Raw genomic sequence first — 56,337 nt, forward strand, 5'->3', positions numbered from 1 at the left:
TTTCCACCCATGCACGCAAACGCACCCTCAAAATCGCACTCTCACCAAAAAAACGCCCTTGGCTCGATGGTCTCTTTTCAAAAGCTGACTCTCTCGCCCCTCCGTTTACCCAGTTTTGCAGCCCCTAATGCAAAATTTGGGATTAACCCGCAACATCGATTTCGAAGCTGGATACCGATACATGTACATCGACTATGTGAAGGGCAGTCTTGACTGCAATCTCAACTTCGCCGGAGCCTTGGCCGGGATTGTATTCAAGTTTTGATTCCGGAGTAGGATCTTTCAAAAGATCCAAAGAACACTTGGTGGAGCCATGGGGAGTCGAACCCCAGACCTCCTCCATGCCATGGAGGCGCTCTACCAACTGAGCTATGACCCCAAGTGTCTCATCCAGAAAACCACGAGGTTTTCCGAGATGGAGGTGAGAAGGTAGGATGAATCCCGCTGCCGGGCAATACGAATTCCAAGAAAAATGAAGGAATCAAAAACATCCATTGACACTCAGTGGCGAAACCTCCATTCTTTCCCACCCGATTCCTTTAAGAAATCCAAGATTTTTAAGACATGAAGCGCACCTACCAACCTTCCAAACGCACACGCAAACAGCAGTTCGGCTTTCGTGCACGCATGAAGACCAAGAATGGTCGCGCTATCCTGAGCCGCCGTCGTCAGCATGGACGCAAGCGTCTCCTGCCGAAGGGAGTTGAGCTCCACTTCGCACGCCACACCGAGGCCTAAGAGTCTGGGTAAGCAGACCAAGCCGGTGAAGCTTGGCCTGCCGCGTTCGTCGCGGTTGCGATCAGGCTATCAGCATCTGAAGGTTCGCTCGTCGGGCCTTTCCCTTCACGGAACATTTCTCCGGATGGGAGTGATGGGCGATCAGGTCACGGAAACCCAGGGAGCCGTCGTCGTCTCCCGTCGTGTCGGTCCGGCTGTCACACGCAACAAGCTGAAGCGTCGCTTGCGGGAAGTTTACCGCCAGGAACTCTCCAGTCTACGAACCGGTCTCTGGATTGTCGTGACGGTCAAACCCTCTGCTTCAAATGCCACGATGGAATCTCTTCGCTCGGAATGGTTGCGTCTTGGAAAGCGTCTCTCTATTTTCAGCGACTCATTGCCCGACCAGGGCGCCTGACCAGATGTCCTTTTTTCTCCGTATTCCGATTCATCTCTACCGGTGGCTGATCTCCCCGTTGCTTCGTGCACTCTGCGGCGGGAGCGGATGCAGATGCCGTTTTCACCCGAGCTGCTCGGCCTATGCTCTCGAGGCCCTGAAGACCCGCGGATCCCTGCAGGGCTCACTGCTGGCGCTGCGACGCCTCGCCAAATGTCACCCCTGGGGAGAAGGCGGCTTCGATCCAGTGCCCGGGAGCCAAGGATGAAACTTGAGACCTGAAACCTGAAGTCACTCCTATCATTCCCAAAAATCGTCAGTTTTAGCCTTTAACCTTTAGCCTTCCACTTTTTCACACTTATGTTCGACCGCACTACCTGGATCGCCATCGCCCTCTCCGTCGCCGGACTTGTCGGCTGGCAGTTTTATTACTCCAAGACTTACGCCCCTTATATCGCGCAGCAGGCGGCCCTGCAACGGGAGGCGAAGCTTAAGACCGAAGCCGCCAAGACCGCTGAGCCCGTCGCTCAGCCCACACCACAAGCGATCACTCCCACTACGGCCCTGCTTCCTGCCGTTGCCGGGTCGACTCCGACGATTCCCGAATTCTCATCCAAGCGCGAGACCCTGGACACAAGCCGTGCAGAGTATCTCTTCGCCGCCAATACGGGAGGCATCGAGGCCGTCACCCTCTTCCTGCATCTCGGAGCCAACGAACACAGCCTCTTCCTCAACAAGGACTCCGGTCTACCGATCGGTGCCCTCTGTGACTCGAATGGTACTCCGATCGGCGGCTTCTCGATGGAGACCGACAAGAAGCAGGCAATCACCCGATTCACCCTGGCGGCGCCAGGCGGCCTCTCGGTCACGAAGTCCTTCTCTCTCCCCCAGACCGTCGGCGCTCCGGAGGAGTACCAGATCGGACTGGATCTGTCGTTCAAGAACAACGGGACAACTCCGATCTCGCTGCCCGGTTACTTCGTGGCAGCTGGAGGCGAGGCCCCTATCCATATCAAGGATCTCCCGACCTACACCTGCTTCGACTGGCTTCGCGATGGGAAGATGACTTCGATCGATGTCACTTGGTTTGAGTCCGGCAAGATCCCGCTGGTCAACATCGAGACCCGTCCGGCCCGCGCACTCTACACTCAGCCGGAGTCCGGCATCCAGTGGGCGGCCGTAACCAGTCAGTACTTCTGCACGATCGTCTCCGCGGCGAAGGATCAGCCTGGCAGCGGCGTCTGGGCCCGACGCTTCCAGGCCCAGAATGCGACAGAGACGACCAATGCTCAGGCGATCTACGGCATCACCGGCGGTCTGGGAACGGGCCCCATCTCCCTCTCCCCCGGGGAGACCGTCACTCGTCATTACTCCATCTATGCGGGACCTAAGGATTTCTACGGCCTGAGCAAGATAGGCGGCGAGCAGCAGAAGATCATGAACTTCGGGATCTTCCATCTGGTCTCCGAGTTCCTGCTCTGGTCCATGAACTCGATCAATAAGTTCACGCACAGCTTCGCCGCCGCGATCATTATTCTGACGATCCTCATCAAGTCGGCCCTCTGGCCCCTGCAGAATAAGGCCACTTCCTCCATGAAGCGGATGCAGCTCCTCTCGCCGAAGATGACCGAACTGCGCGAGAAGTATAAGGACGACCCGACCAAGATGAACGAAGAGCTGATGAAGCTCTACAAGCAGTACGGGGTGAATCCCTTCGGCGGCTGTCTCCCGATGCTCGTCCAGATCCCGATCTTCTTCGGCTTCTACTCGATGCTCGGCAGCGCCATCGAGCTTCGCAACAGCCACTTCCTCTGGATCCACGATCTCTCCCAGCCCGACACACTCACCCACATCATGGGATTCCCGATCAATCTCCTGCCGATCATCATGGCCGGCACCATGGTCTGGCAGATGGCCATCTCTCCGAAGAGCGGCGACGCCGCCCAGCAGCGGATAATGTATTTCATGCCGATCATCTTCCTCACCTTCTGTTACAATTACGCCTCAGGCCTTGCTCTCTACTGGACAACACAGAATATTTTCTCCATAGCCCAGTTGTACTGGACCAAGAATCAGCCTCTCCCAACTCTAGAAAAGGCGGTTTCCACGAAACCAAAAAAAGGGGGATCCGGTGGTTCAGGTGGTTCCAACTTCACCAGCAAGAAACGCTAAACCTCCACAGCTCTCCTATACTCTCGACCTATGAACCAGACACCCAAAGAAGTCTTGGAGACTATTCTCGGGAAACTCGGGTTCTTCGTGGAAATCGAGGAAGAGCTTCGGGAAGGGCACCTAATCCTCCAGATCCGGACTAACGATCCACAGCGCCTCATCGGGCGCCGGGATGAGACCCTTGAGAGCCTCCAGTTCCTAGTGAACCGGATCCTCCTCTCCCAGAACAACGAGGCCCCGCGCATCATTGTGGATGTCGAGCATCACCGCTCCATGCGCGATGCAGCATTCCTCCAGAGGATCCAACAGCTCGCCGATGCGGTGAAAATCCACGGACGCCCTGTCGAGACCGAGCCCCTGAATTCCTATGACCGCCGGCTTGTCCACAATGCCTACCGCGACGACGCGGAGCTGATGACCGAGAGTCAGAAGATTGAGGAAAAGATCAAGCGTATCACGATCAGGCGGCGTTCCGACGTCTAAGTTTTTAGCAAAAGGCGCATGGGAATGCGACTTTATCATACTAAAGGAAATCCGAGCTTGTTCGGATGGCTGATCCGGGAGGATCGCCAGACAATTTAGGCTGAATGCTGAAGGGTTTGAGGTTCTTCTGCCGTTATTGTCCATCATCCGCACGTCGGATCGCGTTGCATCTAGCTGGGCAGTCCTCACGGCAACTTGACAACTTGTCATGATATGCGAGCCTTCCTTCATGAAAACGCTCGCGGTCGGTGAGTTCAAAACACATTTTTCGGAGGCCCTCGAGGAGGTGCGCCACGGGAAGACGGTGGGGGTTTCCTTCGGCAGGAATGGACAACTCGTTGCGATCCTCGCCCCACCGAAACTCGTGCTCCATCACGGCGGCGTAACCCTCGGATCGCTCAAAAAGAAGGCCGCTTTCCGCACCAATCCCGACTTCAAGATCAGCGAAGAAGAACTACTTGCCTCGTGAAGCTTCTCTTGGATTCCCATGCCTTTCTCTGGGCTGTCATGGCCCCGGAGAAGCTCGGCAGGAAGGCACACGCCGCCTTATCCACTCCCGGCAATGAGGTCTTTGTTAGCTCAATCACCTTCTGGGAACTCTCACTCAAACATTCCCTTGGAAAGCTCATCCTGGAAGGCGTCTTACCGGAGGAGCTCCCCGAGACTGCTGAAGAAGCTGGATTTACACTGCTTCCGTTGGATTGCAAGCATGCCTCGGCATACCACCGGCTTCCAAAGCTCGGTCACAAGGATCCTTTCGACCGGATGCTCGTCTGGCAGGCCATCCAGTCAGGGGCAACGCTTCTCTCAAAGGATCCCGAGATCAAGGCCTATACAAAACACGGCCTCAAGCTGATCTGGTAGGACCTGAGATTTCAAATAAGGAAAAAGTTGTCACCAATTCAGAACCTTCGGGAGGTCAACCCCCAGCCTTATAAGGAGAGGGTGCGGTAGCCCTCACACTGGTAGATTCGGATCATCTGCTGCTTCCCATTCACCGAGATGGGTACTTCTTTAAGCAGAGCCACAGCATTGAAGGCACCGGTGATCGTCTGAGGCAGTTCTTCTTTTAATTCCGTGGTAATGTAGAGGGCATTGCGACCTAGGAAGGGGCTGACCGATTTCTCCTCGGTGTAGAGATTATCCTTCAAGCCAGCAGCGACGGCATCGGGATATGATGGCCAGAGGGCGTAGGAGCTATTGAGACTCGGCGACTCGGCAACGAACACTGATGGTGCGCCAGGGCGCTCCGGGTATTCCACAGAAATCCTGCTTCCGAGTAGCGCAGCCAATCCCGGAGTGGAGGCAATCAGGAAGGGGGATTCTCCCTTCGTGTCGGAACGCTCCTTTCGTAGGGAGAGAACCTCAACCGAAAGTTCACTCAGGCCCGAAACACCAATCGGTGAGGACAATCCCAGAGGTAGACCTAGAGGAAGATATTGCGGGGCGAGCAGAATCAAACCACTAAACACTGAAGCGACACAGGCTAGCAGAATCACTACGACTCTCCAGATCCTCCCGACATAGGCCAACCTCACGAGCAATGGGGTGACCACGGCACCGGCGGTCACGATCAAGCCCAGCGAGAGCGTCCATGTTCCAATCTGAACAAAATCAAATCCATGGGCCACACTGCTAAACTGGATCCAGTCATGGCGGGCATTCCATGCAAGGGATGGGATCCATCCCAGGATCAGTAGAAGCGAAGATAGGATAATGCCACGCCACGGAAGGGCCTTTGTTCCGAGATTTACGGATAAAAAAACGATCGCAATTGGAAGCAGCAGACCAATCATCTGCCAGAACTGAGTGCCCGTAGCGAGGGCAACGCCGAAGAGAGCCCATGTAGCCAGTTCCTTGGAGTTTTTGGAAGTTTGAGTCGCAGCACTCCACCCGGCGACAATCGCGAGCAGGATCATCGTCGCCGTCACCGCTGCTCCATCCATGACCAGAGAGGCCAGATTCACGAAAGGCAGGAGATTGAGACCCAATACCGACCAGAGGGCGACTGCCGGGCGATGGGGCGCAATCCGCCTGCCGATCCACCAGATGCACCAGGAGAGAATCAAGACAGCGAGAGGCCCGATGTATCTCAGAAAGAAGAGTCCGGAACAGCCGAGCAGCTTGCACAAGGTCAGAAGCAAAGGGACACCGGCCGGCCCCTCGATATAGCCGCCGGCCGGATGGGTTGCGCAGACTGAGAGAAAGGCCTCGCTCTCCGTGAAAGAGCCGCTTGTCGCCACCGCGAGACGCAGCACAGTCAGCGCAAGGACGGCCGCCCAGAGCATCATGGTCTGAGGAACAGTCACCTTCATCAACTTGCTGTTTTTTCCCTTCATGACTTTGGAGGAATCATGGTGGGATATTTCTCAGCAAGACGCGGTACAATCTTCCTAGCGAATCTCCTCCAGACCAGATCGAGTCCCTTCGCGGCCAGCCAACCTCCGGCGATACCCAGAATCATCCCGGCCAGAACATCCAGCGGCCAATGGGAGCCTGTGTAGATGCGCGAGTAGGCGATGAGCAGGGCGATGGGGAGATAAATGGCCCCACGCCATCCGAAGAAGAGCATCAGGACTGTTGCCACCGCCATATTGTTGGCCGCATGACCGGAGGGAAAGGAGCGTCCCTCCAAGGAGCCGTCCTCTATCATCATGCCCGGGATTTTCGGAGGTGTATTTCCCTGCGGAAAATTCACTGTAGGATCAGCGAATAGGCCACAGATCCTTGGTAATTTAGCGGGAGTACTCCCCAACTTGACCACGCGCACACCAGGCTCCACCTGGCTCGGTCGAGGACGACCAACAGCGTGTTTCAGGAGATTCACTCCAATTCCATCGCTTAGTCCCACAGCAAGACCCGCAGCCAGAATTGCGGCACGGAAACGGAAGTTGCCGAAGACCAAGGCCAGGACCAAAAGAAGGAGAAGCCACGGAGCCCATGCACCATAATCGGCAATGAAGGAAAACAGGCGATCGCTCCATGGCGCGGTCCATTCCCGGTTGATAAGGATCTGGAGCTGCTGGTCCATTCCTTATTCTTGATCAGTTCATCCACAGGATACCCGAACATTTTTCACAGGGATGAAGGGGATAAAAGGGATGGGTAAACATTCCGCTCCAATTCCTTCGAATATTCCATTCATCTCCTTCATCCCTGTGAATCAACCTCTGTTTGCTTACCTTCCATCGATTCCCTAAAGTCTTCGGGATGTCTGCTGACGGCAAACCCACCAAGCGTCCCCTTTCACGGGCGGCCATGATCGCGGACCGTCAGAGACGATCGCCTCTTTGGAGGCTGATCCACCAGCTCGGCTCGCTGAAGCTGGCGCTGGTTCTTCTCGGAACGATCACTATTGCCATCGCCACGGCGACCTTCACGGAGGCCCACTTCGACTCGGCCGTTGCACGGGTCTGGATCTACAAGGCCCCATGGTTCATCGCCTGGCTCGGGGTGCTCTGCATCAATCTCTTCGCCGTCACGCTCACACGCTGGCCCTGGCAGAAGAAGCACACAGGTTTCATCATCACTCACTATGGTATTATTCTCCTGCTGATTGGCGCGGTTATCGGCTCGAAGCTCGGGTTCGAGGGGAATGTGACTCTCCGTACCGATGGTCAGCCCCAGCGCAAGATCATTACCGACCGGAGTTGCATCCAAGTGGAGAGTCCCTCAGACAGCTATCTCTACCTGATGCCGCTCGACACGCGCTTCCTGCATACCTCGGTTGCCTCGCCTAAGTATCTCCCAGTACCAGGCACCTCACTCCGGATCGGCATCGAGGCAGTCTCCGAACATCTCAGCCCACAGCCCCATCTGGCACCTGCCTCAGGGAAGGCGGGAGGAACGGGTGTCCTGCTGGATTTCTCCAGTGGTATGATGAAGCAGACGCTCCATGTTGGGCTTGCCACCGGAGAGGGCTCACCTGGGACCTATGATTTCTTCGGACGGGCAGCGCTTGCTCTGGCATCCAATGCCAAAGCTCTTCCAACTCACGATCCAAATGATAAAAAGCCATGGCTCGATCTGATTCCCGCCAGTGACGGAAAGTCTCTGGAGTACCGACTCGGTCGCGGAGCCTCGGCAACCTCATCAGGGAATCTTCATGAAGAGGATCTTCTCCCTCTCGGATGGGCCGACTGGCGCCTGCATGTGAGCCAGATCGCCAAGAACAGTGCTGTAGTGACAACTCCCGCTCCGGACGACTCGGGTGCAGAGAGCGGGGTTCCTGGCTTCCGTGCCTTTCTCTCAAATCCGGAGGGAGAAAAATCTGTTTCCCTCTGGGTTGCCTCGGGAGGGGTGGTACCTCTGGTGCTGGGCAAGGAGATGGTCCGCATCGGCTATGGTCTCGAGCTCAGACCGATCCCTTTTTCGATCGCGCTTGTTGATTTCGAGGTTCCGCGCGACGAAGGCACTGAGACACCATCGGACTTCCGAGCTACTGTCCGATTCAAGAACACCAAGACCGGCTCTGAGAAAGAGGGACTCATTCGGATGAATCACCCCGCCTCCTATCCCGGCGGCCTGCTGGCCAACATGACAGGCTTCAACTACAAGTTTTCGCAAGCCGAGTGGAATCCCCGCGATCTCAAGGAAACAACACTTCAGGTGCTCTATGATCCCGGTTGGCTGCCGAAATGGATCGGTTCGCTTGCCATCTGCCTCGGCATCGCCACCATGTTCTATATCCGTCCGAGAGAATGAAACCTTCATCCCTGATCCCGCTGCTTGTAGCACTGCTTTCACTGAACTTGACTCCCATCGCAACAGCGCTGGCACAGGTCTCTCCTAAAAGTCTTGAGTCGCTCGTGATTCAGGAGGGAGGTAGAAAAAAACCATATCTTGTCTTCACCGAGGAGACCCTCCGATCCCTCTCGGGGAAAACAGCACTCAGCCTGGATGGGCAGAAGCAGGATGCCATGACCTTGATCACCGGACTCTGGATGAGCCCTGATGACTCCTGGAAAGCAAAGCAGCTGATCCTTGTCTCGAACCTCCCGCTGAGGAAGCACCTCAGCCTTGATCCCGCGCAGAAACTCTACAGCTGGAATGACCTCACTTCCAACGATGCCCTGGCTAAGGAGATCACGGCTGCTGCCGAGACCCGACGACGCGATCCGCGGGCCAAACTCGTCGCCCTCCAGAAGGAGGCTTCTGATGTCGGTATGAGGATGGGTCTCTTCGAGAGCCTGCTGAAGGGAGATGATTTCAAGATCATCATGCCCCTCTTCGGAAGTGACTGGCTGCCCCCCTCACAACTCGACCCCACCGAGGGGAAAGAGATCCTCGATTCCGTGAACTCGATGCGCTCTGCCTGGACTCAACACGATCCAACCCGTTTCGATCAAGCAGCCACATCGCTTCTGGGCCTGCAAAAACAGGTCGGGGGACTCCCTTCAGATTGGAAGATCTCACTGGAAGTCGTCTATCAGAAAGCCCATCCCTTCCGCTGGGCCTGGATCCTCTACGCGGCGGCCGGTATTGTCCTGCTGCTCTCCCGAAACAGCTGGGAGCGCCGAGGCTACCAACTTGCCTGGGTACTCGCTGGAAGCGGCTTCCTAATTCAGGCGGCGGGATTGCTCTCCAGGGTGCTGATTGCCGGGCGACCTCCTGTCACCAACATGTATGAGTCAGTGATCTGGGTCGCCTTCGGGACAATCCTCTTCGCCCTAATCTTCGAGACTATTTATCGGGCTGGGTCATTTTTGCTGGGAGCTGTTCCCGTGGCCGTCGCCTCGCTGATCTTGGCAGACAGCCAACCGGTGATCTTGGACCACTCGATCCATCCCCTCACCCCGGTGCTGAGGGATAATTTCTGGCTCTCCACCCACGTTCTCTCCATCACCCTGAGCTATGCCGCATTCGCCCTTTCACTCGGTGTGGCCCATGTCGCTCTGGCGCAGGTTATTGCAGGAAGGAAGCCGACAGCCATTCTCTACACCTACCTCTATAAGACCCTTCAGGTCGGGGTGCTTCTGCTGGCCACGGGCACGATCCTGGGTGGCGTCTGGGCCAACTATTCCTGGGGGCGTTTCTGGGACTGGGATCCGAAGGAAACCTGGGCCCTCACAGCCCTACTCGGCTACCTCTTCCTGCTCCACGGCAGGATCAGTGGACTCTGGGGGGGCTTCGGCCTCGCGGTCGGTTCGGTCATCGCCTTCATGAGCGTTCTGATGGCCTGGTACGGAGTGAATTTCGTACTCGGGGCCGGCCTCCACAGCTATGGCTTCGGCACGGGAGGATTCCCCTTGGTCGCGACATTCGTCGGATGTGAACTGCTCTTCGTAGCGATCGCCATCTTGAGGAAACAAAGATTAGGATCGGCCTAAACTACTGCGATGCAAAGGGAGGGCTGACCCGAACTCCCGTAGAAGTTCCGGAGAGCGGGACGGAGCTGACACTCGGGCGGGTGGTGTACGTGGTGGTCGGGGAGCGCTTGGCATTATTGCGGTCATGCTGGTAAAGATTCGCCCCCTTGCGGATGAGCATAAAAGTGTTGTTGTCCCCGAAGTATTTCCAAGGGCCGTCTGGAACGCTTGCGGCATCGACAAATTTCCAGTCGCAGAGGTCGTTTTTTCCCATCTCGAGGTAGTCGCGGGCTGCCGGGGAGATGTCGAGTCCGGCACCGTGGTTCAGGTTGGGGCGGGGAAGCGCATTGCCAAAGACATATTGCCAATGATCAGTACGGAAGGGACCGCAGTCCTCCCACTGAGCAAAGACAGTCTTTCCACCGTGATGGATGGCGAGCCAACGCCCTTTCAGGACGGACTTACCCTCCTTCTCAAAGCAGTCGTGGAACCAAGGGACGACCTTCCTTACCTCCGCCTTGGTATTACCCCGGGAAACATCACAGTAAGGAAGCGCGCAATAGAAGGGGTTCTGGCGGGGGGAGAAGCCCCGTGGGGCGTAGGTCTTGGGATCGCGGGAACGGGTGTCCGGATTATCGTAGCCGCCATAATTCCTAGCCCAGTTGGCATCCCAGGCGCTTCTGTTATTCGGGACGGGGTTTCGGGCCGTCGGGCGCTCCCCGATCCAGAAAATCGTGGTCATGATGTTCCGATGCCAGGGATACTTGCCAAATCCTATAACCGGGGCGGTTGGAACGGTCACCGTGGGAGGGCGGGTCTGCTGGATTGCTTTTTCTCTAATCTGCATGGCCATTCTCTCGAAATCTGCCCCCGACATGGCCCCCGAGTCGGTGGAAAAACGGGCCTTCACCGAGTCAACGACATCAGAGATCGAGGCCTCGGCCAAAACTGGCAGAAGTAACGAGATCAGGATCAGGGACCGGGCGGAAAATACCATGAACTCTTTAAGGTTAGGGCAGGATCATGTCGGGGCAAGGGGTAAATCCCCCCTAGGATGATCGATCCATAAAGAAAAATACCCGAACCAACCGCACGAGCGAAGGGTTCGGGTATTGGGAAAGCTTTAAATAAAGCCGAACGCTTCCCAGTTATCCTTTAGGCCGTGTAGGTGGTCGAGGCGGTCGTGCCCCCTTGACCGGTCCAATTTGTATGGAAGAACTCACCTGCGGGCTTATCCAGCCTCTCATAGGTGTGAGCGCCAAAGAAGTCGCGTTGGGCCTGCAGGAGATTCGCCGGGAGGCGAGCGCTGCGATAGCTATCGTAGTAACCGAGGCTGGCGGTGAAGGCAGGGACAGCCACCCCGCGTTCGACGGCGGCGCAGATTGCTCGGCGCCATCCGGCCTGTGACTTCACAAATACCTCGGTGAAGAAAGGAGCCAGCATCAGGTTCTCAAGGTTTGGATTGGCCTCGTAGGCCTCCTTGATACGGTTCAGGAAAGCGGCACGGATGATGCAACCACCGCGCCAGATGGTGGAGATATCCCCGAAGTTCAAATTCCAGTTGTAGAACTTGCTGGCTGTCGCGAGGAGATCGAGACCCTGGGCATAGCTGACGATCTTGCTCGCATAGAGGGCATCGCGGACATCGTTGATGAACTGCTGGCGATCTCCGTTGAAAGGCTTCACCTCGACCGCGGGTAGAATCTTGCTGGCGGCCACGCGCTTATCCTTCATGGAAGAAAGGATGCGGGCCTCCACAGCGGCGTTGACGGTCGAGAGGACGACGGCATGTTCGACGGCGTTGCCGACGGTCCACTTGCCCGTTCCCTTCTGGCCGGCCTTGTCTAGGATGACATCCACTAGGGGATTGCCGGTTTCTTCGTCCTTCTTGGTGAAGATCTGCTCGGTGATGTCGATGAGATAGCTGTTGAGCTCTCCTTTGTTCCACTCGGCAAAGATCTGGTGAAACTCCTCGGCTGTCGGATTGATCGTAGTCTTCAGGATGGCGTAGGCCTCGCAGATAAGCTGCATGTCGCCGTACTCGATGCCATTGTGGATCATCTTGACGTAGTGACCGGCACCATCAGGCCCCATATGACGGCAGCAGGGCTCTCCCTCAACAATCGCGGCGATCTTGCGGAAGATCGGACCGACGGACTTCCATGACTCTTCCGAGCCGCCGGGCATGATCGAAGGGCCGTTGAGGGCGCCCTCCTCGCCGCCGGAGACGCCCGCGCCGACATAATGAAGTCCTTTTTCCTTGAGAGACTTCTCACGGCGCTGTGTATCGGTCCAGAGGCTGTTGCCGCCGTCGATGATGATATCGCCCTGCTCAAGCAGGGGAACAAGTTGGTCGATCACGGCATCGACGGGGGCGCCGGCCTTCACCATGATCATCGCTTTGCGGGGACGGGCAAGGGAGCTGATGAATTCCTCTAGGGTCTTGGTGGGAATGATGTTCTTTCCCTTGGCGCGGCCTTCGGCGAACTTCTCGGTCACCGCCGCGGTGCGGTTGTAAACACTGACAGAGAAGCCTTTGCTCTCCATGTTGAGGACGAGGTTCTCACCCATGACGGCGAGGCCGATCAGGCCGATATCGCTCAGGGTCGTGCTATTGGTATTGCTCATAAATTGTAGAGATTCAGGTTGTCCGAATGAATGGGAAACCCTATCTCCCATGGAGGTCGGATGGCAATCGCGTTCTGGCCTTCATTCTTCCAACATACACGCCGATGAATCTTCCCAACCGCCTGACTGTCGGCCGTCTGATACTAACCGGTTTTTTCGTCGCCTTTCTCTCCACCTCCACCCACTGGGGAGATGTCGTCGCCCTGCTTCTCTTCATTGTCGCTTCTCTGACTGATTGGCTGGATGGATATCTGGCCCGGAGGTTCAACCAGATGACGAATTTCGGTAAACTCATGGATCCGCTCGCCGACAAGGTTCTGGTCGCCTCGGCCCTGGTTTGCCTGATCCCGCTGGCTGCCCTACCGGCTTGGGCCGTCATCGTCATCATCACGCGCGAATTCCTCATCACCGGACTCCGCCAACTCGCCGCGGGTCAGGGACAGATCTTACCCGCAGATCCCCTCGGCAAGCACAAGACCGCCTGGCAGCTCATTACGATCCTTTTCTTCCTGATCCTTCTGGCCGCAGGTGATATCTTCGGCGATGAGTCCCGCTGGCTGAAGTTTCTTTGGGTGAATGTAGGTCCGGTCCTAATCGGAATCACCATCGTCCTAACCATTTATTCCGGTCTCGCCTATCTCTGGAAAAACAGGCGCTTACTGCTCTAAACAAGTCTCCAGGCCCAGGCTCCAGCCTTCAGCCTTATAGCTCTACTAATGGGGGTGAGACTTCTCTGATTCCTCGTCCTCAATCTCCTTTCGGAAGTGGAGTGAAAGCATTGGTCGGATGAATCCGTAAAGCAGGAATCCGACGAAAAGCACAGCGGGCATCCACTCGTAGTTCAGACCAGCGGAGGCGAGAACCACGATGATCAAAAGGAATCGCGGCAGTGAGCGCTGCGTCCTCCAGTTCAGACCCTTGAAGCTGGGATAGCGGACATGGCTGAACATCATGAACGAGAGGAAGAGCAGAAGAACAGGTAGTGCGAATTTCCACTTCCCGATCGTCCGTTCCCCCTCCTGCAGCCAGAGCATGAAGAGTGTGAGCGAGGCGATCAGTCCGGCAGCGGCTGGAATGGGAAAGCCCATGAACTCATTCGAGTGCTCCTTCACCTCGTTGGGATCCTTGACGGCGGCGGCGATGCAGTTGAACCGGGCCAGCCGCAGCGTGCCGCAGAGCAGATAAACGAACGCGATCACCCAGCCGGTCTTGTGGAAGTCCTTCAGCACGATCTGGTAGACCAGCAGGGCCGGGGCCAGCCCAAAGGAGACCACGTCGGCCAAGGAATCGAACTCCCTTCCAAAGGGACTCTCATGCCCGCCGAGCCGGGCCACACGTCCATCGAGCAGGTCAAAGACGCAGGCACCCAGGATGAATGCCAGCGCCTCATGATAACAGTTGGTGACCGGCTCACCGCCATTATTCAGGAGAGCAGCCTCGATGATCTTAAGCACCGCTGCGAAACCACAGAAGAGGTTGCCTGCCGTCATCAAATTCGGCAGAAGGTAAATCTTCGGCTCGTGTTTATTCATAACTGATGAGGAAAACGACTGATACTCAGGCTAACAGGCGAGCGACTGCTGTCTCGCCACCTTTGACCTTCTCTCCCACCGAGACAAAGACTTCGGCATTAAGAGGAAGATAGAGATCAGTGCGTGAGCCGAAGCGGATCATACCAAAGCGCTCGCCGCGCTCCATACTCTCGCCGAGTTGAGCCCAGGGGACGATCCGCCGGGCGATCGCCCCGGTGATTTGCTTCACCGCAACAGCACGCTCTAGATCATCCTTGGAACCGAAGACCCAGAAAAGACTCTCATTGAGCGCCGAGGCCTCGGGATGACGGGCATCGAGGTAGAGACCGCCGCGCCCCTCGGTGAAGAGTACCTCACCTGCGACCGGGCTGCGGTTCACATGGACATCGAATACCGAGAGAAAGATCGAGATGCGCTTCATCCGGCGCTTGAAGAACTGCTCCTCTTCAACCTCATCAACAAGAGTCACCGTCCCGTCGGCTGGAGAAACAGCAAGGGAGGTGTCAGTTGGCGGTTTGCGTTCCGGATCACGGAAAAACCAGAGACAGAAAAGAAGCAGTCCACCCGTAATAACCGGAGGGAGGAAGGAATGAAATAGCCTGGTTTCGGAGGCAACGTTTGCAAGGATAAGGATCAAAAAAATCCACCGCCCCTCATACATTGCTCTGGCTGGCCTTGGTTTCTGAAAGCTCATGTGGCCAAAACCCTAGAACGGACCCTCATCCCATCGCGAGCTGATAAATCAAGGGTCTTTCATTTGTCTACCGATCGTCCCCGATCAGGCATCCTCTCCCGCTAATGCGGGATCGGACTTCTCGGCAACGGCCTCGAATGACTAAGCCGCCTTCCCAGGCGCCTTTTCTTGAGTTCCTGAGTTCCATATTAAAAATCTTTGGATTATCTTTCCTCCATGCAGAACGCCACCATTGAAGCCCACCCCGACCTGACCATGGAGGAGCTTCTAGGGATTTTTCCGGGAGCGCGCCGCACACTCTTTCAGCTTCACCATATTGGTGGTTGCAGCAGTTGCGGATTTTCACCCAGCGAAACTCTGACTCAGATCTGCGCACGCAACGGCGAATTGGATCCGCTCGCGGTTCTGGGCGAAATCAAGGAGGGACACCACAAGGACGAGGCACTCCTGATTTCTCCTGCCGACCTCTTTGCCCGGATTGCTGATCCCTCCATACGTCTCCTCGACATCCGGACACGCGAGGAGTTTGAGGCAGTTGCAATCCCCGGCAGTCGCTTCATGACGCAGGAGATCATGCAGGAATCCATAAACTGGCCGAAAGAGACAGAGATTATCCTGATCGATCACACCGGCGGACGCGTACTGGATGCAGCCGCCTACTTCGCTGGCCATGGATTCACTGGGGTCAAGGGACTCAAAGGCGGCATCGATGCCTATTCCGAGCATGCAGATCCTTCTCTTCCCCGCTACACTACTGAGGCGGCCTAAGATTTCACGGACTCTCACCCATTTCCAATCACCTATTCCATGAGCAACGATCAGACTCAATCCGTAGAAGCCGCTGCCAAGAATCCGAAAAACCTTGGTGAGATGGAGAATGCAGATGCCGTCGGCACCGTAGGCCGGAGTGATTGCGGTGACATGCTTCGGATGTGGGTGAAGTTCAAGGAGGAAGACGGCCGCAAGGTGATCGACCGGGCCACCTTCCAGACCTTCGGCTGCCAGACAGCCATCGCCGTGGCGAGTGTCGCTACCGAAATGATCAGGGGTAAGACTGCCGCCGAGGCACTCTCCATGAGTGGAGAGGAACTCTCATCACCTCTCGGCCCCCTCCCCCCGATGAAGATCCACTGCGCCCAACTCGTCGAAGATGCACTCCGTTCAGCCCTCGATTCGGCGACATCCGTGACAGAAGCTCCTATGGCGCCTTCTGCTCAAACTGGTCCCACTCTTTCCGACCAGATCACCCCCACCTCGGGAAAAGTCAAAATCACACTTCTACCAAAAGCTCCGACGGCATAGTCTCACCTAATGAACTCTCAACAAGAAATCGTCCTCAAGCGCGACACCGACGCGATCCAGATCCCGAGCGGTAATCCGCTCCAGCTTCCCGCAGGCACTAAGGTCATGGTCACCCAGTCCCTGGGTGGCACCTACACCGTGGCAACTCCCGGAGGACTTGCCCGTATCGATGAAAAGGATGCCGACGCCTTGGGCCTCGAAGCTTCCGCCCCCACAGAACTTGTCAAGACAGCCGTCGAGGGATCCCTCGAAGAGGCCGTCTGGAATCAGCTCAAGACCGTCTTTGATCCCGAGATTCCGGTCAATGTGGTCGATCTGGGTCTAATCTACGAGTGCCAGCTCCAGCATCCTGAGGAGGGAGTCACCAAGGCCCATGTGAAGATGACTCTGACCGCCCCGGGTTGCGGCATGGGCCCGACCATCGCCGCCGATGCCCGAGGCAAGATCCTGACCCTGGAGGGAATCGATGAGGCCGAAGTGGAACTCGTTTGGGACCCTGCCTGGAACCAGAGCATGATCAGCGAGGCCGGTCGCATGAAACTGGGCTTGGTGTGAACCGCTGAAAGCGGCTCGTTGAACGGTTGAAAAGTTGAGCTGTTAGAGAGCAGAGTAGAACTGATCGATTCCAAATGACGATGGAGCAGAATACTTCCACACTTTAACTTCTCCACACTTCAACCTTTTCACTTCAGGTATTTTTTCAGTTGCCTTTTGCCCTTCAATTATCCATATTCCACGCCCCATGAGCCAACATCCCAGCCTTAAAGGAAGCAGCACAATCGCTGCCAAACGCAGCGTGCTGAAGCGCTATGAGCGCGTTGAACTGCTCAAGAAGCGTGGTCAGTTCAAAGCCGGACAGCGCGTCATCGGCCTGCCCAAAACCAAGCCAGAAGCCTGATCCCTTTACCGGATCATTCGCCCGAGGGAAGGCCGGTCACAACCGGTGAATCCCCAAGCACCAGGCGCACACCCAAAGAGACGGGTCTGCGCCTGAATCGTTTTTTAGCTGCGGCTGGCCTGGGTTCCCGTCGCTCCTGCGAGGAACTGATTCTCAAGGGAAGTGTTTCCATCAACGGCTCCGTTTGCCGCGATCTCTCGACCCGCGTCCTGTCGGAGGATGATGTGCGGCTAAGCGGGCGAGTCATTCATGCCTTCGCTCCCCGGACGATCGTGCTCAACAAACCCGCCGGCTACACATGCACCCGCAGCGACAAGCACGCGGAACGCACCATCTTCGACCTGCTTCCCTCAGACACGGGACACCTTTTTCATGTCGGGCGCCTCGACAAGGATAGCGAAGGGCTTCTGCTACTGACCAATGACGGGATTCTGGCTCAGGACCTGATGCACCCCTCCAAAGGGGTCGATAAGGAATACGAGGTAATCCTCGACAAGACCTTCACGGACCGCGATGCAGCCTCACTCCGACGCGGCACCTGGATCGAGGGTTCGGTTGCAAGGATCGAGTCCGTACGCAACCTTGCACCGAATAAAATCCAGATCATCCTGCATCAGGGAATCAAGCGCCAGATCCGCGTCATGCTGGGTCAACTCGGGTTCAATGTGAAACGCCTTACCAGAGTGCGCCTTGGCCCTCTCACACTCCGTGGAATCAAGCCCGGCAGTTACCGTGATCTGCGTAAGGAGGATCTTGAGATTCTCCAAAAGGCACTAAAAGCACCCAAGCCGAAGAGGGAAAAGCCAGCGTTTCTTCGTAAACCGAGGGCCAAAACTCTTAGTGCCATCAAGGGTCCGCTCTTCACGGCAATGCCCTCGTCTTCCAAAGTATCCAAATCAACTCGATCGCCTAATTCAGCCAAGTCGCTTACTTCACCTCGCTCGGAGAGATCACTCGCGACACGCCCCGACTCAAAGGATCGACCGCCTGCCAGGCGCTCCCGCAGAGCCTCGCCGACTCTTAGAAGAATTAAAAAAGTGAACGGTTAAAAAGTTTCAAGAGAGAAGTCAGCAGATTCATTGAATTCATCCCTCTCAAGTGCTTCTTTTTAAGAAACCCACTTTCTCATACTTTAACCGATTGTCACTCCATGAAGACCACGCACCGTACCATTCCGGGATGCCCCCCCGCTCTTGGCCCCTATTCTCTAGCTGTTCAGACCGCCTCACCTCTTCTCTTTGTCTCGGGCATGACCCCTTGGGATCCCGCCACAGGCAAGATCGAGCGCGGCACGATCGCCGAGCAGACCCGTCTGGTTCTCGAAAACATCCGCCGGATCGTGACCGAGGCAGGAGGCGATCTTGCCGACACAGTCTCCTGCCGCGTCTACTTGGGAAAGATGACCTCGGAAAACTTCAAGGAACTCAATGCCGTCTACGCGGATTACTTCCCGGGAGAGAATCCCCCGGCACGCGCCACGATCGGAGCTCAGCTTCCGGGTGACTTTGATGTCGAGATCGAGTGCGTGGTTGCCCTCAAAAACCAGGGACACAAAGCCTGATGAAGCGCACCTGCCTGCTACTCCTGATTTCGATCACCTTCGCGCTGACTCTCCGCGCACAGACCGGAACGGCCAACGAGTACATTGTGATCTCGGGAGGTCCTTCGCTGATAGAATGGGAAAAATTTAAAAAGGTCCCGCACGACCACTGGTGGGCAAATTTTGTACGGGCGGCGCGCATCCGTCTCGGCGAACTCCGCGAGCAGCGTGGCGACGACGCCTTGATTACCTGGATGGTCTACAAGCCGGGCTACGAGCGTCGGGGAACCCGTCAGGAGAAACAGAACCTGCTCTTCAACATCGCGAGTGTTCAGCAGAAGTACAAACTCAACCTCGTCTACTTCAGCACCCAGAAACAGTTGCTGGACTACATCAACGGGGGTACCAAGCAATACCCTCGCGACACCTGGAAGATAGCGAACCTTGAGTATTTCGGGCACTCTAACAAATGCTGCTTCATGTTCGATTACAGCAACGAGATCGACAGCGGCTCCAAGGTCTGGCTACACGAGACCGAGCTCAAGCAAATCGATCGCAATGACTTTGCACCCCGTGCTTTTGTCAAGAGCTGGGGATGCCACACCGGGGAGAGCATGTGCGCCCTCTGGCGCAGGGCCACTGGTCAGCGCATGATCGGCGCCATCGGGTCGACAGATTATTCCGGCAGTGACGTGCCGGGATGGCATCCGACTCTTGGCAGCAGCACCGGCCGCTGGGTCCACTAATCCCCAATATCCGGGGAAATCATTATCGTGACCGACCACGCACCGGAGAGCTTTGTTGGAAAAGCGCTCCGATATTTCGGGCGAGCGATGATCCTGCGCTGCCCGGTCTGCGGCAAGTCGCCGGTCTTCGCTTCCCTGCTTAAAACCAGATCCCTGCGCGATTGGTTCTCCCCTCTGGATGGATGCCCCCGCTGCGGCTATCCCTACGAGCGTGAACCCGGTTACTTTCTTGCCTCGACCTGGGTCATCAATTACGGAGCGGGCAGCGTGCTGGGTATCGTCATTTATCTTGCCCTAGATCTCACTATCCATCCCCCCATCGGCTGGCTGCTTGCGGCTGTCCTGACTCCGATCGTTCTCTTCAACCTTCTCTTCGCCCGCCACTCCAAAACCCTCTTCATCGCGATCGATCATCTTTCCGATCCCCATGAGAAAGATCCGGGCGAGGATGGCGGAAACTTGCCGAAACCGGATGCCCCGACCCGAGATTTGGGAGGACCGGCCAAGCCAACCCCTAAACCAAATCCAATTCCCGGACCAGAGTCCGAAGTTGCTCACCACTGAAACTGTCGCATAGAGGATTCTGGAGCGTCATAAACGCAACAGCGCATTGCCAGAGGGACACAGCTGTTTTTAGTATAGTGCACAAGCCATGTCCGAACTTCTCTATCTCGACCACAATGCCACCACTCCGATCGACCCCGAGGTGCGTGCCGCCATGCTGCCTTGGCTCGAGAATGAGTTCGGGAATCCCTCCAGTGTGTATGCGCTGGGACGCCGCGCCGCAGCGGCTCTGAGTAAAGCCCGGGAACAGGTTGCCTCGCTGGTCGGAGCCCAACCTTCCGAGATTATCTTCAACAGTTGCGGCACAGAAGCAACCAACACCGCTATCCTCTCTGCCCTCGCAATTGATCCTGACAAGCGCCACATCATCACCTCGGCGGTCGAGCACAGCGCGACCATCAAACTTTGCGAATATCTGGCCACACGCGGTTACGAGATCACCTGGCTACCCGTAGATAAGGATGGAATCCTTGATCCTGAAAAACTGGAATCTGCCATCACGGCCGACACCGCTGTCGTTTCACTGCTCTGGGCTAATAACGAAACCGGCGTCCTCTTCCCTATCGAGGAGATCGTATCCATTACAACGCGCCGGAAAGTTCCCCTTCATCTCGACGCCGTCCAGGCCGCGGGTAAGGTGCCGATCAACCTGGAAGAACTTGGCGTCCAGTATGCCTCCCTCTCGGCCCACAAGCTCTATGCACCGAAAGGTGTCGGCGCTCTCTATGTAAACCGCCGCGCCCGCTACACCCCCCTGTTTCGTGGCAGTCAGGAGGAGAGCAAGCGGGGAGGAACTCAGAATGTCGCCTCGATCGTTGCCTTTGGGAAGGCTGCCGAGTTGGCACAGGCCCACCTCCTGATCGCAGCGGAACGGATAGGAAAACTACGTGATCATTTCGAGAAGACTCTTCTCTCCACCGTCGAAGGGACGCGACGGAACGGAACTGACGAACCGCGCCTCCCGAATACAAGCAACCTTACCTTCGCCGGAATCGAGGCCGAGACCGCCCTGCTTCTTTTTGACAAGGAAGGTCTCTGTTGCTCGGCAGGATCGGCCTGCAGCAGCGGATCAATCAACCCCTCCCATGTCCTCACCGCCATGGGCGTCAGCCGCGACGAGGCACGCGCAAGCCTCCGCTTCTCCTTCGGTCGCACAACTACCGAAGCAGAGATCGACAGGGCCCTGGAAATCATCCCCCGCATCATCGCCAAACTTCGTGCAGCACAGCCTGCAGGCGGATCACCCGTTCATATCACAGACTGATTCCCGAGTTTACTCACAGCGATAAAGGGGATGAAAGGGATGAGGAATAAAGTTACAACCGGGAATAAAAAACCTGATTGGAATTCGTTTTTCATTCCTCTCGGTCACCTTTTATTTTCCTATCAGTTCATCCCCTTTATCCCTGTGAAATATCTCTCCGCTCTGTTTGCCGCTGCCACACTCCTGCTCGCCGGCTGCCTCACCACCCCTGTTGAGAAATCCGGCGGCATGGGCTCCGTCACAGTTATCAACTCCAATCCCATGTCAATCATTGCGGCTGCGCAGTCCGTATTCCCGAATTACGGCTACAGCCCTGCGTTCGGCAACGACATCAACACCGTCTCCTTCGACAAGAACTCCAACCAACTGGCCAATGTCCTCTGGGGCAGCTATGGCGATCCCCAGACGATCAGGGTGAAGGTAAAAATCACTCCGATTCCGGGAACGACCAATTACAGAATCAGCCCCAAGGTCTATACCGTGAGTGACGTAGGCGTGGCGGGTTTTCAGAGCAAGCGCCCCTTGATCGGACTCTGGAATGCCGAGTTCGGACCACTGCTTAAAAAAGTGGCCGCACAGGCCTCTGGTGTCGGGGCACAATAAAACAGGCGTTTTGTATCCACGGAAGCCCTAGCGAACAACTGATTCCACTGGTCACTCATCTCAGCCCTATTTGAGGGGGGCGACCACGGTCCTCTCTAAGGCAGTCTATATAGACCTCCAAGTACGAAACTCCTCAGATTAGGAATTGGGAGTTAAAAAGTATTTCCCTACGCATTCAAAAAACAGATTCCGCTTCGTTTTTGTAGGCTTGTGCGAGGAGCGTGACCGGTTGGGTAACCCGGATGTCCGAACAGGAGCGCTTCAGCCCGTTAGCCAACTGCAGATGGCAACCGGGATTGCAGGTGGCCACGACGGCCGCTCCGGTGGCTTCGATGTGGCCGACTTTCCTCTGCTGAAGCGTGGCGGCCGTTTCAGGCTGGGTGATGTTGTAGACCCCGGCACTGCCGCAGCACCAGTTGGACTCCGTGAGCTCGACCAGCTTCACCCCCGGGATCGACCTGAGAATCTCACGCGGTTGCTTGGTGATCTTCTGGCCGTGGCAGAGGTGGCAGGCCTCGTGGTAGGTGACCTCGCGGAGCGCTTCGTTGTTACCGGTCTTTGCCTCCGGAATCCGGAATCCAATCTCCACGAGCCACTCGTTGATATCCTTGAGCTTCCGGTCCCATTCCGCGGCACGCCCCGCATAGGCGGGATCCCCGGCAAGGAGACGGCCGTAGGTCTTGAGATGGGATCCGCATCCGGCAGCGTTGGTGATGATGGCGTCGAAGTCGAAAGGATCGAACTGGTCGATCATCCGCCGAGCCAAAACACAGGCGGTTGCAGACTCTCCGTTGTGAGCATGGAGCGACCCGCAGCACGACTGCACGGCGGGTGTCACGACTTCGCAGTCGTTAGCCAGCAGGACATCGGCAGTGTCCCGATTGATGTCGGCAAAGACCAGATCCTGCACGCAACCCGTAAGCAAGCCCACGCGGTAGCGCTTATCTCCCTTTGGGGCCTCGACGGGACGGATCATCTGATGGGAGAAGCGCGGAAGAACGAGGGGCGTCTGAGGCTCGAGCGTGCGAAGTCTTCCCGGTAGCAGTCGGGTCAATCCCAGGGCGCGCATCATCGACTGGGCGCCACTTGCCTGGAAGATCCAGAGAAGCCGCCCCACCAGACGCAGGAGGCGCGGTCGGGTGAAGAGCACGCGCAGGAGCAGGGAGCGGACGACCGAACGGGTCGGCGAGGCCATGACGCCGGAACGCTCGACATCGGCACGCGCCACCTCGAAAAGGTGCGCGTAGTCGACACCAGCCGGACAGGCGGTCTCACAGGCCAAGCAACCAAGGCAGTAGGACATCTCCTCACCGAATGCCCGCGAGAGTTTCAGCTTGTCGTCGGCGATGGCCCGCATGAGGGCGATGCGTCCGCGGGGGCTATGCTTTTCGTTCTTGGTGACGTCGTAGGTCGGGCAGGTGGGAAGGCACATCCCGCAGTGCATACACTGCTGGAGGACGGAATAATCGAGGTTTTTGAGCGTCTCTCCTCCGGGAGGCAAGACCTGAGTTTGCGTATTCACGCGGCAGGGGATGGATCGAAGATTTTCCCGGGATTGAGGATGCCCCGGGGATCGAAAGCGCGCTTCATGCGGCGCATGACCTCGACATTGAGTTCCCCGATGGCTCCAGGAAGGAAGGCCTTCTTGGCAACCCCGACGCCATGCTCTCCCGTGATGGTGCCGCCGAGTTCCACGGCCTTGGCGAAGATCTCCTTCATCGCCACCTCCACACGGTGCATCTGCTCTTCATCCTTTTCGTTGGTGAGGAAGGTGGGGTGCAGGTTGCCGTCACCCATGTGGCCGAATGTTCCGATCCGGAGCTGGTGACGCTCCGCCACCTCCTGAATGTGACGGACCATCTCTGGAAGGCGGTCGCGAGGGACCGTGGCGTCCTCGAGGATGGTGGTCGGTCCGACGCGGGCGAGCGCCGAGAAGGCGGTGCGGCGCGCGGCGGCTAGTCCGGCCGCCTGTTCCTGCGTGGAGGCGGTTTCCACAGAGGAGGCCCCGTGTGCGAGGGCGATCTCCTTCATGGCGGCGGCCTCCTCCTCGACGGCGGCGGGATGTCCGTCGCTCTCGATGAGCAGAAGCGCCTCGGCTTCACGGGGAAGTCCGATGGATGCGTAATCCTCGACACAGTTGATGGTGACGCGGTCGAGGAACTCCAGGGTGCACGGGATGATCTTCGCGGAGATGATCGCCGAGACGGTGCGCGCGGCGTTCTCCATGTCGTCGTAGACGGCAAGCATCGTTTTCCGCGCGGCCGGAGGCGGGATGAGTTTCAGTAGGACCTTGGTGATGACCCCGAGGGTTCCCTCCGAACCGATGAAGAGATCGCGCAGACTGTAGCCCGCCACATCTTTCACGCACTTGTTCCCCGTCCAGATCACCTCGCCGTCGGGAAGGACCACCTCCAGACCCATCACGTAGTTGCGGGTCACCCCGTACTTGAGGCCGCGGAGACCGCCGGAGTTCTCCGCCACGTTTCCCCCGATCGTGGAGATCTTCATGGAGCCAGGATCCGGCGGGTAGAAGAGACCGGCCCCGGAGGCCGCCTCGGCGATCGCTGCGGTGATGGCACCCGCCTCGGCAAGCAGGGTCAGATTAGCCGGGTCCAGCTCGAGAATCCTGTTCATCTGAGAGAGGCAAAGAAGGATGCACCCAGGACTCGGGAGGCTTCCTCCGCTCAGACCGGTGCCCGATCCCCGAGTGACCACAGGGATGCCGTGCGACGATGCGTATCGGAGCACTTCGGAGATCTGTTCGGTCGATCGGGCAAAGACCACCACACTGGGGACCTGCTGGAGCGCGGCCGTGCCGTCGTAGGAATAGGCTAAGAGTTCCTCGGCTTCCGATCTGACGTCCAGGTCCGGAAGGATCCTCAGGAGTTCCCCGCGCAACGAGGAGTTGTCGTTTGTCATGAGTGGATAGGGTATCAATGCTGTTTCCCTACACAAAACCAAAACGGTCAGCCAGCCCGAGGCACTCTGGGAGCGGTTTCATTCCATTGGATGTGGTCGCATCGCTGAGTGAGGCGGCGGCGGCGCAGACACCGTAAAGGAGAGCCCTCGCAGGTGTCTCCCCCTCGTGAATCGCCAAGAGGGCACCGGCGGCGAAGGCATCGCCTGCCCCGACAGTGCCTCGGATCCAACCGTCGGGAAGGCGGAGCGAACTTTGGTGGAACTCCCCTCCCCCGGGAGTGAATGCGGCGGCACCCTCAGGGAAATGGAGGAACACCGCCCCCCTCACACCGGCATCGAGGAGACGCCGTGCCGCGAGCGGGAGGTTCTCCCTCAGGAGCCTCTCCCCGTCGCGGAGTGGGATTCCCGTGGTGCGCTGCGCCTCGAACTCGTTGACGAAGCAGAAATCGACCTCCGGCAGGGCCGCGTTGACGATCCCGGCGAAGCGGTCGGAGTCCTCGCTGACCACGTCGACTGAGGTCAGGAAGCCTGCCTTTCGCGCCGAGGCGAGCAAGGCCGCCCCCGCTGTGCTACCGCCCGGAACGGTGGCATCAAGGCGGTCGAGCAGCAGGAGATATGCGAGATGGAAGATGCGCGCCCCCGAGGCGGCGAGGTCAAAGTGCTCAGGCCCGAGCAGTGCGTTGGTGCCGCGCTGGTGGAAAAAAGTCCGCCGACCCGTGTCACGGACAGTCATGACATCAGTGTAGGAGGTGGGAGCCTTGTCAGTGGAATGAAGGCCGGAGGCGCCGATCCCGAAGGCGTCGCACTCGCGGAGGATCCACTGCCCGGCATCGTCATCTCCGATGAGCCCCGCACCCTCCAGGGGGAAAGGTGCCTTCATCAGGGCAAGATCCTTCAGGACGTTGAAGGGGCCTCCGCCGTTGCAGCGGGACTCAGTGAGGATGTTCGCCAGGGTGTCCTGGGCCGGATAGACGTCGGTGATCTTCACCTGGTCGACAATCCAGTTGCCGGCGGCGAGTATTCCTTTGCGGGCGCTCATGCGGTTTTGTCGCTGAGGAGCTGGAGAAGCGAGGGCTCGTCCTCCTCGAGATCCGGATAACGGCCGACATCGGGATTGACAAAGAAGTTGTCGTTGAGATCGTCGTTTGCCGTCGAGACCTCGCCGATGATGCACTCGTCGCTGAGGGGGTAAAACGCGTGGTAAACACCCGGAACTAGCGTGACCCGGGATCCTGCTGGAAGTTCGATGATCTCACCCGATTTGACCGTGACAGCCTCGTGGTTGATCGGCATGGAGAATTCGCGCTCCCCGCTCTCGTCGGGAACACCGTCCCAGACCTGAACGGCGAGACGACCCCAACGGCAGATGATGTCCTCCTTTTTTTTGCGATGGCAATGGGCCGGAGTTGTCATGTCCTTCCGCGCATACATGAGCTTTTCACAGTATTCCGGCTCCTCCGCAAGGTTCACAAGGACGAGCCCGAAGCGGCGCCAATCACCGAGTCCAAAATCGGTGACATCCCAGCGCGGACTAGGAGGGAGGGCCCATTCGTGGACCTGGAAACAAGTTTGGGCGGAGCGGATGAGGGAGTTGATTTCGCTGCGTTTCATGGGGTGTTTTTGTAGAGGAAGGGTAAGTCGAGTTTCACGGGAATACGACGTCCCGAGGGGGAGACAAGGGTGACCCCGTCGGAACCGGGGACGATCCTCTTGACCCGTTCAAAATCGCGCGGTATAGCCGCGACGGCCATGATGTAGTTCACGGCCGTTGGTTTTTTCGGATCAAGGGAGGCGACGGTTTTGAATCCCCCTCGGCTGATGGGATTCGGTTTTTCGGCCGGGGAGACGCCTAGGAAAAAATAGGATGTCACATCCTCGAGTCCCATCACGTTGACGTGACGGCCATTCCAGGGGGCATAGTGACGTCCCCCGTTGGAGATCCAGAAGACGGAACTTTGCAGCACGCGCGGATCCTTGAGCGAGAACCACACATAGCCCTCCTTTGGAAAGGCCGCTGCCGTCCATGCAAAATCCGGACGTTCCTCATGGACAATCTGCACGATGTCCTCGAATCCCCTACGGGCGGGATACCTGCTGAGGTCGGTGTACCCGCCCTGCGCCAGAGGGACGCGATCCAGGCGCTTGAAAGTGGCGGAGGGTTTCAGGGAATTGTAACCTCCACGGGCAGGATCCTCGAATGTCCCCGGAAAAGTCCACCCCCCTGCGATCCGACTGGTGCTGATGCGGCCGCTCCCTTCCTCGTCGGGAAACTTCAGCATCGCATGGTGTCCGAAAGTCATGTTGCCCTTCATGCCCCGGAGCACATGACGGGAGTAGACCGCAGTCTCACCGTTTTTCAGGCTTAGGAACTTATCCACATGCCCGGGCCGGACTTTGGTGCCGAGCGAGAGGTGGAGATGAACCCCCTCATCGCCGCGCCTCAGGGACTCGAACTTCCAGATCGAATTCGCAGTTTCACCATGGGACTGATGCAACTCGCCACGATAGGGCTTCTCATCGGCGCCGAACGGGGAGCAGAAAAAATCTCCGCGCAACGCCTTCAGGATCGAGGGAGTGCCCGCGTCGATTTGCTCCTCAGCCCATGGGGCAATGGAAAACGGGGCAACCTCCCTTGATCCCAGTCGGAAGGTCACAGGGCCAAGATGCCCCCCGAGCCGGGTCACGGCTGCATTCACGGTGTCCGTGGAAAACTTCCACGAAGGCTGACCGTGAATGAGCGGTGTTCTCACGGGGGTGCGGGATTAGGGAAGAGTGACGGAGTTCTTCGTTTCCTGGGATTTCAGCGCGGCCTCGAAGAACTCATGACTGCGAACTGCCTCCTCCGGAGTCACGCACCCGAAACGGCCCTCAAGGATCCCGGCACGCTCGGCGATGTAGGCCGCCCACATCTGCAGGAAGCAATCCGGGAAGCCAGGCTCGAAGATGCCGCCGGTGATGGTCGGGAACGGGCCGTGGAACCCAAGGTCGGTCTTTTGCCAGAGTTGCTCCTTGCCTCGATGGAATGTCCAGAGCGTCTTGGGCTCCTTGGTGCTGAATTTCACGCCGCCGTCGGTGCCGAGGATCTCGATGAACCACGTGTTTGTCTCGCTAGGGGCGAGGCGTTTCATCTCGAAGCGGACGGGAACCTCGCTGCCGTCGATCTCCACATCGGTGTGCAGCATCGCATTGTCCCAGGTGTCGCAGGTGGCGGTGCCGCCTTTGCCATCCGGACGTTCGTGGTAGATCTTCTGGAGTTGGGCGTAGACGCGCTTCGGATTCCAACCGAGGCGGAAGGGCACGTGGACGGCATGCATGCCAAGGTCGCCCATCACGCCGATCTCGCCGCAGGTCTTGACCTGGCGCTTCCAGTTCGCGGGCTTGGTGGGATCCAGGTCGCTGCTGTGGTGGAAGCCCGAATGAATTTCCAAAACCTTCCCCAGTTTCCCTTCGCGTGCGATCTGGTAGGCTCTCTGCGCGCCTGGAAGGAAGGGGAATTCCGAGCTGCAACGAACAAAACGGCCCGAGGATTTCGCCGCCTCGGCAATCGCGCGGGCGGCTTTCAGGTCGATGCCGAAGGGCTTCTCGGCGAGAAGGTCCTTTCCAGCCTTGAGCACGTCGAGATAGATCGTCTCGTGCATGTTGTGCGGCACGGCCACATAGACGACATCCACATCAGGGCTCGCCAGAAGCTCGTGATAGTCGGCGGTGAGCAGCTTGACCGAGGGGATCCTGCGGAACCACTCACGCTGTTTTTCGGCGAGATCACAGACCGCCGTCAGTTCTGCCTGAACGGGAAAGTTCTCCAGGACAAACCAGCGTGAGAGTGCGCTCGCGACCTCGCGGCCCATGAGGCCGCCTCCGATAATTCCGATGCGGGTGGTGTTGCTCATGGTTGTTTACTTGAGAAACTTTGCGGCTTCCGTGGCCGATGCCCCGTCGTGGACGATGGCCATCAGCGCGGCCACCATGCCGGCGGGGTTCGGGTGTTGGACAACATTGCGGCCGTACACGATACCGGAAACTCCCTGCTGCATGAGCGCCTCGGTGCGTGCGAGGATCTCTGCATCGGGAGCCTTACCGCCGCCGCGGACAAGAACCGGAATGCCGCCCGCAGCCTCGACGACCTTGTGGTAATTCGAGACATCGTCGGTCGGATCGGCCTTGATCACATCCGCGCCAAGTTCCACCGCCTGGCGGACGAGGTGCTGGATCTTCACGAGATCGCCGTCGACCATATAGCCGCCGGCCTCGCTGTTGGGGCGGAAGACAAGCGGTTCCACCATCATCGGCATGCCGTAGTGGTCGCTCTCAAGCTTGAGGGAGCAGATGTTGTCGATGCACTGGTTGGTGACGCCGGGGGCGCCGGGAATTTGAAAGAGATTCACGCACATGCATGCGGCGTCGAGGCGGACGGCCTGTAGGGAGGGTTCCTTGATCATCGCGCTGAGGGCCTCCACGGGAAGCTCGCGACCGTAGACATTGGCGACGTCAGTGCGGAGGACGAGCGATGGTTTCTGGCGTCCGGGGATAGCCTGGAGGTGGCGGGCCTGGCCGACGGTAAGTTGGACGGCGTCGGGAGCGGCCTTGACCACGGTCTCCACAGCCTTGGCCATGTCCTCGATCCCCGTGAGGAAGCCGGGCTGGTTGAAGAAGCCGTGATCGATGGCTACATCGAAGCAGCGGCCGGATTTGGAGTTGAAGAGGCGGTTGAGTCGGTGGGACTTCATGGGATCGTGGTGGGTTGTTTGATGTGTTTTCCGGATGATTAGGCGGCACGGGCCGCCGTTCCCGCTCCGGAGGACGGGATGTGAATGTGTAGATGACGTGGGAGAGGTTCCCTCGGGCGGCGATCCGTGACCAGGTCGGTGAACTCCTCCCATCCCGCGAAACGAACCAGGCTGGGCTGATCCCACTTGGAGGAATCGGCCAGAAGCACGCGGCGGCGCGCACGCTGCAGGAGGGTCTGCTTGAAAGCCGACTCGGAGAGTTCCGTCGTGCTCGCTCCGGAACCTGCTACTAGCCCCGAGGCTCCTACAAAGGCGACGGCACCCTGCAGGCGGTCAAGCATTCCGAGCGACGCGGCCCCAGTCAGGGCCCCGCTCACCCTGCGGAGCTCACCTCCCAGGCAGATAAGTCGGCAACGCCCGTGGCGACCAGCCTCGAGCAGGGGAAGGGAATTGGTCACCAGAGTCACGTCCTCGCGGCCGAGCAGATTAAGCGCGGCCTGTAGACAGGTTGATCCTGCATCTACCAGTACGCAGTCACCCGCCTTCACCAGAGCAGAGGCAAGCCGGCCGATCGCTTTCTTTGCGGTCTGCCTGCTGGCTGAGCGCTCATCGAGCGACATCTCACCACGCAGGTGGGCTGGATCCAGAATACCTCCGTGAACACGCACAAGTTCCCCTGCATGTGCAAGCGCTGTCAGATCCCGTCGGAGTGTGGCAGCCGAGACATCCAACCGACTCCTGAGCTCGTCGAAGGACAGGCGACCCTGCTGCCGGAGCAGCCTAAGAATGAAATGGGAGCGCTCGTGAGCGAACATGACGATATGTGATTTTTACGCTCATTTCAGCAAGAGGGTCAAGAACTCCTATCAACACTCAACTCAAAATATCCAATTGATGGCATCCTTCGCCCGCCTCGACCGGAGACATCTGTAATCGCGTGGTGCCATTCCGAGAAGGTCGCGGAAGCTCCGGTTAAAGTTCGCGAGGTTTTTGAACCAGCATGTTCCGGGTATCAACGTGATGGGAAGGTCCTCCTCAAGCAGGACCCGGCCATGATTGAAGAAGCACTGGTTCCTTTGGGCGATTCACGATTTTTCGGTCATCCTCCGGAAGAACCGACATAAAGATCCCGGGAGTGAGGCTTACTGCCCAGTGTCCTTTTCACTCTTTAACCTTCTAAACCTTATAACCGAGCCAAGGATACGGAGCACATGCCTCTGCCCGCCCCTTCCTGATTTGGCTTGCCTGGCCGTTGCTACGCATACGTTACGTCCACTCTCCTGATAAAAATTCTCCACGAATGAGCGAGCACCCGCCAGATTTCTAGGCCAGTCGGTTGATGCAGTTCAGATCCTCGAATGAGGAGATGAGGCGCTTTGTGAAGGAATCCTCGGCCGCACCTACCCAGATGCGGGGATCATAGTATTTCTTATTCGGGGAATCGGCACCGCTTGGGTTGCCGATTTGACCCTGTAGGTAATCGTGGTTCTGGGACTCATAGGCGCGGATCCCATCCCAGAAAGCCCACTGCAAGTCGGTGTCGAGGTTCATTTTGATGGCGCCATAGCCGATAGCCTCGCGGATCTCCTCGCGGGTGGATCCCGAGCCACCATGGAAGACAAAGTTCACGGGCTTGGGTCCCGTGCCGAGGGTCTTTTCAATGTAGTCCTGCGAGTCCTTGAGGATGGAAGGCTTGAGCTTTACATTACCAGGCTTGTAGACGCCGTGAACATTGCCAAAGGCAGCCGCGACGGTGAAGTTAGGGCTGATCTTTCCAAGCGTGGTATAGGCCAAGGCGACCTCCTCGGGCTGGGTATAGAGCTTCGACTCTTCCACTCCGGAATTGTCGACTCCATCTTCCTCGCCGCCAGTGACTCCCAGTTCGATCTCAAGGGTCATTCCCATTTTAGCCATCCGCTCGAGATACTTGGCGCAGATCTCAATATTCTCATGCAAGGGCTCCTCGGAGAGGTCGAGCATGTGGGAGCTGTAGAGCGGCTTGCCGGTCTTCGCAAACTGCTCCTCACCGGCCTCAAGCATGCCGTCAACCCAAGGGAGAAGTTTTTTTGCGCAATGGTCGGTATTGAGGATGACCGGAACCCCATAGGCCTTTGCAGCAGCATTCACATAGTGGGCTCCGGCGATTCCGCCGAGGATGGAACCAGCCTGCCCCTCCTTGGTGATCCCCTTACCGATGAAGAAATGGGCTCCACCATTGGAGAACTGGACCATGACAGGGGAATTCACTTTCCGGGCAGCAGCCAGCGTGGCGTTGACCGAGCTGGTGCCGATGCAGTTGACGGCAGGTAGTGCGAACTCATTCGCCTTGGCGTGATCCAGCAGTTCCTTGACCTCTTCGCCGAAAAGGACTCCGGTACGAAATTGTTTACTCATAGTATGGTTGGTGTTGGTTGTGGTTGGTTGACGGATTGAGCCCTCGCTTTTCAGCCGTGGATGATACCTCCGAGAGTGCTATCTCGGAAACAGCAGAAATCATTCCAACTCGGTTCTTTCCTCCTAGGTTACTTATCAGAATTGAACGGACTACCTGCGGGAATCCACTAGTACGCACTGCATGCCCGCAGCTTCCGCTGACTGGCGTCCGATTTCGGTATCCTCGAAGACAAGACATCCCGAGGGATCGACACCGAGGCGTCGGGCCGCCTCCAGATAGGGGTCAGGAGAGGGCTTGCCGTTCTTGTAATCCTCGGACGTGACAATTGCGTCAAAGAGATGGGTCAACCCGAGCCCCTCTAGAGTAGCGTGAACCGACTTGCGCCCACCGCCGGAAGCCACGGCAAGCGGTTTCTTACCGTGCAGGGAGCGTGCGATTGCAACAACGGCATCGATCGGTTGAACGCTGGGAAGAAGCTGATGGTATAGCCCCTCCTTATGGTGAACCAGAAGAGCCGGGTCCATAAACAGCCCCTGCATCTCGTTGAGCGCCTCGACGATCTCGCGGGTGGGACGCCCTCCCCAGCTATAGTAAAGATCCTCGGGCAGATCAGCCCCATGCGGCTCGAGAGCCATCTTCCAGGCGTCGTAGTGGAGACCCATCGTGTCGGCGAGAGTGCCGTCGCAGTCGAAAATATAGGCGTCGAAATCACGCTCGGGAAGTTGAAGGAATTGCATCCAGCAGTGGTAATCGGTCTCTTTCCGTTTGACGAAAAAAAAGAGCTTCAGCATTCTAAAGGATCAGTCCCGTTATGGGGCGAAGCTTCTATGCGCCACACCATCTCCATCCTCGTCGAAAACAAATTCGGTGTCCTCACCCGTATCGCCGGAATGTTCAGCGGACGCGGTTTCAATATCGACACTCTGAACGTCGGCCCGACTCTAGACCCCGAGACATCCCGCATGACCATCGTGGTCCGCGGAGACGACAAGGTGCTGGATCAGGTCAACAAGCAACTCGACAAGCTCGTGAACGTCATCAGCGTCGAAGACTTCGGCGAGTCGGACTATGTCGACCGCGAGCTCGTTCTTATCCGCGTGAAGGCCGACGCCAAAGCGCGCGGGGAGATCATGCAGATCTGCGACATCTTTCGCGCCAAAATCATCGACGTTCAGCCGAAGCGCCTCGCCATCGAGGTCACCGGCTCCGAGAGCAAAATCGACAAGTTCCTTGCCCTAATGGGTCCGTTTGGAATCACTGAACTGACTCGCACCGGCAAGATCGCCCTCGCACGCTCGAAGTGACTCAGAAAAAAGTGAAGGGTTAAAAGGTAAGGCTCCCGACACTTCCCTATAACCTATCACCCATCACCTATTCCCTATAACCTATCACCCATCACCAAAAAACCACCAACCCATGCCCGCTAAAATCTACACCTGCAAAGATGCCGACCTGAAGTTCTTCAAAGGAAAAACCTGTGCCGTGATCGGCTTCGGTTCCCAGGGACACGCCCATGCCCTCAACCTCAAGGAGAGCGGCGTCAAGGTCATCATCGGCCTCTACCCTAAGAGCAAGAGCAGAGCTGTCGCCAAGAAACTCGGCTTCGAGGTTTTTGACACGGCCGATGCAGTCAAGAAGGCCGACGTGGTCTTTGTGGCTGTTCCCGATCTCACAATCCCTGAGGTCTACGAGAAGGATATCGCTCCGAATCTCCACTCGGGCCACACTCTCCTCTTCAGCCACGGCTTCGCGATCCACTTCAAGACGATCCAGCCGCCCAAGCATGTCGACATTATCATGGTCGCTCCCAAGGGGCCCGGTCACACCGTCCGCCGCCAGTACCAGGAAGGAAAGGGTGTCCCCACACTCATCGCCATCCACCAGAACAAGAGCGGCAATGCTAAAAAGACCGCCCTCACCTGGGCCAAGGTCATCGGCGGCACACGCGGCGGCGTCTTCGAGACCACCTTCCAAGAAGAGACCGAGACCGATCTCTTCGGCGAGCAGGCCGTTCTCTGTGGTGGTACCGCAGCGCTTATTCAGGCCGGATTCGAGACGCTGGTCGAGGCTGGATACCAGCCCGAGATGGCTTACTTCGAGGTTCTCCACGAACTCAAGCTGATCGTCGACATGATCAACGAGTCTGGCATCAGCGGCATGCGCTTCTCGATCTCCGAGACCGCGAAGTACGGCGACATCGTCGTCGGACCCAAGGTCATCGATGCCTCCGTGAAGAAGCGTATGAAGAGCGCCCTTAAGGACATTCAGTCCGGCAAGTTCGCCAAGGATTGGATCGCGGAAGCCAAAGGCGGCAAGAAGAAATATAACGCCCTCCTCAAGGCCGGCGAGAAACACCCCATTGAGAAGGTGGGAGACCAGCTCCGTTCCCGCATGTCCTGGATCAAGAAGAAGAACATCAAGGGAGCCCAAGCCGCTTACTAAGGAATAATCCTTTCAAAAAGAGGGGCGCCCAGAAGGAATCTTCTGGACGCCCCCTTTTTTTTGCTCCGAACTAGCGCCACCATGATCAACGAAATCAAAAATTACCTTGGAGCAGAGGCTGACTCCCTTCTCAACCACCAGTGCAAGACGGTCTCCAAGGATCTTCTTCACCTTCCGGGCCCTGATTTCGTGGACCGCATCCACATCGCTAGCGATCGCAATCCCCGCGTCCTCGCCAACCTCCAGCGCATGTATGGCACAGGACGTCTGGCCAACACCGGCTACCTTTCCATCCTTCCTGTCGATCAAGGCATCGAGCATTCCGCTGGAGCGAGCTTTGCCAAGAACCCGATCTACTTCGATCCCGAAAACATCGTGAAGCTTGCCATCGAGGGGGGCTGCAATGCGGTGGCCTCGACCTTTGGCGTTCTTGGTTCTGTGGCCCGGAAGTACGCGCACCACATCCCCTTCCTGGTCAAGGTGAACCATAACGAGCTCCTCACCTACCCCAATGTCGCCCGCGAGATCATGTTCGGTACGATCGATGAGGCTTATGACATGGGTGCGGCCGCCATCGGCGCGACCATCTACTTCGGCGGCGAGGATGCCAGTCACGAGATCATCCAAGTGGCCGAGGCCTTCCACCATGCCCACGAGCTTGGCATGGCGACCGTTCTTTGGTGCTACCTCCGCAATGATGCCTTCAAGAAAGACAAGGATTACCACCTCTCGGCTGATCTCACCGGTCAGGCCAACCACCTTGGCGTCACCATCGAGGCCGACATCATTAAACAGAAACTTCCCGAGAACAACGGCGGCTACAAGGCCCTGAACACCGGCAACTCCAGCTATGGGAAACTCGACGAGCGCATCTACACCGAGCTCACCACAGATCACCCGATCGACCTCTGCCGCTACCAGGTCATTAATTGCTACATGGGTCGTTCCGGCCTCATCAACTCCGGCGGTGCCTCGGGAGCCCACGACTTCGAAGATGCCGTCAAGACAGCTGTCATCAACAAGCGCGCTGGTGGCTCGGGAATGATTTCCGGCCGTAAGGCTTTCCAGCGCCCGATGGAAGAGGGAGCCAAACTCCTCAATGCCATCCAGGATGTTTACCTCTGCCCAGAGGTCACGGTTGCCTAGGGGCAACTGATGTCTGGGGGTGATGATTGCTTAAGTGCTCATGAGCGAGCGGTCACTGCTTGCTGCCCAAGGTTATCTTGAGCTCGGCATGGTCGAAGAGGCCCTAGCCGAGCTCGCTCCCGTTCATACCTCGTCGATTTCCGATCCGGACCCCGGCCCCGACCCCGACCCAGACCTTATAGAACTGCGACTGCACATCCTGATGCAGGGAGAAAGATGGTCAGATGCACTCGCCTCAGCCAAGGAACTCTTGCTACTCAATTCCTCAGCCCTCCCAGCCTATATTCACGGTGCATTCGCCCTGCATGAACTCGGGCGTACCACCGAGGCGCGTGATCTCCTTCTCAGAGGGCCGGAGGTCCTCGGGATGGATCCTACGTACCATTACAACATCGCCTGTTACGAGGCCGTCCTCGGAAACAATGAATCGGCGAAGCGAAGCCTGGAAAAAAGCTTTGCCCTCGACGAGACCTACCGTGATTTCGCGAAGCAGGATCCCGATCTTGAAGCGATCCGCTCAGAACTCGAGTAAGAATGAGTCGATTCAATCATGATCAGACCATGGAAAGGCTGCGCTTGGCCTTCCAGGAGATCATCGCCGAGACGTCCATAGGAGGTTGTTCACTAGCCCTCTATCAGGAGGGAAAGCAACTACTCTCCCTCCATGCGGGTGAGGCCTCTCCAGGCAGAGATTGGGAGGCTTCGACTCCCTGTCTGACCTGGTCAGCTAGCAAAGGGGTGGCGGCGGCCTGCACCCTTCACGCACTGCAACAACAAGGGATTTCTCTGGAAACTCCTGTCTCTGCGCTCTGGCCGGAATTTGGAACCCAAGGAAAGGAGAGCGTCACTCTGGCAAAGCTGCTTTCCCACCGTTCCGGTTTGGCAGCGATCGCGCCAAAGGGATTGGGCCTCCCCATCACGGATCATGAGACTGTCTCGGCGGCTCTTGCGGCCCAGCCTCCAAATTGGAACCTCAATGAAGATGATTCGAATGGAAAGTTTGCCATGCACGGCTATGGAGCCAGAACCTTCGGCTTCCTCCTCGATGAGATCATCAGGCGTATCACTGGCGAGACGCTCTCCTGTTATTGGAAACGAGTCTTCCAAGAACCCCTGGATCTCGACCTCTGGTTTGGCCTTCCGGAATCACACGTGGAATCAGCCGCAACGGTGATCGCCCCAAAAACACCGCCAGCTCCAGGCCCATTCTCCGAAGCCTTTGCCGATCCCGCTTCTCTCACTCGCCGCGCCCTCAGCGAACCGGGCAGCCTTCTCACTCCCTCCGTCATGAATACCGAGGCGATGAGAAGAGCCTCCATTCCATCGCTCGGCGCCATCGCTACGGCTGACTCCTTGGCCAGATTCTATGCCCTACTGGCGGGTGATGGTAATGGATTCTTTCAACCCGAAACGCTTGCCGCTATGCGAACCCCTCTGACAAAGGGTCCTGACCGCGTGCTGATCGACAAAACCTCCTTCTCAGCGGGATTCATGACAAACGACTATGGAGTTTACGGTTTAGGAAAAGGCTCCTTCGGTCACCCCGGTGCTGGAGGAGCCCTGGGCTTTGCCGATCCCGAGCTCGGTCTCGGTTTCGCCTTCATCCCCAGCGCCATGCATCCGGGAGCACTTCCCGGCCTCCGGACACAAAAGCTCGTCCGCGCCCTTTACGATTCCTGAAGTTCTGCGTTGGTTTCCCCTACCCTTTAACTCTTGAACGCTAAATCCCAAGGATCAACAATCACTCCTTTCTGTTGCTTGCTCTTTTAAAAAACAAAACCTACCTGCGCTATGCCCTCATTTCATGCGCCATTGCGGTAGGATCTAGTTGGACTAATTTCGGTCATCTTTGCGGCGACGAATATTCCCAAATCTTTGAATTTGCGGCTTGGAAACTCGGCCATGTTGACCACGCCGATCTACGACTTTGGGAGTTCGACAGTCAGATGCGACCATCCATCCAGATCTGGATGGTCGTTGCGGTTTACAAGCTGGCTGGTCTTTTCACGAACCAGGTCAATCCCTTTGCGATCAATTACATCATCTACCTTGCAAGTGGGATTCTTTCGATCGCCTCGATCCTGGTGTTCACGAATGCATTCATCCACAGGGTAAAAGAAGATTACCGAGATTATTTTGTCCTTCTAAGTCTCTTCACCTGGCTGGTTCTCTACTCCAACACCCATTTTAACTCGGAGAATATTTGCGGCCACCTACTCCTAATGGCTGTGGGTTTGTTTTACGGGAACCTTCAGAAAACCGGCCGCATTCTTCCAATTATAGCTGCCGGAATCCTCTTGGGACTCTCATTTTCGTGTCGCTTCCAAGTCGGCTTTGCGATCCTTGGTCTGATCACATGGTTTTTCATCAACTCGTGGAAAAGGAAAACATTCGTCCCTTGGATCCTCCTTTTCGCAAGTCTCCTTCTTTCTATCTCCATTTTTACCATCCTAGCGGATTATTTCTTTTACGGCCGTTTCGTCCTGAGTCCTTATAATTACTACTATCAGAATATTGCCACGGGCACGATGAACCGTGCTTCGGGAGTCTCGCCCTGGTTTGCATATCTTTTCATGGTGTCGATCTACCTGCCCTTCGGACCCCTCTATGTCTTGGCGACCATCCGTCAGACCATCAGGTTTCCCCTCGATATTCTGACCAGCATCATTGTCCCGTTCGTGCTCTTCCATTGCATGATTGGACATAAAGAAATCCGCTTCCTGCTCCCGATGCTGGGATTCATGCCGATCTTCATGATGGGAACCCTCGACGAACTGGTGAATCGCTTCCGTTATTTGCAGAAAAATTTGCCTTTGATCGTACGGGTCTTCTGGACAGTGAACATCATCGCCTGCTTCAGCATACTTATTCCGGCGGCCACGGAAATCGGTGCTTGGCGCTATCTTTACGATCATTATAGGAAGCCGACTCTCCTTTATTACCAGGGAAGCGATCACCAGAAGCTCCTTTATTACAGAAGACCCAACCTTCGCGTTATCGTTTGCAAAGAGGGCGATCCGACACCATGCCCCTCAGGCTTTAATGCCTTGCTTGCAATCGATGCGAGAAGCAAGAAGCCAAAACCCGACTTGCCTCAGGCATACACGTTTTTCCCATGCGGCCTAGATAAAATCCTCCCGGACACCATCAACCGCTCGATCGGTCACTTTGATATCTACGAACTCAAGAATATCGAGTCCCAGTAAGAGGACTCATACAATCGTTGCGATCGCGTACCGTGTATCCGATCAAGACTCCTTGGCTCAAACCCTTTACGGAATACATACTGGCGAATAAACTCCCAGTATGAGCGAAGCGTTGAGCCCACAAACTTCTCCAACCCCTTGGAAGATAGGGAATGAAAAGCTCTGCCGCGTGACCGACGCAGCATCCAACCGTCTCACTTCCCTGCTCACCAAGCAGGGGCGTACCAACGGAGCCCTCCGAGTTGCCGTGATTGGGGGCGGATGTTCAGGACTCCAGTACAAGATGGATCTCGTCGATGGTCCGGTGCCGCGCGATATCCTCGTCCCCTCCAAGGGAGTGAACATCGTCATCGATCCGAAGAGTGCCCTCTTTGTCAGCGGCTCAGAGCTCGACTACAGCGATGATCTCCAAAAAGGGGGGTTCAAGGTGACCAATCCCAACGCCGTCGCCCACTGCTCCTGCGGCGAAAGCTTTTCCGCTTAACTTTTGAATCACAGGGATGAAGGGGATGAAGAAGATAGTTAGAAGCAGATCATCTATTTTACCCAATCCCTTTTATCCCCTTCATCCCTGTGAGTTTTTCCTCCGATGGATCCCTTTGCACTTCTAGCTCTTCCTAAACGGCCACTTTTATCCGAAGAGGAGATCGGATCGGCCTATCGGAAACTGGCAGGAGAGTCCCATCCGGACCAGAGCGGTGGTGATGCAGTTCGCTTCCGTGAATTCAGTGAAGCAGCCGCAATCCTGCGGGACCCGGCGCGACGTCTCCGCCAGCTTTCCAGTTCTTCCGGTGGATCGCTGCTTCCACCAGAAGCAGCCCAACTTTTCCCTCAGATTGCAATGCTACTACAGCAGGCAGACAACCTGATTGAAAAACAAGCCGCAGTCTCCAATGCCCTGGCCAAGGCTCTATTGGCTGCTCCGCTGAAGAATCTGAGGACTGATCTCGAATCTACCCTAAATCAAATCCAGGAATGGAGGATCTCCCTGGACCAGGAGCTCGCTGAACTCGACATCCGATGGCCCGAGTATGATCCGAATGCCATTAGCCTCCTTGCTGACGCGTATGCCTATGCAAGCCGTTGGGAAAGCCAACTCAGAGAGAGAATGCTGTCTCTTGATTGTATTTGATTCACAAGGATGAAGGGGATGAAGGAGATATTATCCAATCGATCAGCTCTTTCTCATCATCCCTTTTATCCCATTCATCCCTGTGATTAGAATTACCTCCAAATGATTGCCGGCATCGACCTCGGAACCACCAATTCGCTTATCGGGGTCTATGAGAGTGGATTTCCCACTCTCTTAGCCGATTCGGAGGGAAAGCGGCTTATTCCTTCCGTCGTCTTTTATCCTGAGAACGGAGCACCGGTGGTCGGACGCGAAGGCCTCCGGATGCAAGCGCTCCATCCCGAGCGTACCGTGGCCTCGGTGAAACGACTTATCGGCCGCCGTTTCGGCGAGGATGAAACAAAGGAGCTTACTGGCCCCAAAGGCGCTCCGGTCACCATTCCGATCAATGGGAAAAATCTGACTCCCGAGCAGGTCTCCGCGGAAATCCTGAAGAGACTCAAGGCCGTTGCCGAAGAACGCCTCGGTAAAGCAGTTGATCGCGCGGTCATTACCGTTCCTGCATACTTCAACGACGCGCAACGGGCAGCCACCCGCAGGGCTGGGGAGCTTGCGGGTTTTGTTGTGGAACGCATCCTGAGCGAGCCCACGGCAGCAGCCTTAGCCTATGGCTTGGATCGCTTGCAGGAAAACTCCCGCGTGGCTGTCTACGATCTGGGTGGAGGCACCTTCGACCTCTCGATCCTGCGTCTCGACAACGGCGTCTTCCAAGTACTCTCAACCCACGGCGACACACGCCTGGGAGGTGATGATCTGGATGAGGCGATCGCCGGACTACTTCTCCGTGAGGCCGGCATGGAGACATTGACCCCGGAGATGAAAGTGCGCCTTAAGGAAGCAGCGCGCGCGGCCAAAGAACTCCTATCAGACGAAGAAGTAACGATTGTTCTCCTGCCTTTCATGGAGGGATCAAGGAGTCTTGAGATTCCACTCACTCGGGCGCAGGTCGAGTCAGTCTGTGGACCGATCATCGCCAGAACACGGGCTCATTGCCTGAGGGCATTGGAGGATGCCGGGTTGAAGTCCGAGGAGATCGATCAGGTAATCCTGGTTGGCGGCTCGACGCGAATGCCCCTCGTGCAGCGCCTTGCCGCTGAGTTCTTAGGTAAGCAGCCAAATCTCTCCCAGCATCCCGATGAGGCGGTCGCCCTCGGAGCAGTCCTGCAGGGAGCGATTCTGGAGGGAAGCCTGCAAAATGTAGCCTTGCTCGACGTCACCCCTCTTTCGCTCGGGATCGAAACTTTCGGCGGCCTCATGAATGTCATCATCCCGCGGAACACCACCATCCCGGCCAAGGCAGGAGAGATGTTCACCAATGCCGTGGCCGGCCAGAGCGGCATGAAGATAATTGTCCTTCAGGGAGAACGGGAACTTGCCACGGACAACTGGACGCTCGGTTCTTTCGAGATCCCCTTTCCTCCCTCACCGAAAGGAGCAGCCCGAGTCGGAGTACAGTTCTCCATCGATGCCGATGGCATCCTTCAAGTGCTGGCCCGGGATACCGCTACGGGTTCGGAAAAGATCGTTGAGATCCAGAGCGCCGTGGAAGTTTCCGATGAGGCGGTCGAGGCGATGCTAGCCGGATCGCTGGAGCATGCCTTCGAGGACATGGACGCAAGGATCTTCACCGAGGCAAGACTCAAGGCGGAGGAGATGCTCCCGGCGGTGGAGGCGGCCTTGGCACAGCTCGGATCCGAAATTCCCGAATCGGAGTTTCTGGAGATCCGGGAAAAGTCATCTGAAGTACAGGCTGCTTTGGAATCCAAGGAAACCTCGCGACTCAAACAGGCCCTCGCAGTACTCGATAACGCTACCCAGACCTTGGCAACCAAGCTTCTCGAGAAAGCCATGGGATAGCTTTCTATCTCCTGACCAGCACCTTTCCTCTTTTCACTTTTCACTTTTCACTTTTCACTTTCCCCATGCTCGATATTCGACTCCTCAGGGAAGATGCACCAGGCGTAAAGGCCCGTCTTGCGACACGTGCCGGCAATTATTCCGATCTGATCGACCAGATCCTTGCCTGCGATGCCCGCCGCCGCGAGAGCGAGACCCGCGTCCAGCACCTGCGGGCTGAAAAAAACCGTCTCAGCAAGGAGATAGGCGGTCTGAAAAAATCCGATGCCGATTCTTCCGGTCTCGAGGCTCAGGTGAAGGGATTCTCCGACGAGATGGAGGAACTCGGCCGCACCGCCGCGGAACTGGACGCGGAACAGCGGAATCTTCTCCTTCAGATACCCAACCTTCCCGCTCCCGGGCTCCCTGAGGGGCGGGAGGCTGCCGATAACGTGGCCATCCGTCACTGGGGCGAACCCGCTCCATCCAATCCCGAGGATCATGTGGCAATCGGCGAACGACTGGGACTCTTTGACCTAGAGCGCGCCGCCAAGATCAGTGGCAGCGGTTACGTCCTCTTCACGGGCGCCGGCGCCCGACTCGAACGCTCCCTCATCAATTTCCTGCTCGACCTCCAGACCCGATCCCACGGCTACACCGAGATAGCTCCTCCCGTCCTGGTACGTCGTGAGTGCATGGAAGGAACAGGCCAGCTTCCCAAGTTCGAGGATGACATGTATGGCTTCGATGACGGCGCATCCTTCCTGACTCCGACCGCCGAGGTTTCCCTGACGAATATCCATCGGGACGAAATTCTCCAGGAATCAGAGCTCCCTCTCAAATACACCGCCTGCACTCCCTGTTTCCGCCGAGAAGCGGGATCCGCGGGACGTGAAACGCGCGGCATGATCCGGATGCATCAGTTCGATAAGGTTGAACTGGTCAAGATCTGCAAACCCGAGCAATCCGAGGCGGAACTCGAGTCCCTCACTGCCGATGCGGAAAAAGTCCTGCAACTCCTCCAACTTCCTTACCGCGTTCTGGAGCTCTGCACCGGTGATATCGGCTTTTCCTCCTCCCGTACCTACGATCTGGAAGTCTGGGCTCCGGGTCAGGGAGGTTACCTTGAGGTCTCGAGCTGCTCCCAGTTCGGCGACTATCAGGCGCGTCGGATGAATCTTCGCTACAAGAATAACGAAGGGAAGAACGTCTTCTGCCACACGCTCAACGGGTCCGGCACAGCGCTGCCCCGCCTCTACGTCGCGCTACTTGAAACGCACACGAAGCCCGGAGGCCCTCTGATCCTACCCGAGCCCCTTCAGCCCTATTTCGGTGCCGCGCAAATTGGCTGATTGCGGCCTCAGAAAACTAAGGCCTCAAAGGCTTTTAGCAGTTTAGGCTGAAGGCTATTAGGGACAGCAGAGAAATTGAAAAAGAACTCTTTCAGCTTGAATGGCATGTCGCCTCTGGCAACCAAGGTGAAGAGAGAGCTTGTTACGGTTCCAAAAAGGAAACTTATTGTAGCGGTCTCGGGTGGAGCTGATTCGGTGGCGTTACTCCATCTTCTGATCGAGGCTGGATATAAGAATCTGGTCGTCGCCCATTTCAACCATCGGCTCAGGGGAAAAGCTTCGGCGGCTGATGCAATCTTTGTGCAGAAGCTGGCAAATCAACTGAATCTGCCATATGAGGTTGGTAGCGATGATGTCCGGAAACTGGCCTCGGATCGTAAATCTTCGCTCGAAACGACAGCTCGTGTAGCCCGCTATGAGTTCCTGGCATCCGTGGCCAGGAAACACCGGACGCGCAGTTTATTTCTGGCTCATCATGCCGATGATCAGGTCGAGACCTGTTTCTTCAATTTTCTGAGAGGCTCCGGGATCGCGGGCCTGTCGGGAATGAAGCCTTTATCTGTGCGCAGCGTTGGCGGAATTAAAATCGAATTCCATCGCCCTCTCCTAAGTATTACCAAGAACGAGCTGCTGGATTATCTAAAAGTGCGCAAAATCCGTTTCCGTGAAGATGCGACCAATGCGATTGCTGATGCGTCCAGGAACAAACTCCGTCTTAAGGCTCTTCCCCTGATCGAGGAACTTTTTGGTTCCGCTTTCAAGGCAACTATTGTGCGTAACGCTCGGATTTTTTCGGATGAGGAAGAGCTTCTCTCCTCGATCTCACTACCGATTGCCAAGAACGAGACTCTCTCAGTCAAGCTGATGAGGGATCTTAATTCGGCACTCCGACGTAGAGTCCTTCATGCATGGCTTAAGAACCGAGGTGTCACCGAGCCAGGCTTTGCCGAGGTGGAACGCGTCGCATCACTTCTGGAACCGGGGGCTGCCGCAAAAGTGAATCTCCCAGCGGACCGTCATGCCCGCCGCCGTGGCGGGATTCTCTTTATCGAATAATAAAACTCACAGAGATAAAGGGGATAAAAGGGATTGGATGCCTAGGGGATTCTGTATTTTTTGATTCTTTCGATATCACCTTCATCTCCTTCATCCCTGTGAACTTATCAATTCACAAAGAAAGGCGGCAAGCTGAGTACCCACCTTTTCGTGTGTGAAACGCTCTTGGACAGTTTTCCGGCCGAATTCCCCTGTTTTCTTTCGTAGGGCGGAGTCTGAAAGAAGTTGAGCTAATGCGGAGGCCCAGCCGCCTGGCTTCACCACGAGCCCAGAGCCGGTCGCTTCTATCCACTCGCGGTTCACACCGACATCGCTCGCCACCACAGGAAGTCCGCATGCCATGTATTGGAGCGCTTTGTAGGCGCATTTGCCACGCGTGAATCCGTCATCCGCCAGAGGCATGATGCCGAGATCAGCCGAGGCAATGGCGTCGTATTCGGACTTTTCGCTCCACTCGATAAATTCCCAAGAAGTAAACTGACGAAATAACGGAGGGCGGTTGCTGACGATCCGAAGCAGGAAAGGATGCACCGCATGAGCTGCCAGAAGTTCAGTCTCCATCGCCTCGACTTGGGCAACGTTCGCCCCCATGCCAACCCAGACCACCACAGGAGTGTTTCCCGTTTCCCGATGATCCCTGGAGGGAAACTCGGGAACGCTTGTCGGAATCAATTGCGTCTCAAGCTTCGGTGCGCTGCTTTTGATTTTCTGCTCCAAATAGGGGCTTCCGCAGATGGCCCCATCCAGGAAGTGCATCAAGAACCCGAAGCGCCTTGCCTGCTTGCCGCTTCGGTAGGGAACATGGTTTTTCTTTCCCATCCAGACCGCATCATCGAGATCAAAGAGCAGTCGCTTTGCTGCCCGTCTGAGTCTCAGCACGTTCCACTGACTCATCAGAACCTTCTGCCAGAGCACGGCATCCACGGTGCGGGCTTTTCTCAGAAGTTCTCCCCACGATTCCCTCCGTTTGGGCTGAAGCATTACTTCAACTGTGATTCCGGCGGCTTTGAGAGCATCCAGATGTTGAAAGATCCTCAGCCTGCTACTCGGACTGATCGCCGGATCCTCCACCACGCAGAGTAAGGAGAGAGTTTTGGAGGGATTCATCAAAGGATAAGATTCACAGGGATGAAGGTGATGAAAGGGATACTGAACCTATGACGTTTTCAAATAAAGCTTTTGAAACAAGTACTCAGGTGTGCGAGTGAGGCACATGGAACATTCATTCATCACAGAATCTGTTCTAGAATGCAGCTTTGAGGTTTCGAATGAATTGGGAATTGGCTTCCTCGAAAGCGTTTACGAGAACGCTTTATCTGTTGCCCTCAAGCCGCGTGGACTAAGAGTTACCCAACAGGCCCCACTTTCCGTTTCCTTCCGTGGGGAAAATGTCGGCCGATTCCAGATTGATCTGCTCGTGGAAAATCAGGTCATCGTTGAACTGAAATCTTCCAAGGCTCTAGTGCCTGAACATCAAATGCAGGTATTGAATTATCTCAGGGCATCGGGATTACCCGTTGCTCTCCTGATTAATTTTGGAACCCTCAGATTGGAATACAGACGCTTTGAAAATCGCTTTCTTAAAATCCCATCCCTTTCATCTCCTTTATCCCTGTGAGATTTCAGTCGTCAGTAGGCCTTGCCAAAGATGACCCTGCGACCGCTTGGCTCTCCAGTAAAGGGACAGATGCCCGGTTCATTGGTGAACTCATCCCCATTGGCTTCAGGGATGCAGCGGATCGTTACCTTCAGCTCTTCCTTGATCTTAGCCTCCACTTCGGCGCTGCCATTCCAATGGGTCAGGGCGAATCCACCGTGGATCTCGGGCTTCTCCTGATTCTTCGGGGTGAAGAACGCATAGAACTCCTCCTTGGTGTCGATCTTCTTGGTGTGCTCCTTGCGGAAAGCCATTGCCCGATCCAGAAGCCCCTGTTGGATCTCTCCAAGAATCTCCGGCAGGCGTGCGGCAAGCGTATCGGAGGGAAGGAATTCCTTCTCCTTGGGTCCCTTGTCCCGTCGGGCGACAGCGGCACTACCAGACTCAAGATCGCGCGGGCCTATCTCGATGCGGAGAGGAACACCCTTCTTAATCCAATCCCAGGTCTTGGTGCCGCCACCGATGTCGCGGCTGTCGATCTCGATGCGGAGCGGCTCACCCGCATAGGTCGTGGAACGGAGTGTGGAGGCGATCTCTTCGGCCTTGGCGAGTACGGCGGCGCGGGTCTCCTCCTTAGGCGTGATCGGGATGATGATGATCTGGGTGCCAGCGATGCGGGGAGGCAGAACGGCACCGTCATCGTCGCCGTGAACCATGAGCAGCGTTCCGATCAGGCGAGTGCTGACGCCCCAGCTCGTTGTCCAGGCAAGCTCCTCGGTATTGTTACGTGAGAGAAACTTGATGCCTGAGGCCTTGGCAAAATTCTGGCCCAGGAAATGGGAGGTGCCTGCCTGGATCGCCTTGCGGTCCTGGACCATCGCCTCGATGCAGTAGGTGCGGACAGCACCGGGAAAGCGTTCACTCTCCGACTTCTCACCCCTAATCACGGGAATCGCCAGCCATTCTCGAGCGAAGGTATCGTAGACACCGAGCATCTTCTCCGTCTCCTCGATCGCTTCGACTTCGGTCTCATGAGCCGTGTGCCCTTCCTGCCAGAGGAACTCGGCAGTGCGGAGGAAAAGACGGGGACGCAGTTCCCATCGGACGACGTTCGCCCATTGATTCAGCAGGATGGGAAGATCGCGGTAGGACTTTACCCACTTGGCATATGTTGCGCCGATGATGGTCTCGGAAGTCGGGCGGACGACCAGCGGCTCGGTGAGCTCACCGGCGGGCACGAGTTTCCCGTCCTTGAGTTCGAGACGGTGGTGGGTGACCACTGCGCATTCCTTAGCGAATCCCTCGACATGCTCTGCCTCCTTCTGCAGGTGGCTCAGGGGAATGAAGAGCGGGAAGTAGGCGTTCTTGTGGCCTGTCGCCTTGAACATAGCGTCGAGCGCCCCCTGCATCCGCTCCCAGAGAGCGTAACCCCAAGGACGGATTACCATGCAGCCGCGTACCTCAGAATTCTCGGCCATCTCCGCACTCCGGACGACCTGTTGGTACCACTCGGGGAAATCCTCTTCGCGACGCGGGGAAATAGCGTTTTCAATGCCTTTGCTCATAAGTCGAGCAGGGTAGCCTTTTGGCTATCGGTTACGCAAGCGAGCGGAGGAAGCGCTCGAAAAAATTAGCCCCAGCTTCCAGATCAGCAATGGAGATGAATTCATCCGCTGTGTGTGCCTGCGCAATGGAGCCTGGTCCGAGCGCAACGGCGGGGATTCCCTTGGCAGCGAAGACTGCTGCATCACAGAACCAGGGGGCACCTGTTGGCGTTGCTCCTAGGGCAGAGAGTTTCAGGACGAGAGGATGCGCAGGATCGGTAAAGAGCGGCGTGGATCCCAGGTGATCGATCTGCACCCCATGAGCGATATTCTCGATGAGATTGATGATTTGGAGAGGATCGGTGCCGGGAATGATCCGGATGTCGAGAGTCGCCTCGCAATAATCAGGCACAATGTTCGTCTTGGATCCCCCTCGGATGGTTCCGACGCTCAGCGTGGAGCGTCCCAGGAGGGGATGCTCGGTTTTGGAAAGCTCAGGAATGACCAGTTCTCTGATTAGCTCGATCGCCGAGGTCATCTTGTAGATCGCATTCTCACCCAGCTCGGGTGTCGAGGCATGGACGGCCTTCCCATGAGCCGTGAGGGTCACCCAGAGAGATCCCTTATGGGCATGGACCGTCTTCAGGTCGGTCGGTTCCCCGGCGATCACGAAATCAAACTGTTCCTCACTCGCCAGGGCCTTCGCCCCATGCTGACCAGACTCCTCACCGACCAATCCTGCAAACCAGATCTCATGACTCAGTTTTGGAATTTCTGAGCGAACTCGGGATAGGGCAGAGAGCATGGCGGCCATCGGCCCCTTGGTGTCACTTGCTCCTCGCCCCCAGATCTTGCCGTCGCGGACTTCGCCGCTGAAGGGATCGATCGTCATCCCGACGACGCTAACGGTATCCATATGAGGCGCCAGCAAGAGACGTGGCTTGTTCTTACCGTCACTTGGATCACTCGGGAAATGCGCCACCACATTGGGACGACCCGGCAGAACCTCCCGCAGGCTGACCTCCGCACCGAGTTCTCGGAGTAGCTTCTCAAGGGAGACTGCGATCCTCGCCTCGCCCGGATCACTCACGCCGGGATCCCCCTCAGGATTCACGCTTTGGATCCTGATCAGCTCACCCAGCAATGTGACCGGATCGAGTGTCTCCATAATCAGGCACCCTTCTTATTGGCATCATCCTTGGCGTGGAGTTCGCGGTACCAGGCCACGAACTTGGGAATCCCCTCCCGGATCGGCGTGTGCGGCTCATAACCAAGCAGAGTGCGGGCCTTAGTGATATCGGCAGCAGTCAATGGCATGTCTCCCTTCTGCTCCGGCAGGCGCTCTATCATAGCCTTCTTACCGAGGGCCTTCTCAATGGAGGCGATGAGCTTCGCAAGGGTCGTCGTCTCGTTTTCCCCGAGATTGAAGATTTCGAAAAGCGGCCCCTCCCCGTCTACATAGGAAAGAGCTCCGAGCACCCCCTGGACGATGTCGTCGATGTAGGTGTAGTCGCGCCGAGTCGAGCCATCGCCGAACTGCTTGATCGGACGGCCATTCTCGATCGCATCGGTGAAGCTGTGGATCGCCAGATCAGGGCGCTGGCCCGGTCCGTAAACCGTGAAGAACCTGAGACAGGCAATCCTCATCCCGTGAAGGTTCACATAGTTGCCGCAGAGCTGTTCCCCGGCAATCTTGGTGGCCGCATAGGGCGACAGGGTTTGTAGTATCGGCAGATCCTCCCTGAAGGGCACGGTCTTTCCGAGACCGTAGACCGAAGAACTGGAGGCAAAGATGATCTTGTGGCAACCGGAGAGACGAGCCGCCTCCAGCACATGGAAGGTGCCGGTGATGTTCGTATCGATGTAGAGCTTCGGATCAGCAATCGAGGGCCGGACTCCCGCACGGGCCGCCAGATGGATTACGGCATCGGGCCGGACTTTTTCAAAGATGCCCCAGACCTTTTCCCAGTCCCGCAGATCGATCTCAGCAACTTCCACGGGAGAGCCGAAGGAGGTAAAAGAGGCGACATTGTCCCGCTTGATCGCTGGATCGTAGAAATCATTGAAATCATCGATGATCGTCACCTCATTTCCTTCCCCTACGAGGCTGCGGACCACATGGGATCCGATGAAGCCGGCCCCTCCTGTGACAATGATTTTCATGGAGTGAAGATAACCGACATGCCTCGCAGGGATAAAGGGGATAAAAGGGATGGGATCCAGGATTATTCAGTATTTTTTGATATCTCCTTAATCCCCTTTATCACTGTGAAACTCTGATTCCACTCCCCTCCATCCCTGTGACATACTCTTGAGATGTCCCTTCCAATGCGCACCTGGGTCGAGGTCGATCATGCGGCCCTCAAGCATAATCTCAAAGCCGTCCGGAAGATGGCCGGGAAAGCCGGGATCATGGCCGTTGTGAAGGCCAACGGCTACGGGCATGGCCTGAACGAAGTGGCCGCCACCTTCAGCTCCGGCATCGAGGTGTTTGCCGTAGCTTCACTCGGAGAGGCCATCCAGCTTCGCGACACGGAGAAGAAGAAGCCTATTCTGCTCCTGAGCGCCGCCCTCCCTATGGAGTATCCCGAGATCGGCCGTCACGGATTCATCCCCACCATCTCCTCTTTGGAAGAGGCAGTTCTCTATGCTGCTTCGGCCAAGAAGAGGGCTCTCATCCATTTCAAGATCGATACCGGCATGGGGCGCCTCGGAGCCCATCCCGAGCAGGCCTTTGCGATCCTGCGTGAGATTCGGAAACTGACGCTCTCACTACACAGCATCTCGACTCATCTCCCCTCGGCCGACAGTAATCAAAAACTTACCAAAAAACAGCTCAAGAAATTTGAAAGCCTCCTCTCTTATCTGCGCGAGTTTACCCCCAATGTGCCGGTTCATGTGCTGAATTCCGCAGGCAGCATGCTCTTCCCTGAGCATGCCCAGGATCTGGTGCGCGTCGGACTGGCTCTTTACGGAGTCTCTCCGGTGCCGAAGTTCCAGAAACTACTAAAGCCCGCATTGAGTTGGAAAGCCTCCGTCACCTACCTTCGCGATCTTCCAAAAGGTCATGGGATCAGCTACGGCAGCACCTACACGACGCCTAGGGCCATGAAGGTAGCTGTGCTACCGGTAGGCTATGCAGACGGCTATCCCAGACACCTCTCGGGCAAAAATGCCGCCGTCCTTATCAAAGGAAAGCACTGCCCCGTCCTCGGCCGAGTGACTATGGACCAAATCATGGTTGATGTCTCAGCCGTCAAAGGGATCAAGGTCGGTAACGAGGCCGTCCTAGTCGGTAAACAAGGGAACGAGGAAATCACCGCCACCGAAGTCGCTCAAAAAGCCGACACAATCCCTTGGCACATCTTCTGCGGAATTACGGGAAGGGTGGCCTATATTTACAGGGGTTAACCCTTCAGGTCTTCGCCTGAGGTCGCAGTAGTCTTGAAACTGCGACCTCAGACTAACTAGGCTATCCGCCAAGATCGCGAGTCTTCCGCTAAGAGTTCTTAGCGGAACCCCTGAAGGCGACGCACTCATGGAGCACCCGCTCCCCCGCAAAATGCTCACTCGACCTCAACACCACATTGATATCGCCGACGACGGCATGAGCCCCCTTGGCGAGTTCGTCTGCAAGGGTTGCTGAATTCTCGAGTGACTCGACCAATGTCTTGTCCTGGGAAAGCACCACCGGCTTGGAACCAGGAACGATAAGAATTGCCAGAGGACGGATCGAACGGGCGATCGGGTCGAGCGTCAGGATATCAGCCGTCTCCTCGGCTACAGCTGCGGCCTCTGCATGGCGCACCTCGAGCTGGATCATCCTGGCGCGGGCCTCCGGAGTCACCGACTCGATGGCATGCGTGATGGCATCGAGGAGTGCATGACGCACCTCGGAAAGCTCCTCAAGCTCCTGTAGCTTCTGCAAATCCTCGTTCTGATGGATCGCCTTGGCTAGCTGGGAGATTTCCTTGAGATAAGAATTCCTCTGGGCGTCGGGCACATAATACATGACCACGAGATGCACGCGGACATTATCGGAAGATCCGTAATCGATGCCCTGAGGGCTCCAGCCCACGGCGCAGAGCAACTCACCGTCGTGGTCGGAAGTGGCGTGGGGACAGGCCCATCCCCTACCGATGCCGGTGTTGTGCTGCTTCTCACGGGAAAAGGCCTTCTCAGTGATCCCCCCCTCGTCGGCGATCTCAGGAATGGCCTCGAGCAAGGTGCCGAGAAACTCCAGAGCATCGTTCTTGATGTTGTCGGGAAGTTCGACAAGACGGCCTTCCTGGAGTGCGTTTAGCAGTGCTTTCATGGGAATGGAGAGATGCAGTCTTAATCAATACCGAACTTTCTGGCAAACCATGCGTTCACCGTGTGGGTGAGCGTTACGTAGCAGAGAATCGTGGCGGCAATGAAGGCCCAGTAGATCGGCGGAAGCGGCACCATGTGAAGGTAGGTCGCCACGAACGGGATGTACGGGATGGACGAGCCGATCAACATGATGAGCACTGTGGTAAGGATGAGGGCCGGGCTAGCAATACTCTGGATGAAGGGAATCTTCCGCGTGCGGATGACATGGACGATCAGAGTCTGGGTGATGATCGACTCCACGAACCATCCGGTGTGGAAGAGCGAGGCTGCATAAGTGTCGTCGTTGGCGACCCCGGGCCCTCCGGAGAAGCGGTGAAGCAAGTCGGCGGGAGCTGCAAGATTGAGATTGCTGCACTTGAAGAACCAGAGCATCACGGCGAATGTCGTATAATCGAAGAGCGAACTGGTCGGCCCGACATACATCATGAACTTCTGGATGTTCCCGATGTTCCATTTCCTGGGCTTCTGAAGGAACTCGGCATCCACGTTGTCGTAGGGGATGCCGATCTGGGAGAAGTCATAGAGGAGGTTGTTCACCAGCACCTGGACGGGGAGCATCGGCAGGAAACTGAGGAAGTAGCTGCTGCCGACCATGCTTAACATGTTGCCGAAGTTGGAACTGGCCCCCATGCGGATGTACTTGATGATGTTCGCGAAGACCTTGCGACCTTCGAGGATGCCATCCTCGAGGACCATAAGGCTGCGCTCGAGCAGGATGATGTCAGCCGATTCCTTAGCGACATCGACAGCGCTGTCGACCGAGATGCCGACATCGGCGACGCGCATGGAGAGCGCGTCATTGATCCCGTCCCCCATGTAGCCGACGACATGTCCCTTCTTCTGAAGGGCGACGATGATGCTCTCCTTCTGGGCCGGCGAGAGGCGGGCGAAGACGCTGGTCTTCTCTGCGAGATCCCCTAGCTGGTCCTCGTCCATGCCGACGATCATGTCGCCGGTGATGATCTCCCCGGCGTCGAGATGGACATCCTTGCAGATCTTGCGGGTGACCAGGGCATTGTCCCCGGTGAGGATCTTGGTAACGACTCCGTGGCCTGCCAGTGAGGCGATGGCCTTCGAGGCGGACTCCTTCGGAGGATCCAAGAAGGCAATGTAACCGAGCAGGACCAGGTCGCTCTCGTCGGCGATCGAGAAGATCCCCTTGTCCTGGGGGAACTCGCGGTAGGCAATGCCGAGCACTCGGTAGCCGTCGCGGCTGAGTGACTCGAATTCCTCCAGCAGGTCGTTCTTTATCAGATCGATCATCATGTAGACCTCTTCGTCAACTTGATAGTGGGTGCAGGACTTGAAGATATCCTCCACGGCCCCTTTGCAGATAAGGACGTGGTCTCCCTCGTAATCGACCACCACGGACATGCGCTTGCGCTGGAAGTCAAAGGGGATCTCGTCGACCTTCTTGCAGCCGCGATCCACATCCAGGTCGGTGTGGGAGAGGACGGAGTTATCCAGCAGGTTACGCAGACCCGTCTGGTAGTAGCTGTTCATGTAGGCGTAGCGGAGGACGTCCTCGCTCTGGCGCCCCGTAACATCGACGTACTTCTCCAGGATGACACGGTCCTGGGTAAGTGTCCCCGTCTTGTCCGTACAGAGGATGTCGATCGCCCCGAAGTTCTGGATTGCGTGGAGCTTCTTCACGATCACCTTCTTCTTGGACATGGCGAGGGCACCCTTGGCGAGGTTCACCGCCACCATCATGGGCAGCATCTCGGGGGTCATGCCGAGCGACACGGCCAGACCGAACATCAGGGCCCCGGACCAATCATGCTTGGTAAGTCCGATGATCAGGAAAACCACGCTGACCATCACCAGCATGAAGCGGATCATGAGCCAGGTGAACCCAGCGATGCCTCGATCGAAGCTGGTCAGTACGGGAGCGCTGCCCAGCTTCTCGGAGATGGAACCGAAGTGGGTGCGGATGCCGGTATTCACCACCACAGCTTTGGCTGTTCCGCTGACCACGTTGCTGCCCTGGAAGACGGCATTCGTCATCTCAATGACCGCCTTGGATGGTTCGGACGGGGTCTCGGCATGCTTCTCGATCGGCATGGACTCACCGGTCAGCGAGGATTGACTGACAAAGAAGTCCTTGGCCGTGATCAACCGGAGATCCGAAGGGATGATGGATCCGGCCTGAAGAACCACGATGTCTCCCGGGACGATCTCCGACATGGAGATCTCCACTTCACGGCCGCTGCGGATGACATGGCAGTTGGTCTGGACCATGGCGTTGAGCGCCTCTACGGCCTTACCGGACTTGCTCTCCTGATAATAGGAGAGCCCGACCGAAATCACGACCATCAGCCCCACGATCGTGGCGGATGCCGGATCGCCAGTGGCCAGGGAAATGGAAGCGATCACCAGTAACTGGATCACCAGCGGATTTTTGCACCGGGTCAGGATCTCCATGATGAAGCCCATCTTCTTTTTATGACCCAGGTCGTTCGGCCCCCACTTGTCACGGAGAGTCTCGACCTCCGTCTCTGAAAGACCTTCCTCGCGGCTCTTCATGGCAAGGAGGGCGGCGTCATGTTGCAGACAGCAGACATCCAGCAGACGCTTCTCGTGATCGGTCACCGACTCGGAAGCTTCCTTCTTAGCCTTGGAGAGGCTAGCCGGAGTGATTTTTCCAAAGAGATTCTTAGTCATGGCAGCCAGCATCTTTGGCACCCCTAACTAGGAACCGGCAAGCCCCATCTCCTTAGATCGAGAAATCGTTACACGGGAATTATTGGTGATAGGGAATGGGTTCTAGGGAATGGGGAGGAAGGCCTTCTGGATCCAAAACCCGATATCCTATTACCGATCCCCCATTTCCCAACGACTATCCGATCCGAACGGCGTTCCGTCGGTCGAGCTTCAGGACGCCCGGGCCATCCAAGGATAGAACGGCCTTGGGATCGGTGACCTTCTCCCCTTTCCAGGAGACACTCCCACCCTCGACAAGACGGCGGACATCACCGCGTGATTTCTGGATGGAAAAGACGCGGTCAAAGGCATCCACCCCAAGCGAGATGATGTCACGGGGTAGGTCGACCGGCCGTTCATAGGAAGGCAGCTCGGCAGACTCCAGATCCTTCTTCGAGAAACGGAGTTCGAACTCTTCCCGTGCACGGAGCGCCTCGGCAACGGAATGGAAGCGGGCGGTGAGCTGCTCGGCCAGGGACTTCTTGGCCTCCATCGGATGGATTTCCTGAGAAAGCTCCTCATGAAGCAACAGCCTGTAATATTCCCCCATCTGTTCGTCGGAGATACTCATCACCTTTCCGAACATTTCCCCCGGCGCCTCGGTGACGCCCACAGCGTTGCCCAGGCTCTTGCTCATCTTCTGGATGCCGTCGAGACCCGTCAGGATGGGGAGCATCATGGCCACCTGCTGGTGCTGACCCTCCTCGTGCTGGAGATCGCGGCCGACAAGGATATTGAAGAGCTGGTCGGTGCCTCCGAGCTCCACATCGGCCTGGATCACCACCGAATCCCACCCCTGCATGATTGGGTACTGGATCTCATGGGCGCGCACGGGGAGCCCCTTGTCGATTCGCTCCCGAAAATCCTCGCGCTGTAGCATCTGCTGGAGAGTGACGCGGCTGTTGAGCCTCATCACATCCTGGAAGTTCATCTTGCCGAACCACTCGCCGTTGAAGCGGACAGAGGTTTTCTCCGGATCCAGAATCTTGAAGGCCTGATCCTGATAGGTCTTGGCATGTTCCATCACCTGCTCATGGGAGAGATGGGGCCGCGTTGCCGAGCGACCGCTCGGGTCACCGATCATTGCGGTGAAATCGCCGATGATTAGGATGGCCTCATGGCCGAGCTCCTGGAACTGGCGTAGCCTGGAAAGACCCACCGTGTGGCCCAGATGGATGTCGGGCGAGGTGGGGTCGACCCCAAGCTTCACTTTGAGAGGGCGACCAAGGGCTAGCTTTGCGGCCAACTCCTTCTCGCTAAGGACCTGGGCACATCCGGCCGTAAGGGCGGCGAGTTGATCGGAAAACGGACTGGTTGAGGGACTACTCATGGAACGGAGAGCAAAACAGAATCACGGCCCCTTGTTGAGCAGTTTCCTGACGTCGTCGATGGAGAGTCCCTTGCGGATGGCATCTTCAAGATGGGGATTGTTGTCGAGTGCTCCCTGCGTCTTTCCCTTGAGGGAGATGTTTTGTGTCGGGAAGTCCCCCTTGGAGGAGTAGGGGCTTATTTTATCAAGATCCGTGAAGTTTTTTGTTTTGAAATCCTTGGAATCGAATTTCTTTCCGGCATCGGTATTCGCCTTCTCGAGATTTCCCGAAAGCTTCTTTTGGGGAAAAAGATGATCGCCGAGCCAGCTCTTCATTCCGGAAACGAATCCCTTGGTCTCGTACGAGCGGGAGCCATATTCCCGTGCACCGTAGTAGTCCTTGGTCGCGAAAGCCTTGTCGTAAGGGGTTCCCTTCGAATTGAACACCTTCCCTTGAAAGGTGCTTTGCCTGCTACGGTCGGGATGCATCATTCGTTCCAGCATCCCCTGCTCTTTAGGTACTTCATCGGGGGAGGCCCTTACGGTTGCGGAAGAGAACACTATTAAAACGCTCCCGGCGATCAGGAGCATGACCAGACGAGACAGGGAAAACATTCCGCAATCGTAGGAGCGGAACCCGAAGCCTGCAAGAGGGCTTGAAGGGGCTCGAAGAATCACTGATACGCAGCCGCAGCAGAAAGCACCCGTAAGAACGCACAAAATAAAAAAGCCGCCGCGGATTTCTCCGGGC

57 protein-coding genes, 1 tRNA gene and 1 pseudogene are annotated in these 56,337 nt (G+C 56.9%); 34 read left to right on the forward strand and 25 right to left on the reverse strand.

Translation table 11 applies throughout. The features are described from left to right. Positions 1-303: 303 nt before the first annotated feature. Positions 304-379 (reverse strand) — tRNA-Ala (locus K8R57_09060). A gap of 185 nt (positions 380-564) precedes the next feature. Between K8R57_09060 and rpmH the strand changes: the two genes are divergently transcribed. From rpmH to K8R57_09095, 7 genes are all read left to right on the forward strand, one after another. Continuing rightward, positions 565-738 carry a 50S ribosomal protein L34 gene (gene rpmH / locus K8R57_09065; GenBank protein MCE9588448.1) on the forward strand — a complete coding sequence of 58 codons (174 nt, stop codon included), beginning with the start codon at positions 565-567 and terminating at the stop codon, positions 736-738. Next, positions 704-1,135, forward strand: coding sequence for a ribonuclease P protein component (gene rnpA, locus K8R57_09070; protein ID MCE9588449.1), 432 nt, complete (start codon positions 704-706; stop codon positions 1,133-1,135). The genes rpmH and rnpA overlap by 35 nt, the downstream gene beginning before the upstream one ends. 4 nt (positions 1,136-1,139) lie before the next feature. Continuing rightward, a complete protein-coding gene (yidD, locus tag K8R57_09075; GenBank protein MCE9588450.1) occupies positions 1,140-1,382 on the forward strand; it encodes a membrane protein insertion efficiency factor YidD in 243 nt (80 codons plus the stop codon). A gap of 92 nt (positions 1,383-1,474) precedes the next feature. Further along, positions 1,475-3,286 (forward strand): membrane protein insertase YidC, encoded by a 1,812-nt coding sequence (gene yidC, locus K8R57_09080; protein MCE9588451.1) that lies wholly within the window; start codon positions 1,475-1,477, stop codon positions 3,284-3,286. A gap of 30 nt (positions 3,287-3,316) precedes the next feature. Then, the gene (locus tag K8R57_09085; protein MCE9588452.1) at positions 3,317-3,769 is read left to right on the forward strand and encodes a single-stranded DNA-binding protein; all 453 of its coding nucleotides are present in this window, start codon (positions 3,317-3,319) and stop codon (positions 3,767-3,769) included. A gap of 229 nt (positions 3,770-3,998) precedes the next feature. Continuing rightward, entirely contained in the window at positions 3,999-4,238 is a 240-nt protein-coding gene (locus K8R57_09090; GenBank protein ID MCE9588453.1) for a hypothetical protein, read from the forward strand. Beyond that, positions 4,235-4,633: a type II toxin-antitoxin system VapC family toxin gene (locus K8R57_09095; GenBank protein ID MCE9588454.1), complete on the forward strand. Its 399-nt coding sequence runs from the start codon at positions 4,235-4,237 to the stop codon at positions 4,631-4,633. Before K8R57_09090 ends, K8R57_09095 begins: the two co-directional genes overlap by 4 nt. 68 nt (positions 4,634-4,701) lie before the next feature. Here the strand turns inward: K8R57_09095 and K8R57_09100 are convergent, their stop codons facing one another. Both K8R57_09100 and K8R57_09105 read right to left on the reverse strand, forming a co-directional pair. Beyond that, positions 4,702-6,108: a glycosyltransferase family 39 protein gene (locus K8R57_09100; GenBank protein ID MCE9588455.1), complete on the reverse strand. Its 1,407-nt coding sequence runs from the start codon at positions 6,106-6,108 to the stop codon at positions 4,702-4,704. Continuing rightward, entirely contained in the window at positions 6,105-6,800 is a 696-nt protein-coding gene (locus K8R57_09105) for a phosphatase PAP2 family protein (protein ID MCE9588456.1), read from the reverse strand. The genes K8R57_09100 and K8R57_09105 overlap by 4 nt, the downstream gene beginning before the upstream one ends. A 179-nt stretch (positions 6,801-6,979) precedes the next feature. Between K8R57_09105 and K8R57_09110 the strand changes: the two genes are divergently transcribed. Together K8R57_09110 and ccsA are read left to right on the forward strand one after the other, a co-directional pair. Then, positions 6,980-8,473: a cytochrome c biogenesis protein ResB gene (locus K8R57_09110; protein MCE9588457.1), complete on the forward strand. Its 1,494-nt coding sequence runs from the start codon at positions 6,980-6,982 to the stop codon at positions 8,471-8,473. Further along, a complete protein-coding gene (ccsA, locus tag K8R57_09115) occupies positions 8,470-10,098 on the forward strand; it encodes a cytochrome c biogenesis protein CcsA (GenBank protein MCE9588458.1) in 1,629 nt (542 codons plus the stop codon). Before K8R57_09110 ends, ccsA begins: the two co-directional genes overlap by 4 nt. A 1-nt stretch (position 10,099) precedes the next feature. Here ccsA and K8R57_09120 read toward each other — a convergent pair whose 3' ends face one another. Both K8R57_09120 and gnd read right to left on the reverse strand, forming a co-directional pair. Further along, positions 10,100-11,074 (reverse strand): hypothetical protein, encoded by a 975-nt coding sequence (locus K8R57_09120; protein ID MCE9588459.1) that lies wholly within the window; start codon positions 11,072-11,074, stop codon positions 10,100-10,102. A gap of 158 nt (positions 11,075-11,232) precedes the next feature. Further along, entirely contained in the window at positions 11,233-12,705 is a 1,473-nt protein-coding gene (gene gnd, locus K8R57_09125; GenBank protein MCE9588460.1) for a decarboxylating NADP(+)-dependent phosphogluconate dehydrogenase, read from the reverse strand. Between the two features lie 104 nt (positions 12,706-12,809). On the opposite strand from gnd, the gene pgsA reads away from it, so the two are divergent. Then, the gene (gene pgsA, locus K8R57_09130; protein ID MCE9588461.1) at positions 12,810-13,373 is read left to right on the forward strand and encodes a CDP-diacylglycerol--glycerol-3-phosphate 3-phosphatidyltransferase; all 564 of its coding nucleotides are present in this window, start codon (positions 12,810-12,812) and stop codon (positions 13,371-13,373) included. Between the two features lie 45 nt (positions 13,374-13,418). Here pgsA and pssA read toward each other — a convergent pair whose 3' ends face one another. Both pssA and K8R57_09140 read right to left on the reverse strand, forming a co-directional pair. After that, a complete protein-coding gene (pssA, locus tag K8R57_09135; GenBank protein MCE9588462.1) occupies positions 13,419-14,237 on the reverse strand; it encodes a CDP-diacylglycerol--serine O-phosphatidyltransferase in 819 nt (272 codons plus the stop codon). 25 nt (positions 14,238-14,262) lie between these two features. Then, positions 14,263-14,931, reverse strand: coding sequence for a phosphatidylserine decarboxylase (locus K8R57_09140; GenBank protein MCE9588463.1), 669 nt, complete (start codon positions 14,929-14,931; stop codon positions 14,263-14,265). 216 nt (positions 14,932-15,147) lie between these two features. Here K8R57_09140 and K8R57_09145 point away from each other — a divergent pair, with 216 nt between their 5' ends. The 11 genes and pseudogenes from K8R57_09145 to K8R57_09195 all read left to right on the forward strand — a co-directional run bounded on the left by K8R57_09145 (position 15,148) and on the right by K8R57_09195 (position 21,848). Further along, positions 15,148-15,699, forward strand: coding sequence for a rhodanese-like domain-containing protein (locus K8R57_09145; protein MCE9588464.1), 552 nt, complete (start codon positions 15,148-15,150; stop codon positions 15,697-15,699). 39 nt (positions 15,700-15,738) lie between these two features. Continuing rightward, a complete protein-coding gene (locus K8R57_09150) occupies positions 15,739-16,233 on the forward strand; it encodes an iron-sulfur cluster assembly scaffold protein (GenBank protein ID MCE9588465.1) in 495 nt (164 codons plus the stop codon). 9 nt (positions 16,234-16,242) lie between these two features. Further along, positions 16,243-16,788 carry a putative Fe-S cluster assembly protein SufT gene (gene sufT, locus K8R57_09155; GenBank protein ID MCE9588466.1) on the forward strand — a complete coding sequence of 182 codons (546 nt, stop codon included), beginning with the start codon at positions 16,243-16,245 and terminating at the stop codon, positions 16,786-16,788. A gap of 187 nt (positions 16,789-16,975) precedes the next feature. Next, the gene (locus K8R57_09160; GenBank protein MCE9588467.1) at positions 16,976-17,131 is read left to right on the forward strand and encodes a small basic protein; all 156 of its coding nucleotides are present in this window, start codon (positions 16,976-16,978) and stop codon (positions 17,129-17,131) included. Then, positions 17,128-17,358: pseudogene (locus K8R57_09165) on the forward strand (hypothetical protein). The gene K8R57_09160 and the pseudogene K8R57_09165 overlap by 4 nt, the downstream one beginning before the upstream one ends. Positions 17,359-17,403: 45 nt before the next feature. Next, positions 17,404-18,180 carry a pseudouridine synthase gene (locus K8R57_09170; GenBank protein ID MCE9588468.1) on the forward strand — a complete coding sequence of 259 codons (777 nt, stop codon included), beginning with the start codon at positions 17,404-17,406 and terminating at the stop codon, positions 18,178-18,180. A 101-nt stretch (positions 18,181-18,281) separates the two neighbouring features. Then, complete coding sequence (locus K8R57_09175) at positions 18,282-18,692, forward strand: RidA family protein (protein MCE9588469.1); 411 nt, start codon at positions 18,282-18,284, stop codon at positions 18,690-18,692. Further along, positions 18,692-19,417 carry a hypothetical protein gene (locus K8R57_09180; protein MCE9588470.1) on the forward strand — a complete coding sequence of 242 codons (726 nt, stop codon included), beginning with the start codon at positions 18,692-18,694 and terminating at the stop codon, positions 19,415-19,417. The genes K8R57_09175 and K8R57_09180 overlap by 1 nt, the downstream gene beginning before the upstream one ends. A 27-nt stretch (positions 19,418-19,444) precedes the next feature. Next, positions 19,445-19,981: a DUF983 domain-containing protein gene (locus K8R57_09185; GenBank protein MCE9588471.1), complete on the forward strand. Its 537-nt coding sequence runs from the start codon at positions 19,445-19,447 to the stop codon at positions 19,979-19,981. 88 nt (positions 19,982-20,069) lie between these two features. Further along, the gene (locus tag K8R57_09190) at positions 20,070-21,245 is read left to right on the forward strand and encodes an aminotransferase class V-fold PLP-dependent enzyme (GenBank protein ID MCE9588472.1); all 1,176 of its coding nucleotides are present in this window, start codon (positions 20,070-20,072) and stop codon (positions 21,243-21,245) included. Positions 21,246-21,284: 39 nt separating this feature from the next. Next, on the forward strand, positions 21,285-21,848 hold the full coding sequence (locus tag K8R57_09195; protein MCE9588473.1) for a hypothetical protein: 564 nt from the start codon (positions 21,285-21,287) through the stop codon (positions 21,846-21,848). Positions 21,849-22,023: 175 nt separating this feature from the next. On the opposite strand, the gene K8R57_09200 is transcribed toward K8R57_09195, so the two are convergent. The 10 genes from K8R57_09200 to K8R57_09245 form a co-directional block, all read right to left on the reverse strand. Further along, a complete protein-coding gene (locus K8R57_09200; GenBank protein MCE9588474.1) occupies positions 22,024-23,292 on the reverse strand; it encodes a (Fe-S)-binding protein in 1,269 nt (422 codons plus the stop codon). 74 nt (positions 23,293-23,366) lie between these two features. Beyond that, complete coding sequence (locus K8R57_09205; protein ID MCE9588475.1) at positions 23,367-24,767, reverse strand: FAD-binding protein; 1,401 nt, start codon at positions 24,765-24,767, stop codon at positions 23,367-23,369. Between the two features lie 28 nt (positions 24,768-24,795). Next, on the reverse strand, positions 24,796-25,806 hold the full coding sequence (locus tag K8R57_09210) for a carbohydrate kinase family protein (protein ID MCE9588476.1): 1,011 nt from the start codon (positions 25,804-25,806) through the stop codon (positions 24,796-24,798). Next, the gene (locus K8R57_09215; protein ID MCE9588477.1) at positions 25,803-26,378 is read right to left on the reverse strand and encodes a D-lyxose/D-mannose family sugar isomerase; all 576 of its coding nucleotides are present in this window, start codon (positions 26,376-26,378) and stop codon (positions 25,803-25,805) included. Before K8R57_09215 ends, K8R57_09210 begins: the two co-directional genes overlap by 4 nt. After that, positions 26,375-27,517 carry a hypothetical protein gene (locus K8R57_09220; GenBank protein ID MCE9588478.1) on the reverse strand — a complete coding sequence of 381 codons (1,143 nt, stop codon included), beginning with the start codon at positions 27,515-27,517 and terminating at the stop codon, positions 26,375-26,377. The genes K8R57_09215 and K8R57_09220 overlap by 4 nt, the downstream gene beginning before the upstream one ends. Before the next feature lie 12 nt (positions 27,518-27,529). Next, the gene (locus K8R57_09225) at positions 27,530-28,657 is read right to left on the reverse strand and encodes a Gfo/Idh/MocA family oxidoreductase (GenBank protein MCE9588479.1); all 1,128 of its coding nucleotides are present in this window, start codon (positions 28,655-28,657) and stop codon (positions 27,530-27,532) included. Positions 28,658-28,663: 6 nt separating this feature from the next. Next, positions 28,664-29,494 (reverse strand): aldolase, encoded by an 831-nt coding sequence (locus K8R57_09230; GenBank protein ID MCE9588480.1) that lies wholly within the window; start codon positions 29,492-29,494, stop codon positions 28,664-28,666. A gap of 38 nt (positions 29,495-29,532) precedes the next feature. Beyond that, positions 29,533-30,309 carry a DeoR/GlpR family DNA-binding transcription regulator gene (locus K8R57_09235; GenBank protein ID MCE9588481.1) on the reverse strand — a complete coding sequence of 259 codons (777 nt, stop codon included), beginning with the start codon at positions 30,307-30,309 and terminating at the stop codon, positions 29,533-29,535. A gap of 508 nt (positions 30,310-30,817) precedes the next feature. Then, entirely contained in the window at positions 30,818-31,888 is a 1,071-nt protein-coding gene (fbaA, locus tag K8R57_09240; protein ID MCE9588482.1) for a class II fructose-bisphosphate aldolase, read from the reverse strand. A 150-nt stretch (positions 31,889-32,038) separates the two neighbouring features. Next, the gene (locus K8R57_09245) at positions 32,039-32,626 is read right to left on the reverse strand and encodes an HAD family phosphatase (protein MCE9588483.1); all 588 of its coding nucleotides are present in this window, start codon (positions 32,624-32,626) and stop codon (positions 32,039-32,041) included. A 90-nt stretch (positions 32,627-32,716) separates the two neighbouring features. On the opposite strand from K8R57_09245, the gene ilvN reads away from it, so the two are divergent. The 11 genes from ilvN (at position 32,717) to tilS (ending at position 44,059) form a co-directional block, all read left to right on the forward strand. Then, positions 32,717-33,193: an acetolactate synthase small subunit gene (gene ilvN, locus K8R57_09250; GenBank protein MCE9588484.1), complete on the forward strand. Its 477-nt coding sequence runs from the start codon at positions 32,717-32,719 to the stop codon at positions 33,191-33,193. A gap of 112 nt (positions 33,194-33,305) precedes the next feature. After that, positions 33,306-34,331 carry a ketol-acid reductoisomerase gene (gene ilvC, locus K8R57_09255; GenBank protein ID MCE9588485.1) on the forward strand — a complete coding sequence of 342 codons (1,026 nt, stop codon included), beginning with the start codon at positions 33,306-33,308 and terminating at the stop codon, positions 34,329-34,331. Between the two features lie 81 nt (positions 34,332-34,412). Further along, entirely contained in the window at positions 34,413-35,477 is a 1,065-nt protein-coding gene (locus K8R57_09260; GenBank protein ID MCE9588486.1) for a class I fructose-bisphosphate aldolase, read from the forward strand. A 40-nt stretch (positions 35,478-35,517) separates the two neighbouring features. Beyond that, the gene (locus K8R57_09265; protein MCE9588487.1) at positions 35,518-36,009 is read left to right on the forward strand and encodes a hypothetical protein; all 492 of its coding nucleotides are present in this window, start codon (positions 35,518-35,520) and stop codon (positions 36,007-36,009) included. A gap of 29 nt (positions 36,010-36,038) precedes the next feature. Further along, positions 36,039-37,157 carry a beta-lactamase family protein gene (locus K8R57_09270; GenBank protein MCE9588488.1) on the forward strand — a complete coding sequence of 373 codons (1,119 nt, stop codon included), beginning with the start codon at positions 36,039-36,041 and terminating at the stop codon, positions 37,155-37,157. A gap of 74 nt (positions 37,158-37,231) precedes the next feature. Further along, the gene (locus tag K8R57_09275) at positions 37,232-38,683 is read left to right on the forward strand and encodes a hypothetical protein (GenBank protein MCE9588489.1); all 1,452 of its coding nucleotides are present in this window, start codon (positions 37,232-37,234) and stop codon (positions 38,681-38,683) included. Between the two features lie 100 nt (positions 38,684-38,783). Then, positions 38,784-39,167 (forward strand): iron-sulfur cluster assembly accessory protein, encoded by a 384-nt coding sequence (locus tag K8R57_09280; GenBank protein ID MCE9588490.1) that lies wholly within the window; start codon positions 38,784-38,786, stop codon positions 39,165-39,167. A gap of 105 nt (positions 39,168-39,272) precedes the next feature. Next, positions 39,273-39,815, forward strand: a complete 543-nt coding sequence (locus tag K8R57_09285; GenBank protein ID MCE9588491.1) for a DnaJ domain-containing protein — start codon at positions 39,273-39,275, stop codon at positions 39,813-39,815. A gap of 102 nt (positions 39,816-39,917) precedes the next feature. Further along, positions 39,918-41,672: an Hsp70 family protein gene (locus tag K8R57_09290; GenBank protein MCE9588492.1), complete on the forward strand. Its 1,755-nt coding sequence runs from the start codon at positions 39,918-39,920 to the stop codon at positions 41,670-41,672. Between the two features lie 65 nt (positions 41,673-41,737). After that, positions 41,738-43,003 carry a serine--tRNA ligase gene (gene serS, locus K8R57_09295; protein MCE9588493.1) on the forward strand — a complete coding sequence of 422 codons (1,266 nt, stop codon included), beginning with the start codon at positions 41,738-41,740 and terminating at the stop codon, positions 43,001-43,003. A gap of 105 nt (positions 43,004-43,108) precedes the next feature. Further along, positions 43,109-44,059 carry a tRNA lysidine(34) synthetase TilS gene (gene tilS / locus K8R57_09300; protein ID MCE9588494.1) on the forward strand — a complete coding sequence of 317 codons (951 nt, stop codon included), beginning with the start codon at positions 43,109-43,111 and terminating at the stop codon, positions 44,057-44,059. 90 nt (positions 44,060-44,149) lie between these two features. Here the strand turns inward: tilS and K8R57_09305 are convergent, their stop codons facing one another. Beyond that, positions 44,150-45,166, reverse strand: a complete 1,017-nt coding sequence (locus tag K8R57_09305; GenBank protein ID MCE9588495.1) for a glycosyltransferase family 4 protein — start codon at positions 45,164-45,166, stop codon at positions 44,150-44,152. A gap of 106 nt (positions 45,167-45,272) precedes the next feature. Between K8R57_09305 and K8R57_09310 the strand changes: the two genes are divergently transcribed. Continuing rightward, positions 45,273-45,677: a GxxExxY protein gene (locus K8R57_09310; protein ID MCE9588496.1), complete on the forward strand. Its 405-nt coding sequence runs from the start codon at positions 45,273-45,275 to the stop codon at positions 45,675-45,677. An 11-nt stretch (positions 45,678-45,688) separates the two neighbouring features. Here the strand turns inward: K8R57_09310 and proS are convergent, their stop codons facing one another. Genes proS through K8R57_09325 form a run of 3 tightly spaced genes read right to left on the reverse strand, consistent with a single transcriptional unit; the run spans position 45,689 to position 49,363 of the window. Continuing rightward, the gene (proS, locus tag K8R57_09315) at positions 45,689-47,221 is read right to left on the reverse strand and encodes a proline--tRNA ligase (GenBank protein ID MCE9588497.1); all 1,533 of its coding nucleotides are present in this window, start codon (positions 47,219-47,221) and stop codon (positions 45,689-45,691) included. Between the two features lie 31 nt (positions 47,222-47,252). Continuing rightward, positions 47,253-48,368 (reverse strand): M20 family metallopeptidase, encoded by a 1,116-nt coding sequence (locus K8R57_09320; GenBank protein MCE9588498.1) that lies wholly within the window; start codon positions 48,366-48,368, stop codon positions 47,253-47,255. Positions 48,369-48,370: 2 nt separating this feature from the next. Next, positions 48,371-49,363: an NAD-dependent epimerase/dehydratase family protein gene (locus K8R57_09325; protein ID MCE9588499.1), complete on the reverse strand. Its 993-nt coding sequence runs from the start codon at positions 49,361-49,363 to the stop codon at positions 48,371-48,373. A 153-nt stretch (positions 49,364-49,516) separates the two neighbouring features. On the opposite strand from K8R57_09325, the gene alr reads away from it, so the two are divergent. Continuing rightward, positions 49,517-50,611: an alanine racemase gene (alr, locus tag K8R57_09330; GenBank protein ID MCE9588500.1), complete on the forward strand. Its 1,095-nt coding sequence runs from the start codon at positions 49,517-49,519 to the stop codon at positions 50,609-50,611. 88 nt (positions 50,612-50,699) lie between these two features. On the opposite strand, the gene K8R57_09335 is transcribed toward alr, so the two are convergent. The 4 genes from K8R57_09335 to K8R57_09350 all read right to left on the reverse strand — a co-directional run bounded on the left by K8R57_09335 (position 50,700) and on the right by K8R57_09350 (position 56,201). Continuing rightward, positions 50,700-51,515: a PTS sugar transporter subunit IIA gene (locus tag K8R57_09335; protein ID MCE9588501.1), complete on the reverse strand. Its 816-nt coding sequence runs from the start codon at positions 51,513-51,515 to the stop codon at positions 50,700-50,702. Between the two features lie 20 nt (positions 51,516-51,535). After that, positions 51,536-54,238, reverse strand: a complete 2,703-nt coding sequence (mgtA, locus tag K8R57_09340) for a magnesium-translocating P-type ATPase (GenBank protein MCE9588502.1) — start codon at positions 54,236-54,238, stop codon at positions 51,536-51,538. A 175-nt stretch (positions 54,239-54,413) separates the two neighbouring features. Beyond that, a complete protein-coding gene (tyrS, locus tag K8R57_09345) occupies positions 54,414-55,607 on the reverse strand; it encodes a tyrosine--tRNA ligase (GenBank protein ID MCE9588503.1) in 1,194 nt (397 codons plus the stop codon). 21 nt (positions 55,608-55,628) lie between these two features. Further along, on the reverse strand, positions 55,629-56,201 hold the full coding sequence (locus K8R57_09350) for a hypothetical protein (protein ID MCE9588504.1): 573 nt from the start codon (positions 56,199-56,201) through the stop codon (positions 55,629-55,631). Positions 56,202-56,337 lie beyond the last annotated feature (136 nt).

This window comes from Verrucomicrobiota bacterium, assembly GCA_021413925.1.
Taxonomy (GTDB): domain Bacteria; phylum Verrucomicrobiota; class Verrucomicrobiia; order Chthoniobacterales; family UBA6821; genus UBA6821.

Excerpts from the sequence above, each read along its gene's own strand:
- K8R57_09350 (MCE9588504.1), bottom strand. The coding sequence starts at position 56,201 with ATGTTTTCCCTGTCTCGTCTGGTCATGCTCCTGATCGCCGGGAGCGTT.
- fbaA (MCE9588482.1), bottom strand. The coding sequence starts at position 31,888 with ATGAGTAAACAATTTCGTACCGGAGTCCTTTTCGGCGAAGAGGTCAAG.
- rpmH (MCE9588448.1), top strand. The coding sequence starts at position 565 with ATGAAGCGCACCTACCAACCTTCCAAACGCACACGCAAACAGCAGTTC.
- K8R57_09215 (MCE9588477.1), bottom strand. The coding sequence starts at position 26,378 with ATGAAACGCAGCGAAATCAACTCCCTCATCCGCTCCGCCCAAACTTGT.
- K8R57_09110 (MCE9588457.1), top strand. The coding sequence starts at position 6,980 with ATGTCTGCTGACGGCAAACCCACCAAGCGTCCCCTTTCACGGGCGGCC.
- K8R57_09270 (MCE9588488.1), top strand. The coding sequence starts at position 36,039 with ATGGAAAGGCTGCGCTTGGCCTTCCAGGAGATCATCGCCGAGACGTCC.
- alr (MCE9588500.1), top strand. The coding sequence starts at position 49,517 with ATGTCCCTTCCAATGCGCACCTGGGTCGAGGTCGATCATGCGGCCCTC.
- K8R57_09195 (MCE9588473.1), top strand. The coding sequence starts at position 21,285 with ATGAGGAATAAAGTTACAACCGGGAATAAAAAACCTGATTGGAATTCG.
- yidC (MCE9588451.1), top strand. The coding sequence starts at position 1,475 with ATGTTCGACCGCACTACCTGGATCGCCATCGCCCTCTCCGTCGCCGGA.
- K8R57_09140 (MCE9588463.1), bottom strand. The coding sequence starts at position 14,931 with ATGAGCTTTCAGAAACCAAGGCCAGCCAGAGCAATGTATGAGGGGCGG.
- yidD (MCE9588450.1), top strand. The coding sequence starts at position 1,140 with ATGTCCTTTTTTCTCCGTATTCCGATTCATCTCTACCGGTGGCTGATC.
- K8R57_09090 (MCE9588453.1), top strand. The coding sequence starts at position 3,999 with ATGAAAACGCTCGCGGTCGGTGAGTTCAAAACACATTTTTCGGAGGCC.
- K8R57_09260 (MCE9588486.1), top strand. The coding sequence starts at position 34,413 with ATGATCAACGAAATCAAAAATTACCTTGGAGCAGAGGCTGACTCCCTT.
- ccsA (MCE9588458.1), top strand. The coding sequence starts at position 8,470 with ATGAAACCTTCATCCCTGATCCCGCTGCTTGTAGCACTGCTTTCACTG.
- K8R57_09280 (MCE9588490.1), top strand. The coding sequence starts at position 38,784 with ATGAGCGAAGCGTTGAGCCCACAAACTTCTCCAACCCCTTGGAAGATA.
- K8R57_09225 (MCE9588479.1), bottom strand. The coding sequence starts at position 28,657 with ATGAGCAACACCACCCGCATCGGAATTATCGGAGGCGGCCTCATGGGC.
- K8R57_09305 (MCE9588495.1), bottom strand. The coding sequence starts at position 45,166 with ATGAATCCCTCCAAAACTCTCTCCTTACTCTGCGTGGTGGAGGATCCG.
- K8R57_09245 (MCE9588483.1), bottom strand. The coding sequence starts at position 32,626 with ATGCAATTCCTTCAACTTCCCGAGCGTGATTTCGACGCCTATATTTTC.
- gnd (MCE9588460.1), bottom strand. The coding sequence starts at position 12,705 with ATGAGCAATACCAATAGCACGACCCTGAGCGATATCGGCCTGATCGGC.
- K8R57_09105 (MCE9588456.1), bottom strand. The coding sequence starts at position 6,800 with ATGGACCAGCAGCTCCAGATCCTTATCAACCGGGAATGGACCGCGCCA.
- tilS (MCE9588494.1), top strand. The coding sequence starts at position 43,109 with ATGTCGCCTCTGGCAACCAAGGTGAAGAGAGAGCTTGTTACGGTTCCA.
- K8R57_09230 (MCE9588480.1), bottom strand. The coding sequence starts at position 29,494 with ATGAAGTCCCACCGACTCAACCGCCTCTTCAACTCCAAATCCGGCCGC.
- K8R57_09160 (MCE9588467.1), top strand. The coding sequence starts at position 16,976 with ATGAGCCAACATCCCAGCCTTAAAGGAAGCAGCACAATCGCTGCCAAA.
- sufT (MCE9588466.1), top strand. The coding sequence starts at position 16,243 with ATGAACTCTCAACAAGAAATCGTCCTCAAGCGCGACACCGACGCGATC.
- K8R57_09085 (MCE9588452.1), top strand. The coding sequence starts at position 3,317 with ATGAACCAGACACCCAAAGAAGTCTTGGAGACTATTCTCGGGAAACTC.
- K8R57_09320 (MCE9588498.1), bottom strand. The coding sequence starts at position 48,368 with ATGGAGACACTCGATCCGGTCACATTGCTGGGTGAGCTGATCAGGATC.
- K8R57_09150 (MCE9588465.1), top strand. The coding sequence starts at position 15,739 with ATGAGCAACGATCAGACTCAATCCGTAGAAGCCGCTGCCAAGAATCCG.
- K8R57_09325 (MCE9588499.1), bottom strand. The coding sequence starts at position 49,363 with ATGAAAATCATTGTCACAGGAGGGGCCGGCTTCATCGGATCCCATGTG.
- K8R57_09175 (MCE9588469.1), top strand. The coding sequence starts at position 18,282 with ATGAAGACCACGCACCGTACCATTCCGGGATGCCCCCCCGCTCTTGGC.
- serS (MCE9588493.1), top strand. The coding sequence starts at position 41,738 with ATGCTCGATATTCGACTCCTCAGGGAAGATGCACCAGGCGTAAAGGCC.
- K8R57_09310 (MCE9588496.1), top strand. The coding sequence starts at position 45,273 with ATGGAACATTCATTCATCACAGAATCTGTTCTAGAATGCAGCTTTGAG.
- K8R57_09180 (MCE9588470.1), top strand. The coding sequence starts at position 18,692 with ATGAAGCGCACCTGCCTGCTACTCCTGATTTCGATCACCTTCGCGCTG.
- ilvN (MCE9588484.1), top strand. The coding sequence starts at position 32,717 with ATGCGCCACACCATCTCCATCCTCGTCGAAAACAAATTCGGTGTCCTC.
- K8R57_09145 (MCE9588464.1), top strand. The coding sequence starts at position 15,148 with ATGCAGAACGCCACCATTGAAGCCCACCCCGACCTGACCATGGAGGAG.
- K8R57_09235 (MCE9588481.1), bottom strand. The coding sequence starts at position 30,309 with ATGTTCGCTCACGAGCGCTCCCATTTCATTCTTAGGCTGCTCCGGCAG.
- K8R57_09285 (MCE9588491.1), top strand. The coding sequence starts at position 39,273 with ATGGATCCCTTTGCACTTCTAGCTCTTCCTAAACGGCCACTTTTATCC.
- pgsA (MCE9588461.1), top strand. The coding sequence starts at position 12,810 with ATGAATCTTCCCAACCGCCTGACTGTCGGCCGTCTGATACTAACCGGT.
- K8R57_09190 (MCE9588472.1), top strand. The coding sequence starts at position 20,070 with ATGTCCGAACTTCTCTATCTCGACCACAATGCCACCACTCCGATCGAC.
- K8R57_09335 (MCE9588501.1), bottom strand. The coding sequence starts at position 51,515 with ATGAAAGCACTGCTAAACGCACTCCAGGAAGGCCGTCTTGTCGAACTT.
- K8R57_09100 (MCE9588455.1), bottom strand. The coding sequence starts at position 6,108 with ATGAAGGGAAAAAACAGCAAGTTGATGAAGGTGACTGTTCCTCAGACC.
- K8R57_09205 (MCE9588475.1), bottom strand. The coding sequence starts at position 24,767 with ATGACAAACGACAACTCCTCGTTGCGCGGGGAACTCCTGAGGATCCTT.
- K8R57_09210 (MCE9588476.1), bottom strand. The coding sequence starts at position 25,806 with ATGAGCGCCCGCAAAGGAATACTCGCCGCCGGCAACTGGATTGTCGAC.
- tyrS (MCE9588503.1), bottom strand. The coding sequence starts at position 55,607 with ATGAGTAGTCCCTCAACCAGTCCGTTTTCCGATCAACTCGCCGCCCTT.
- K8R57_09265 (MCE9588487.1), top strand. The coding sequence starts at position 35,518 with ATGAGCGAGCGGTCACTGCTTGCTGCCCAAGGTTATCTTGAGCTCGGC.
- K8R57_09290 (MCE9588492.1), top strand. The coding sequence starts at position 39,918 with ATGATTGCCGGCATCGACCTCGGAACCACCAATTCGCTTATCGGGGTC.
- K8R57_09120 (MCE9588459.1), bottom strand. The coding sequence starts at position 11,074 with ATGGTATTTTCCGCCCGGTCCCTGATCCTGATCTCGTTACTTCTGCCA.
- proS (MCE9588497.1), bottom strand. The coding sequence starts at position 47,221 with ATGAGCAAAGGCATTGAAAACGCTATTTCCCCGCGTCGCGAAGAGGAT.
- K8R57_09200 (MCE9588474.1), bottom strand. The coding sequence starts at position 23,292 with ATGCACTGCGGGATGTGCCTTCCCACCTGCCCGACCTACGACGTCACC.
- mgtA (MCE9588502.1), bottom strand. The coding sequence starts at position 54,238 with ATGACTAAGAATCTCTTTGGAAAAATCACTCCGGCTAGCCTCTCCAAG.
- ilvC (MCE9588485.1), top strand. The coding sequence starts at position 33,306 with ATGCCCGCTAAAATCTACACCTGCAAAGATGCCGACCTGAAGTTCTTC.
- pssA (MCE9588462.1), bottom strand. The coding sequence starts at position 14,237 with ATGAATAAACACGAGCCGAAGATTTACCTTCTGCCGAATTTGATGACG.